Below are 56616 nucleotides of genomic sequence, written 5' to 3'. Positions count from 1 at the left end.
GCTGGAGATGCTCGCCGCCCGCCCCGGGATCGACACGCTGCTGATCCCGCTGTCCGGAGGCGGCCTTGCCGCCGGCATGGCGGTCGCGGCCAAGGCCATCAATCCCGACATCCGCCTCGTCGGCATCACCATGGACCGGGGCGCGGCCATGAAGGCCTCGATCGACGCGGGCCACCCCGTCGAGGTCGAGGAGGTCGCGAGCCTTGCCGACTCGCTCGGCGGCGGCATCGGGCTCAACAACCGCCTGAGCTTCCCGCTCTGCCGCGAGTTGCTGGACGAGATCGTGCTCGTCACCGAAGACGAGATCTACGGCGCCATGCAGGCGCTCTACTACGAGGACCGCATGGTCGCCGAGGGCGCCTGCGTCGTCGGTATCGCCGCGCTGCAGGCGGGCAAGGTCGAGCCCGGCCGCGTCATGGGCACGGTCATCACCGGGCGGAACGTCGACATGACCGAGTTTACCCGCGTCATCTCGGGACAGGATGTGTCCCTCGGGGATCTGACAGTAAAGGGCCGCGTTTATGAGCCGTGACATCCGTATCGTGACCGAGGCGCAGCTGCGCGAGGTCGTCTCGCTGGACCTCGAGACCGTGGACGTGATCGAGGCCGCCTTCCGCGCGCTGGCCGGTGGCGGCGTGGTCATGCCGCCGATCCTGTCGATGGCCATCGAGGAGGCGCACGGCGAGGTCGACGTCAAGACCGCCTACGTGCCGGGCTTCGACGGCTTCGCGATCAAGGTCTCGCCCGGCTTCTTCGACAACCCCAAGATCGGCCTGCCCAGCCTCAACGGGCTGATGATCCTGTTCTCCGCCACCACCGGGCTGGTCGAGACGGTCTTTCTCGACAACGGCTACCTCACCGACATCCGCACCGCCGCCGCCGGCGCCGTCGCGGCACGCCACCTCGCGCCCTCGGACGTGGCCGTTGCGGGCGTGATCGGCACCGGGCTGCAGGCGCGTCTGCAGATGCAGGCGGCGCATCTCGTGCGGCCCTTCGACCGCTGCCTCGTCTGGGGCCGCGACCCCGCGCGCGCGGCCTCCTGCGCGGCCGACATCGCCGCAGCCACCGGCGCGCAGGCCGAGGTCATGACCTGCCCCGCCTCGCTCTGCGAGCAGTCGCAGCTGGTGGTGACCACCACCCCTGCGACCGAGCCGATCCTGACCGCCGAGATGCTGCACGGCGGGCTGCACGTCACCGCCATGGGCTCGGACCAGGGCGGCAAGAACGAACTGGCACCCCAGGCGCTGGCCCGCGCCGATCTCTACGCCTGCGACCGCGTCAGCCAGTGCGAGACGCTGGGCGAGCTGCGCGCGGCCCGCGCCGCCGGCCTGATGCCGGACACCCCGCCCGAGCTGGGCGAGATCATCACCGGTATGGCGACCGGCCGGACCCACGACGCGCAGATCACGATCTGCGACCTGACCGGCACCGGCGTGCAGGACACCGCCATCGCCACCCATGTCGCCGCGCGCCTCGGCGGCGCCGGCACGGTGATCCCGGTCTGACATGATCCGCCTCGACGCCCGCGATCTCGAGATCCTGCGCGTGCTGGCGCGCGAGGGCCGCATCACCAAGGCCGCGCTGGCCGAGCGGATCAATCTCTCGCCCACCCCGGCCTGGGACCGGCTCAAGAAGCTGGAAAAGGCCGGCCTCATCTCCGGCTACCGGGCCGAGATCGACCTGCGCAAGCTGGGGCCGACGGTCACGGTCTTCGTCGCCGCCGAGTTGGCGGACCACACCTCGGCGACCTTCCGCACCTTCGAGGAGGGCCTTCAGCGCCATGACGAGGTGCTGGCCTGCTGGGCGCTCGGCGGCGGCTTCGACTACCTGCTGCAGATCGTGACGCGCGACATCGACAGCTACCAGCGACTGATCGACTCGATGCTCGACGCCCGCATCGGCATCGCGCGTTACCACACCTACATCGTCACCAAGCAGGTCAAGCGCGCGGGCACGCCCCCGCTGGAGCTGATCGCAGACCAGACGGACTGACAAAGCGCCCGTGGCCAGACCACCTGCGCGCCAATCGCAGTCCATTCGGTCTCTCTCTCTGCCGGCCTCCGCTATCATCGTGGCCAAAGGAGACCAATCATGCTGGACACCGCGATTTCCACCCGCACAGACATTTCCGACAAGCGCCTGCTGCGCAGCTTTTCCTACATCGGCGGCAAGTGGGTCGCCGGCGACGACAACGCGAGCCTGCCCGTGACCGACCCCGGCACCGGCGACCGCATCGGCGAGATCGCCTCGCTGAGCGCCGCGCAGTCGCGCGCCGCCGTCGACCATGCGCAGGCGGCCTTCGCAGACTGGGCCATGACCCTGCCGCAGGACCGCGCCGTGATCCTGCGCCGCTGGTTCGACCTCGTGATGGAAGCCAAGGAAGACCTCGCGCGCATCATGGTGCTGGAACAGGGCAAACCCCTGTCTGAGGCACGCGGCGAGATCGACTACGCCGCGAGCTTCATCGAATTCTACGCCGAGGAGACCAAGCGTCCCAACATCGAGGGCGTAACCTCGCACCTGCCCGACGCCGAGGTCGAGCTCTGGCTCGAACCCATGGGTGTGGCCGCGCTCATCACGCCGTGGAACTTCCCCTCGGCCATGCTGACCCGCAAGGCGGCCGCCGCCATCGCCGCGGGCTGCACCGTGGTCGCGCACCCCTCGGGCGAGACCCCCTATTCCGCCCTCGCCCTTGCCGAGCTGGCCGAGCGCGCGGGCCTGCCCGCCGGCGTCTTCAACGTGGTGACCGGCAAGGCCTCCACCATCGTCGAGCCCTGGACCGAGGACCACCGCGTGCGCGCGCTCTCCTTCACCGGTTCGACGGACATCGGCAAGCTGCTCTACCGCCAGTCGGCGCAGACCGTGAAACGGCTCGTGCTCGAGCTGGGCGGCCACGCGCCGGTCATCGTCTTCAAGGGCGCCGATCTCGACCAGGCGGTCGAGGAGACCATCAAGGCCAAGTTCGCCACCTCCGGGCAGGACTGCCTCGGCGCGAACCGCATCTACGTCGAGCGTCCGATCTACGACGAGTTCTGCCGCCGCTTCGTCGAGGCCACGAAGAAGCTGACCGTCGGCAAGGGGCTCGACGATCCCGACATCGGCCCGCTCATGAACGATAAGGCCATCGCCAAACAGCAGGAGCACGTGAAGGACGCGCTCGAGAAGGGCGCCACGCTGGCCTGCGGCGGCGAGGTGCTGCCGCAGGGGCCGCTCTTCTACGCGCCGACGGTGCTGACCGACGTGACCGACGAGGCGCTGATCATGCACGAAGAGACCTTCGGCCCCGTCGCGCCGATCACGCCCTTCGAGACCGAGGAAGAGGTCGTGCGCCGCGCCAACGACAGCGAATACGGGCTCGTGGCCTATGTCCATTCGCTGAATCCGCGCCGGATCTACCGGGTCAGCCGCGCGCTGCAATACGGCATGGTCGCGGTGAACCGCACCAAGGTCACCGGGGCGCCCATCCCCTTCGGCGGGGTCAAGCAGTCCGGCCTCGGCCGCGAAGGCGCCCGCCGCGGCATGGAGCAGTTCATGGAGATCAAGTACGTCTGCCGCGACTGGCGGTGACCGGCTCCCGGGCCGGGCGCCGCTCGAAAGCCCCGGCCCGGAATCGAGGCCGAAGGCCGCCGGGCCAGCGCCCGTCCGTCCACTCGGGCGGGCGCTTTTCGAGGCTGGGCCGGACGTCTCGATTGCAGGCATATGGCCGGGGGATAAAGTGCCAAGACCTCCACCGGCGCGAGCGCCCACCCGGCGGACCGGCGCTGGTCCTTACGATGCGCATTTTGTCCGCTCGCAACAATCCTCTGGGCAGCCCGCCATCCTCCGCTATCCTCTCGTGAAACCACCCGAGGGGAGCGAGACATGACCGAATTCCGAAAGATCCAGGCGCAGGGCGTGCATCACATCACGCTGACGGGCGCCGACCGTCAGACCTCGATCGATTTCTGGGAGGGCGTGCTGGGCATGCCCTTCATCTTCGACCAGCCGAACTTCGACGACCCGGACGAAGGCCATCTCTACTTCGATCCGGGCGACGGACGGCTCGTCACCATCTTCACCAACGAGAAGCGCAGCCCCGATCCCGCGCCCGCCTCGCAGGCCCCCGGAAACGTGCACCACATCGCCTTCAACGTGAGCCAGGCCAGCTTCTGGCAGGCCGCGAAACGGCTCGAGGCGCGGGGCATCTCGCATTCCGGGCCCAAGGATCGCGGCTTCATGGACTCGATCTACTTCCGCGACCCGCTGGGCCTGCTGATCGAGCTCGCCTCCTACCGCTTCGAACCACCCGAGGGCTGCCGCCACGCCGACGTGATGATCGAGGCGCACCGCATCCGCGTCGAACGCGGCGACCACCACATCGACCGCGAACATCTCGCCGATGCAATCGAGCTGCTGGTGGAACGTGGGCGGCAGTCGCTGTCTTCCGACAGGGGCGCCCGCAACCCCTACTGACCCTTAAGTTCAGCTTCAATCCTCGTTAAGTATTCGCGTTTGTGTCGCGGCGCGCCCTTGGCTACTCACCGCAGCCAGAGACGCGCCGGTGAGGAGAGAGGCCATGAACATCCAGAGCAAGACCAACGGCACCGTGGACATGCGCGACATGGCGCAGGCCATTCGCTTCCTTTCGATGGACGCCATCGTGCGCGCCCAGGACGGACACCCCGGCACGCCGCTCGGAGGCGCCGACATCGCCACCGCGCTCTTCACGCGGCACCTGAAGTTCGACGCCGCAGCGCCCGAGTGGCCCGACCGAGACCGCTTCGTGCACTCGGCCGGCCACGGCTCCATGCTGCTCTACTCGCTGCTGCACCTCTGCGGCTACGAGGAGATGGGCATCGACGAGATCCGCAACTTCCGCGTTCTCGGCTCCAACACCGCCGGCCACCCCGAATACCACCCCTCGGCCGGGATCGAGACCACCACCGGCCCGCTGGGCCAGGGCATCGCCAACGCCGTCGGCATGGCCGTGGCCGAGCGTATCCTGAACCACCGCTTTGGCGACGATATCGTCGACCACTACACCTATGCCTACACCGGTGACGGCTGCCTGATGGAGGGCATCGCCGCCGAGGTCATCGCCATCGCCGGGCACCTCAAGCTGGGCAAGCTCGTCTTCCTCTGGGACGACAACCGCATGACCGACGACGGACCCACCGACCAGGCGGTCTCCGAGGACCAGGTCGTGCGCTTCGAGAACAACGGCTGGCACGTGCAAAGCGTCGACGGCCACGACCCCGAGGCCGTCGCAGCGGCCATCGCCGCCGCCAAGCAGGACGACCGCCCCTCGATGATCGCCTGCCGCACCTTCATCGGCTACGGCGTCCCGCGCATCCAGAACGACCGCGCCGCCCACGGCGGCAAGATCACCACCGAGGACACCGATGCCGCGCGCGAGAACCTCGGCTGGACGCATGCGCCCTTCGAGCTGCCGGGCGATCTCGCGCAGGCCTGGCACAACGCCGGCGCACGCGGCGCATCCGAGCGCGAGGCCTGGCAGGCCCGCCTCGACGCCCTGCCCGCCGCCGACCGCGCCGAGTTCGACCGCCTGATGCGCGGCGAGCTGCCCGAGGGTTGGGAGCAGGTCATCCTCGACGCCAAGCGCCGCTACACCGAAAGCGACGAGGCCAAGCCGGGCATCCGCGCCTCGGGCGAGATGCTCTCGGCGCTGGCCGATGTCATCCCCGAGCTTATCTCGGGCGCGCCCGACCTCGAGGCCGCGACCCAGCACAAGCGCCAGATGCGCCCCTTCACCCGCGACGACCGCGGCGGCCGCTACATCCACTACGGCGTGCGCGAACACGCGATGGGCGCGATGATGAACGGCATGACCGTGCACGGCGGCATCCGCTCGGTGGGCACGACCTTCCTCGTCTTCTCCGACTACATGCGCCACACCCTGCGCGTCGCCGCGCTGATGCGCGTCCCCGGCGTGTTCGTCTTCAGCCATGACAGCATCGGCATCGGCAAGAACGGCCCGACACACCAGCCGGTGGAATACCTCGCCTCGCTGCGCGCGATCCCCAACATGTGGGTGCTGCGCCCGGCCGACGCCGTCGAGATGGCCGAGGCCTGGGATCTCGCGATGCGACGCTCCGACGGGCCGGTCTCGATCATCTGCTCGCGCCAGCCGCTGGATCCGGTCCGCCGGACGCAGGAGGACGAGAACCTCAGCGCGCGCGGCGGCTACGTGCTGGCCGAGGCGGAGGGCGGCGCGCGCCGCGCGACGCTGCTGGCCACCGGCTCCGAGGTTTCGGTGGCGCTCGCAGCCCGCGACCTGCTGCAGGCGCAGCGCGTGCCGACGGCCGTTGTCTCGATGCCCAGCTGGGAGCTGTTCGAAGCGCAGGACGCGGCCTACCGCCGCGAGGTGCTGGGAGACGGCACGGTCCGCGTGGGCGTCGAGGCCGCGGTCCGACTGGGCTGGGACCGCTACGTCGGAATGGAGGGCGGCTTCGTCGGCATGTCCGGCTTCGGCGCTTCGGGCGACGTGGCCGACCTCTACCGTCATTTCGGGATCACCGCCGAACGCGTCGCCGAGGAGGTCACCGCCCGACTCTGAGCGCCGTCCTCCGGATCTGTTAATCGGTTGGAAAGGCCCGTCTGTCACCTTCCCCCAGGGGTGGTTCAAGCAGGAGGGCGAGGCATGGGCACCGGACCAAGCGTCTGCCTGATCGTCGAGGATACCGAGACCGACCGCGCCATGATGCGCCGGATCTTCCTGCGCCAGTGGCCGAAGATTCCGCTGGTCTTCGCCACCACCCTCTCCGAGGCGCGCCGCGTCCTCGGCGAGGAGCGGGTGGCGATGATCTTTCTCGACAATGCCCTGCCCGACGGCCGCGGCGCGGATTTCGCCGCCGAACTCGCTGCGGCACCCGCCTATCGGCGCCTGCCGGTGGTGGTGGTCAGCGACTGGCCCTCGCCCTTCATGTACGCCAAGGCACGCGCCGCCAACGTGATCGAGATCTGGACCAAGAGTGACTTCACCCCGCCGTCGGTGCAGCGCGTGGTCAGGCAGCACGTCGGGATCGCCTGACTGGCGGCGCGCTCACCTTTCCAGGCAAGACGCGCGCGCTTTCGCAGGAAACGTACCCGGCATCGCGCTCCCGCCGCCGGCCTCGTTGGCGGCGGCCAGCCACGCAGTACAGACTGCGGCCACCCTGCTTTCGAAAGGCTCAACGTTTCGTTGCGAGTTCGCCAGGGCCTGTCGGTCGCAGGCTCCGCCGGCACACCGCCGAACGGTGGCCAAGACAGTCTGTTGGCCCACTGTCTTCTGAGAACAGTTCGCGCGCCCGTTGCCGCTGCTGGCACAACACGGGCGGTCGACCCCGAACGTTTCAGGCCGCGAGATAGTCCCCGCGCGCTCCGCGCAGCGGCCAGGTGAAGCTGAAAAGCGTACCGTTTCCCTGTCCGTCGGACTCGATGGTCACGCGACCGCCGGCCTTGACGATATGCTTTCGAGCTATGGCCAACCCCATGCCGCTGCCCTCGACCGCGTCGCGCGCCCGAAGCGTCTGGAACAGGCCGAAGATCCGCTCGTGGTATTGCGGCGCAATCCCCGGGCCGTCGTCGCGTACATCGACGCGCAGGACCGCGCCCTCATCGCGAATGCCGATCCTCACGCAACCGTCGGCACGATCATGATGCTTGATCGCGTTCGAAACGAAGTTGAGCAACACGATCTTGAGCGGCATTTCCGGCAGGTTCAGGTCGTCGAACCCCTCGCAAAAGCGCACCTCGAACGCGTCCGGCGGATCGAGCAGCGCGAGCAGCCCGGCGCGCATCTCGGCCCCCGAGACGAAGCGTGTACCGGACTCGCCGGTCTTTCGGCCGATCTGCGCATGCTCGAGAAGATCGTCGAGCAAGGCCTGCATCCGATCGGCACGGCTGCGCATGAGCGCCAGGGTCTCACGCGTCTCCTCGTCTAGCGAGCCCTCGAGGTCCTCCTCGATCCATGTGGCCGCGTTGCGTATCACCCGCAACGGCGCCTTGAGGTCGTGAGATGCGACATTGGCAAAGGCATCCAGCTCGGCATTCGATTGCTCGAGTGCAGCGATCAGGCAGTCGCGCTCCGCCTCCTGCGCGCTCCGCTCGGAAACGTCACGCAGTATGCAGGCCCAGATCCGGCCTTCTCCCTCTCCGAGCCTGCTCGCCGACACTTCCAGCGGCACGCGGCTGCCGTCAGCCCGCCGCGCCTCGGTCGCGATCAGGCCGCCCTCGTCCGGGCCGCCTTGCAGCTGCGCCAGCGTGGCCTCACCTTCGGGCAGGATCCGGGCCACCGCGCTGCCCAGAAGTTCCACGCGCGGGCGGTCGAGGATCTCGCACAGGGCGTCGTTGAGGTCGTCGATCCGTCCGGCGTCGTCGACGATCATGATCCCGTCGTGCACGCCATGAAGAATCGTTCGCGCCCGGCGTTCCAGGGCGTCGGAATTGGCCATGAGTTCCGCGAAGCTGCGCGCCACCTCGCCGATCTCGTCGCGGCGGGTGATCGGCAGGTCCGGGCGCGCCTTCGTCGCCCGCGCCCGCCTTATCTCGGCGTTCATCCGGAGAAGCGGCCGCAGGTGGACGATGGTCGCAAGTCGCGCCGCGACGACCGCGGCGAGCGTCACCACGAGCCCCGTCAGCGCAACGCCCCGTGACCCGAGCCGGGCGGCCTGCAGGAGCGCGGACCTCTCCGCCAGCAGCGCGACCTGCATCCGGCCCGTCCCGATCGCCGAGCGGGGCGCCGACATGGCGGCAACGGCGAAGGAGCCGACCGACCGCACATCCGCCGCGGGCGCCCCGGATCGCACGAGTTCTAGGACCTCCGGCGGAACCGGAGGCGGTTCGTCGAGGCGCAGTCGGCCCATTCCGGTCTCGGGATCGAACAGGTAGCTTCCCCCGGTCTCGTCCAGCAGCATCACGCCGTGCCGCGGGGTCGCGGCGCGAAAGGCCGCCGCGAGCATCGTTTCCGCGGGGACATTGATCACGATCATCCCCGGCTGTCGGCTGGCGCTGGAAGGAACGGGCATCACGAAGCGCAGCATCGCTGTCCTTGGTCGAGATATCTGCCCGTTCTCGCGGTTCCAGGTGAGCGGCGAAACATGGATATTACCCGGTTTCAGCAACCGTCCCGCAGCCACGTAGGGCTCGCCCCCCTTTGCCTGCAGCTGGTCGCGAGCAACGGTCACGACATCGCCGCCGCGCTTGTCGACGCGCACGATCTCGTGCCCCTCGGCGTCGGCGGCGATCAGCCTGATCTGTCGATAATGCAATCTCCGCGCATGGAACGCCGCGAACTCGTCTTCGGCCCGTGCGCGCAGGCGCATGCGCTCGACATCCTCGAAGGTCTCCACTGGAAGCGCCCCGCGGCGGACCAGCGCCTGCACCGCTGGCGAACGGACCAGTATCTGCAGGTCGGTCTCGGCCGTGCGAAGTTCGTAGACCAGACGCGAGGCAACGCGGCGCAACTCTTCGCGCATCTCGACCTCGTAGCGTGCCACCTCGATGCGCCGGGTGGTCGCATAGCTCATCGCGCAGACCACGAGCACCGCGAGCGCCACGATCGACACCGCCGCAAACGTCATGCGGTCCCGCAACGCCGTTGATCCTGCCGTCTCTCGCACTTTCACCTCGATCGCCCTCGTCCTGGCTGCAGGATGACAGGTCGATCTTGTCATTCCGTGAACGCTGTTCTGACAATTCGAGGCGTTTCACCAGACGAGGCCGCCGGCCGTTAAGCTCGCGTTTACAGCACGCGGACTACCCCGGAGCCAGGTGACCGTATCCCGGTTTCTGAGAGGAGAGCACAGCATGGCAACGCTCACGCAACAGGCCATCGCCGAACCGGACCTGCCCGATGTCCACCGGCTGGTCACGCTTGTTCTCGAGGACGACGAGATAGACCGCCGCCGGCTGGTGAAGCTCACCAGGCGGGCAGGTCTGGATGCAGAGTTCCACATGGCGCAGGACCTCGCGCAGCTTCAAAGGCAGCTGGACGCGCGACGCTTCGACCTGTTCTTCGTGGACTACCATCTCGGAATGGCAACCGGCCAGGAAGCGCTCGACCTCATCGAAACGCACGAAGAGCAGCGCGGAGCGGTCAGCATCATGGTAACGAGTGTCGACCGGCCCGAGGTGATCATCGAGGCGATGCGCACCGGCTGTTCCGACTACCTCATCAAGGAGGAGTTGAGCGCGGAAACCATCCGCAGGTCCGTGGTCGCCGCGCTGGAAAAGCTGATCCTCGCCTCGGCGCACGATACGGAACGTGCCCGCGACGCCGCGCTACGTCAGACGCTGCTGCGGTTCCGCGACAGCATGGAACCCGAATTGCGGCGCATCATGTCCGCCATGCTGCGACGTGTTCGCGAGATTGGGCGCCTTAGCGAAGGTGAGCGTGTCCAGATCCAGCGCCACGCGATGGAACAACTCTGCCTCGAGATGATCTCCCTCCTGGATCGCAGCGAAAACCTGATCGGGCCCGATCAGCGGTCGGGAAGGTTTCCGTCATGATCCCTCATGCGCCCTTCACCTGTCCGTTGCATTCGTTTTGTGCCGCCGAGGTGGACCGTCCGTTGCCGGCGATCCTTCTGGTCGAGGACGACGATGCCGACGCCAAGGCTCTGATCCGCGCCCTGAACAAGGCCAGGATCGCAAATCGCGTCCACCGGGCGGTCGACGGAGTCGAGGCACTTTCGCTTCTGCGCGAGCATTCCGCCTTGTCATCAACGACCTTCATCACACTGCTCGACGTGAATCTTCCCCGCATGAACGGGCACGAATTTCTCGCGGAGCTGCGCAGCGATCCCGTACTCAAGCGCGCGGTCGTCTTCGTGATGACCACCTCACAGGATCCGCTGGACATCGACGCCGCCTACGACCGTCAGGTGGCAGGCTACATCCCCAAGCAGGCGGTCGACCGCGAGTTCATGAGGCTGGTCTGCACGCTCGAGAATTACCTGCAGATCGTTGATCTGCCGCGGCTGACGGTGCAGGAGGGATCGTGAGATGACGTCACTGGACGTACTTGTCGTGGACGACGACGCAGGCGACCGGAAACTGGTGCGCAGGCTGCTCGGCACCGCCTTTCCAGGTGCAAATGTGCGCGAGGCGCGCAACGAGGCCGAAGCATTCTCTGGCGACACCAAAGAACCCGACGCTGCGCTCATCGACTACCGCCTGCCCGGCAGCAACGGATTCGAGCTTCTGTCCGAGCTGAAGCAGCGATGGCCCGGGACCAGTTGCATCATCCTGTCGGGGTCGGGCGACGAGGAGATTGCCAAGGAGGCAATCCGTCACGGGGCATCCGACTACATTCCGAAGCGGCTTCTGAACGAAGCAGCCCTGAAGCGCATGATCAATCACGCGCTGCAACTTGCGCGCATGAAGGAAAAGCTCGACGAACGCCGGCGCGAACTAGAGGTGTTTGCCGATGTTCTCGTGCATGATCTCAAGGCCCCGATCCGCGCGGTCTCTTTCCTGACCGAGGAACTCGAAGACGGGTTACGGGATGGTCAGCGAGACGATGCGCCCGAAACGCTTGCGCTTCTGAAACGCTCGGCGGACCAGATGCGGGCCCTGGTGGACAGCCTCGCATGTCACGTGCGCGCCGATCGCGACATCGAATTCGAAAGGGCCTCGCTGCGCGACATCCTCGACACCGCGCTTTGGGCACTGAACCGGCCCGTCACGGAGGCCGGCGCATGCATCGAAGCGGACGTCCAGGACTGCACCCTGCTGGTCTGCAAACCCCAGCTCGCACAACTGTTTCAGAACGTCATCGGGAACGCGATCAAGTACGCGGGGCCGCGCCGGCCCGTCATCGGCATCAGCACGCGTCGCGGTTCCAAGGGCGAGCTGCAGATCGAGATCTCCGACAATGGCGTCGGAATCGCCGAGGGCTACGTGGAACGCGTCTTCGAGACCTTCACGCGCGCGCCATCGGACGGCAGCGTCAAGGGCAGCGGGCTGGGGCTTGCCACCTGCCGCAAGATCGCGATGCGCCACGGTGGGCAAATCTGGTGTAAATCCGAGGTAGGCGCCGGCACCACGGTCATTCTTGAGCTGCCCGAGGCCACCGTCGTGACCCCGCCTCCCGTTCAAGACGCGGTCGATGCGCCGCCCGGCCGGCTGGAACCCTCGCGGCAGGGGGCGATCACGTGATGGGACAGGTAGGGGAATGTGCGATGAGCGATACGACACAGGAACTACGCATCCTGATCGTTGAGGACGATGTCGTCGACCGGCTGCAGGTGCAGCGCGCGATCGAGAAATCGGGGGTGCCCTGCGTTTTCGACGAGGCATTGAGCCTGTCGAAAGCACGCGAGAAACTGCTTCTGGAACGGTATGACGTCATCATCCTCGACAACCATCTGCCCGATGGCTTCGGAGCGAAGTTCGCCGCCGACATTCGCGGCACCGGCCTGGCCGGCGCCGCGCGCATCCTGATGCTGACCGGCGATCCGGAGATCGCGCGCGCCGCCGCCGGCGACTGCAGCCCGTGGCAGGATGTTCTCGACAAGGACGACTTCTCGTCCCGCCGGTTGCGCGCCATTCTGTTCGGCGAGCCCTGCGAGCCGGTGCACGTCGGCAGCGCCGAGGAGTTTGCGAGTCTCTTTCGCAGCTATGCGCGAGAGAACCTGCCGGGCGCGCTGGAAACCCTGGATACGATGAGTCGGGAAGTCTGGAGCCACATCGACGGCCGGACCAGCAAGCACGACCAAACCAGTGCAACGGCGGACCCTGAAAATCGCGCCGACCACGGGTCCCCTCCCTGAGCGGCCATGCGACGCGGTCCGGATGGGCCCCTTATGCGAGATACGCGGCAGGGCGCCGAAGCGTCTATGATCCCGCCCATCCTCAAATGACGGTATTGGTGTCGGCGCCCCTGCCGGACACGGTGAGCCCCAAAGACAGCACGCGCTTCTCGGCCTCGCACCAAGAGGCACCCGCGCGTTCCTCGCGCCACGACTGACGTGGCAATGGTGGTTCAATAATTGGCAGAACTCACTCCCATCGCCCCCGCCCGGCCTGCCGATTTCCTGACAGGCGCTGGCGCACGCGCCTCAACCGGCCCAGCGCGTGCCGCACGATCGGCAATGCGCCCTTCCTGACTTGGCGATCTGCACGCCGCAGGCCCCCGTCAGAACGGCAGCGGTGCGTTGTTCTTCACGTCCTTCAGCACGAAGAAGGTGCGGATCTGGCGCACGCCCGGCAGCGCGATCAGCATCTTGCCATGCAGCGCGTTGAAGTCGCCCATGTCGCGCACCCGGATCCGCAGGAGGTAGTCGAAGTCGCCCGCCACGAGCTGGCAGTCCAGCAGCTCCTTCATGCCCACCACCGCCGCCTCGAAGGCCGCGAAGCTTTCGGGCGTCGAGCGGTCCAGCACGACGCCCACCATGACCAGCGTGCCGAGGCCCACGGACTCGGGATTGACGCGGGCGTGCACGCCGGTGACATGGCCCTCATCGAACAGCCGCTGCGTGCGGCGGTGACAGGTCGCGGGGCTCACGTTCACCGCCTTGGCGACATCGGCGTTGCTCAGCCGCCCCTCGGCCTGAAGCCGGCGCAGGATGAGCCTGTCGATTCGGTCGATCTCTGGCATGGAAGGATCTTTCATAATTGGACCAGATACCGATTATCCACGATCACCAATCAGTCACAATGCGATCTCATGAGCAATCAGGACACCCAAGTACGAGAGCACCTTTCAAACGTCATGCGCTAGGCTTCCGGGGACACCCCAACAGGAGACCCCGCCCATGTCATTGCTCGCGCCCTTCGACCGCTACCCGCTGACCTTCGGCCCGACGCCCATCGAGCACCTGCCCCGCCTGACCGAGGCGCTCGGCGGCAAGGTCGAGATCTACGCCAAGCGCGAGGACTGCAACTCGGGACTCGCGATGGGCGGCAACAAGCTGCGCAAGCTGGAATACATCGTGCCCGACGCCATCGCCTCGGGCGCCGACACGCTGGTCTCGATCGGCGGCGTGCAGTCGAACCACACGCGCATGGTGGCCGCGACCGCCGCCAAGCTCGGCATGAAATGCGTGGTCATCCAGGAGAAATGGGTGCCGCACTACGACGCCGTCTACGACCGGGTCGGCAACATCATGATGACGCGGCTCATGGGCGCGGACTCGCGCCTCGTGGAGGACGGCTTCGACATCGGCATCCGGCAAAGCTGGCAGGATGCGATCAAGTCGGTCGAGGACGCGGGCGGCAAGCCCTACGCGATCCCGGCCGGCGCCTCGGTGCACAAGTACGGCGCGCTCGGCTACGTGGGCTTCGCCGAGGAGGTCGCGGAGCAGGAGAAGGAGCTGGGCTTCACCTTCGACTACATCGTCGTCTGCGTCGTGACCGGCTCGACGCAGGGCGGCATGATCGTTGGCTTCGCCGCGCAGGATCGCGCCGGCCGGGTGATCGGCATCGACGGCTCGGGCACGCCCGGGCAGACGCGCGAACAGGTGCGCTCCATCGTCGACAACACCGCCGAGCTGGTGAACCTCGGCCGCGCGGTGCGCGAGGACGAGATCCACATCAATCCCGACTACGCCTACCCCGCCTACGGCGTGCCCTCCGAGGAAACCAACGAGGCCATCCGCCTCGCCGCGCGGACCGAGGCGATGATGACCGACCCGGTCTACGAGGGCAAATCCATGCAGGGCATGATCGACCTCGCCAAGAAGGGCTTCTTCCCCGAGGGCTCGCGCGTGCTCTACGCCCACCTCGGCGGCGCGCCGGCGCTGAACGGCTACAGCTACTACTACAAGGACGGCTGAGCGCCTCCCGGACCGGCGCGCGGCGAGCGCCGCGGACCGGTCCGGCCACGCAGCCACGTTGACGCCCGTCAATAGGTCGCCCTCCCAACGGTGCTACCATGACCCGTCGATCCCGGACGCCCCCGCCACGCGACACGCGCGGCGCCGGGGGCGGTCCCGTGGATCGGCACGAAGGAATTGGACCGTCTTGTTTGGGAGGAGAGGACGATGACCAACTTCACGAAACTGATGGCGGCGGGCGCCGTCGCCTGCCTGCCGCTGGGAAGCCCGGCGCTGGCGGACGGCACCGTCGAGGTCCTGCACTGGTGGACCTCCGGCGGCGAGGCCAAGGCCCTGGGCGAGCTGAAGTCCGCCTTTGAGGCGCAGGACGGCACCTGGACCGACTCGCCCATCGCGGGCGGCGGCGGCGACGCCGCGATGACCGCGCTGCGCGCGCGCGTCGTGGCCGGCAACCCGCCCACCGCAGTGCAGCTCAAGGGCCCCGGCATCCAGGAATGGGCCGAACAGGGCGCGCTCAACGACGTGCAGCACGTCGCAACCGACGAGCACTGGGACGACGTCCTGCCGCCGGTGCTGGCCGAGATCATGAAATACGACGGCAAGTATGTCGCGGCGCCGGTGAACATCCACCGCGTCGACTGGATGTGGGGCAACCCAGACCTGCTGGAACAGGCCGGCGTGACCCAGATGCCGACCACCTGGGACGCGTTCAACGCCGCCGCCGACAAGCTCATGGCGGCCGGGATCACGCCGCTGGCCCACGGCGGCCAGCCCTGGCAGGACGCGACGCTCTTCGAGGACGTGGTGCTGGGCGTGGGCGGCGCGGACTTCTACCGCAGCGCGCTGGTGGATCTCGACGCCGCGGCGCTGCGCTCGGACACGATGGTCGCGTCCTTCGACCAGCTGCGCAAGCTGCGCGGCTACGTCGATCCCAACTTTTCGGGGCGTGACTGGAACCTCGCGACCGCGATGGTGATGCGCGGCGAGGCCGCCTTCCAGATCATGGGCGACTGGGCCAAGGGCGAGTTCCTCGCCGCCGGCAAGGTCCCGGGCGAAGACTTCACCTGCACGCCCACGCCGGGGAACGGCTTCGTGCTGAACGCCGACAGCTTCACCTTCTTCAAGGTCTCGGGCGAGCCGAACCTGCGCGGCCAGCAGGTGCTGGCGAGCCTCATCATGTCACCGGACTTCCAGAAGGCCTTCAACCTCGCCAAGGGCTCGATCCCCGCGCGCACGGACGTGCCGCTGGACGACTTCGACATCTGCGCCCAGCGCTCGCACGAGGACCTGCTGAAGGCCACCGAGAACGGCACGCTGGTGCCTTCGATGGCGCACGAGATGGCGGTGCCACGCTCGGTCCGGGGCGAGTTCCTCGACCTCGTGACCGAGTTCTTCAACAGCGACATGAGCTCGCAGGACGCCGTGAACCGCCTCGCCGACGCGGCGGCGCGGGCGATGTAGGACGGGCCGGCGCCGGGGCGCTCCCGTCCCGGCGCCGCCGACGACCATGCCAGTGTCTTCGTCTTCAGGTTTCCGGCCCGGCCAGTGGCTCGAACGGCGCATCCCGGTGCTCGTCGTCTCGCCGCTCTTCGCGCTGAGCCTCTTCTTCGTCTACGGCTTCATCCTGTGGACGGCCTACATCTCGTTCACCCGCTCGGGCGTCATGCCGGTCTACGACTTCGACGGGCTCGCGCAGTACGAACGGCTCTGGTCCACGCCGCGCTGGTACGTGGCGATCCGCAACCTCTTCGTCTTCTCGGGCCTCTTCATCGCGATCTCGATGGCCATCGGCATCCTGCTGGCGATCCTGCTCGACCAGCGCGTCCGCGGCGAGGGGCTGATCCGCACCATCTACCTCTATCCCATGGCGCTGAGCTTCATCGTCACCGGCACCGTCTGGAAGTGGATCCTGAACCCGGGGCTGGGCATCGAGCGGCTGATGCGCGAGGCGGGCTTCGAGAGCTTCCGCTTCGACTGGCTGATCGACGGCGACCGCGCGATCTATACGCTGGTGATCGCGGGCGTCTGGCAAAGCTCGGGCTACGCCATGGCGCTCTTCCTCGCGGGGCTGCGCTCGGTCGACGACGAGGTGCTCAAGGCCGCCGCCATCGACGGTGCGGGCCCCTGGCGCACCTACACCGGCATCGTGCTGCCGATCCTGAGGCCGGTCTTCCTGTCGACGGTCATCATCCTGGCCCACCTCGCGATCAAGAGCTTCGACCTCGTGGTGGCCCTCACCGGCGGCGGTCCGGGCTATGCCACCGACATGCCGGCGACCTTCATGTACGCCTTCGCCTTCCAGCGCTCGGAGCTGGGCGTCGCGGCGGCAAGCGCGACCATGATGCTCGCCACGATCGTCGCGATCATCGTGCCCTACCTCTACTCCGAACTCAGGCAGACCGGCCGATGAGGGCACGGCGCATATCCGGCATCGTCCGCCCCCGTGGCTGGACCACCACGGCGCTGCGCGGCCTGCTCTTCGCGGTGCTGGGCCTCTTCTGCCTCTACTACCTCGTGCCGCTCATCGTCATGGTTTCCACATCGCTCAAGTCGCTGGACGAGATCCGCGAGGGCACGCTCCTCAGCCTGCCGCAAAGCGTCACCGTCGACGCATGGGTCAAGGCCTGGGACGCGGCCTGCGTCGGCGTGCGCTGCGACGGGCTGAAACCCTTCATGTGGAACTCCATCGCCATGGCGGTGCCCGCGGTGCTGCTCTCGACCGCGCTCGGGGCCGTCAACGGCTACGCGCTCACCAAGTGGCGCTTTCCGGGGGCCGACTGGATCTTTGCCCTGATGCTCTTCGGCGCCTTCATCCCCTTCCAGGTGATCCTGCTGCCGATGGCGCGCACGCTGGGCCTGCTGGGCCTCGCGGGCACCGTGCCGGGGCTCATCCTCGTGCACACGGTGTACGGCCTTGCCTTCACCACGCTTTTCTTCCGCAACTTCTTCATCGGCGTCTCGGACGGCATCCTGCAGGCCGCGCGCATCGACGGCGCGGGCTTCTTCCGCATCTTCGCGGGCATCGTGCTGCCCATGTCCGTGCCCGCCATCGTGGTCACGGTGATCTGGCAGTTCACCCAGATCTGGAACGACTTCCTCTTCGGCGTGGCCTTCACCGTGGGCGACAGCAACCCCGTGACCGTGGCGCTGAACAACGTCGTCAACACCTCCACCGGGGTCAAGGAATACAACGTCGACATGGCCGCCGCGATCCTCGCGGGGCTGCCCACCATGCTCGTCTACGTCGTCGCGGGCGCCTGGTTCGTGCGCGGCCTCTCGGCCGGCGCAGTGAAAGGATAGCGCATGGCCTCGGGCATCACCCTCTCCGGCGTCTTCAAGCGCTTCGGCGCGACCGAGGTCATCAAGGGCATCGACCTTGCCATCGAGCCGGGCGAGTTCGTCGTCCTCGTCGGCCCCTCCGGCTGCGGCAAGTCCACGCTGCTGAACCTCGTCGCCGGGCTCGAGACGCTCACCTCGGGCGACATCCGCATCGGCGCGCAGGTGGTCAACGACGTGCCGCCGCGCGACCGCGACATCGCCATGGTCTTCCAGTCCTACGCGCTCTACCCGACCAAGTCGGTGCGCCAGAACATCACCTTCGGCATGCAGACGCGCCACGTCCCCCGCGACCGCCAGGAAGCCGCCCTCGACGAGTTCAGCCGCCTGCTGCAGATCGACGGCCTGCTCGACCGCAAGCCCGGGCAGCTCTCGGGCGGCCAGCGGCAGCGCGTCGCGATGGGCCGCGCGCTGGTGCGCCAGCCCGAGGTCTTCCTCTTCGACGAGCCGCTCTCGAACCTCGACGCCAAGCTGCGCATCGAGATGCGGACCGAGATCAAGAAGCTGCACCAGCGGCTGGGCAAGACCGTGGTCTACGTCACCCACGACCAGATCGAGGCGATGACGCTCGCGAGCCGCATCGCGGTGATGGACAACGGCCATATCCGCCAGTTCGCGCAGCCGCACGAGATCTACGAGGACCCCGTCGACCTCTTCGTCGCGGGGTTCATGGGCTCGCCGCCGATGAACATGCTGCCCGGCAAGCTGGCACGCGACGGCACCGCCCGCGCCGTGGCCGTCGAGGGCAACGGCGCCCCGCCGATCCTCTTTCCCCTGCCGGGCCGCCTCGCCGCGCGTCTGGATGAGCCCGACGGGCACGAGGTCGTCCTCGGCCTGCGACCCGAGGCGATCTTCGCCGCCGGAACCGAACTGCCCGGCCCCGACCGCTTCGTCTTCGAGCGGACCGTCGGCGTGGTCGAGCCCACCGGGCCCGACACCATGCTTGTCTTCGCCATCGGCCCGGTCGAGGCCATCGCCCGCGTGCGCCCCGGCGACGCGCCCGACCCGGGCACCGCCTTTTCCTTCGAGGTCGACATGACCAAGGCCAAGCTTTTCGACGCGGCGAGCGGCCTCGCGCTCGGCGCCAGAACCGGAGGACGCTGAGATGACCCGGGACACGATCCGCAAGTCCGAGGCCGACCGCCGCCGCGCCGTCCTGCCGGACCCCGCCGCAACGCGGCAGAGCTTCCGGTGGGAGGACGCAGGCGCGATGCTCGACGGCCTGCCCGGCGGCGGGCTCAACATCGCCTTCGAGGCCGTCGACCGCCACGTCGCGCATGGCGACGGCGAGCGTCTCGCGCTGCGCTGGCTCGGCAAGGACGGCAGCACGCGCGATCTCACCTACGCCGAGCTCATGCGCGAGACCGCCCGCTTCGCCAACGTGCTGCGCGCCCACGGGCTGCAGCCGGGTGACCGGCTGCTCTCGCTCATGGGCCGCGAGGTCGCGCTCTACGTCGCGGCCCTCGGGACGCTGAAGGCGGGGCTGGTCTTCTCGCCGCTCTTCTCGGCCTTCGGCCCCGAGCCGATCCGCACCCGCATGGAGATCGGCGAGGCCAACGCGATGGTCACCACCGAGAGCATCTACCGCCGCAAGATCGCCCCCTGGCGCCACGAGATCCCCTCGCTGCGCACAGTCTTCCTCGCCGACGCCACCGCCGCCCCCGAGGGCTGCGTGGCCCTCGGCCCCGCCATGGCCGACGCCGCGGACCGTTTCGAGGTCGCGCCCACGGCCCCCGACGACATGGCCCTGATCCATTTCACCTCCGGCACCACCGGCCGCCCCAAGGGCGCCGTTCACGTCCACGACGCCGTGCGCGCGCATGCCGCCACCGGACGCTTCGCGCTCAACCTGCGGCCGGGCGCGGTCTACTGGTGCACCGCCGACCCGGGCTGGGTGACCGGCACCTCCTACGGGATCATCTCGCCGCTGGTGAACGGCGCGACGATGCTGGTCGACGAAGCCGACTTCGACCTCGACCGCTGGTATGCGACCCTCGAACGCGAGCGCGTGCAGATCTGGTACACCGCGCCCACCGCGATCCGCATGATGATGCGCGCGGGCGTCGAGGCTGCGCAGCCCTATGATTTCTCGGCGCTCGAATTTCTCGCCAGCGTCGGCGAGCCGCTGAACCCGGAGGGCGTCGTCTGGGGGAGCGAGGTCTTCGGCCGCCCCTTCCACGACAACTGGTGGCAGACCGAAACGGGCGGCATCATGATCGCCAACATGGCCGCCGAGGACATCCGCCCCGGCTCCATGGGCCGCCCCCTTCCAGGCATCACCGCGGGGGTCGTCGACACCTCGGGCAAGACCCTGCGCGACTGCCCCCCGGGCGAGATCGGAGAGCTCGCCCTGCGCCCCGGCTGGCCCTCCATGATGCGCGCCTACCTCAACGAGCCCGCGCGCTACGCCAAGGCCTTCCGCGACGGCTGGTATCTCTCGGGCGACCTCGCGATGCGCGACGCCGAGGGCTGCTTCTGGTTCGTCGGCCGCGCCGACGACCTCATCAAGTCCTCCGGCCACCTCATCGGCCCCTTCGAGGTGGAAAGCGCCCTCATCGAACACCCGGCCGTGGCCGAGGCCGGCGTCATCGGCTTGCCCGACGAGACCGCCGGCGAGGTGGTCCGCGCCTACGTCTCACTCAACCCCGGCTACACGCCCTCCGAGGGTCTGGAACGCGAGATCCGCGGCCACGCCCGCAAGCGCCTCGGGGCCGCCGTGGCCCCGCGCGAGGTCATCTTCCGCAACACCCTGCCCAAGACCCGCTCGGGCAAGATCATGCGCCGCCTCCTGAAGGCGCGCGAGCTCGGCCTGCCCGAGGGGGACATTTCCACGCTGGAGACCGACGAGACATGAGCGCCGCCAAGATCCACCTCACCCGCGAGACCGTCCGCGCCCACCTCCACGCGATGATGCGCATCCGCATGTTCGAGGACCGCTGCGCCGAGCTCTACACGCAGGAAAAGATCCGCGGCTTCCTGCATCTCTACGACGGCGAGGAGGCCATCGCGGCGGGCATCATCCCGCAGCTCACCGCCACCGACCGCATCGTCGCCACCTACCGCGAGCACGGCCACGCGCTGGTGCGCGGCGTGCCCATGCGCAGCGTCATGGCCGAGATGTTCGGCAAGGCCACGGGCTGCTCCGGCGGGCGCGGCGGCTCGATGCATCTCTTCGACGCCGCGCGCAACGTCTATGGCGGCAATGCCATCGTCGGCGGCGGGCTTCCCCTCGCGGGCGGACTCGGCCTCGCCGACCGGGTGCAGGGCAGCGGCGCCGTCACCGCCTGCTTCTTCGGCGAGGGCGCCGTGGCCGAGGGCGAATTCCACGAGACAATGAACCTCGCCCAGCTCTGGCGCGTGCCGGTGCTCTTCGTCTGCGAGAACAACGGCTACGCCATGGGCACCGCGCTCACCCGTTCCGAGGCGCAGACCGACATCCACACCCGCGCCGCCGGCTACGGTATCCCGTCCGAGGTGGTCGACGGCATGGACGTCGTCGCGGTCGAGGCCGGCACCCGCCGGGCGCTCGCCGCGATCCGCGAGGACCCGCACCCCTATTTTCTTGAATGCCGCACCTACCGCTTCCGCGCGCATTCGATGTTCGACGCCCAGCTCTACCGCGACAAGGCCGAGGTCGAGGCCTGGCGTCAGAAAGGCCCGATCCTGCGCTTCCGCAACTGGGCACTCTCAGCGGGCCTCCTGCACGAGGCCGACATCGCCGCCATCGAGACCGAGATCGAGGCCGAGATCGCCGACGCCGTGGCCTTCGCCGAAAGCTCGGAGTGGGAGCCCGTCGCGGACCTGCTGCACCACGTCACCGCCGAGGCGCGTCCCGCCCCGCCGCCGCCCGCCGAGCCCACCGGGGCCACCGCCACCGCGAGGCCGTGAACCAGGCCCTGCGCGAGGCGCTGCAACGCGACGAGCGCATCTTCCTCATGGGCGAGGACGTGGGCGCCTACGGCGGCTGCTACGCCGTCTCCAAGGGCCTCATGGCCGAGTTCGGAGAGGACCGCATCCGTGACACGCCGCTCTCGGAGTCGGGCTTCACCGGCTTCGGCATCGGCGCGGCGGCGGGCGGGCTGCGCCCCATCGTCGAGCTGATGACCGTGAACTTCAGCCTGCTCGCGCTCGACCAGATCATGAACACCGCCGCCACCATCCGGCACATGTCCGGCGGCCAGTTCGGCGTGCCGCTGGTGATCCGCATGGCCACCGGCGCGGGCAAGCAGCTCGCCGCGCAGCATTCGCACTCGCTCGAGGGCTGGTATGCCCATATCCCCGGCCTGCGCATCCTCGCGCCCGCCACGCTCGAGGACGCGCGCGGCATGCTCTGGACCGCGCTGCAGGAGCCCGACCCGGTGCTGATCTTCGAGAACGTGATGCTCTACAACCGCTCGGGCCCGCTCGACACCGGCGCGGGCGCGGTGGACATCGACCGCGCCGCCATCCGCCGCCCGGGCCGCGACCTGACATTGCTCACCTACGGCGGCTCGCTCTTCAAGACGCTGGAGGCCGCCGAGGCGCTTTCGACCGAGGGCATCGAGGCAGAGGTCATCGACCTCCGCGTGCTCCGCCCGCTCGACGAGGCGACCATCATGGCCTCGGTCGGCCGCACCCGGCGCGCGGTGGTGGTCGACGAGGGCTGGCGCGCCGGATCGCTCTCCGCCGAGATCGCCGCCCGCATCGGCGAGCAGGTCTTCTGGCGCATGGACGCGCCGGTCGGCCGGGTCTGCACCGCCGAGGTGCCGATCCCCTACCCCAGGCACCTCGAGGACGCCGCGATCCCGCAGGTCCCGCGCATCCTCGAGGCGGCCCGCGCGACGCTGGGAAAGGGCTAGGTCATGTCGGTCTTCAGGATGCCATCGCTCGGGTCCGACATGGAGGACGGCACGCTCGTCGAGTGGCTGGTCCACCCCGGCGACCACGTCTCGCGCGGCGACGTCGTGGCGGTGATCGAAACGCAGAAGGGCGCGATCGAGATCGAGGTCTTCGAGGACGGCACCGTCGACCGCATCGAGGCCGCGCTCGGCCAGAAGCTTCCCGTCGGCGCCCCCCTCGCGGTGATCCGGGAGGACGGCGAACCGGCGGCGGATGAGCGCGGGCAAACCGCCGTGCCGCCGCCCGAGGCGGAAAGCCCGGCGCCCGCCCCGCCTCCGCCTGCGGACGAGACCCTTCCGACGCCTCCCGCACAGGAGTCGACCAAAGCGCGGCCCGCGCCGGACGTCATCCCCGCCTCACCCGCCGCCCGAGCCCGCGCCGCGGAACTCGGCATCGACCTGTCCGCCCTCACCGGCAGTGGCCCCGGGGGCGCGATCCTGCTCGCGGACGTGAGTGCCACGAGGCCCGAGTCCACGCCGCACCCCGCCGCCAAGCCCGGTCTCGACCTCGCGGCCATGCGCGAAGCCATCGCCGCCGCCATGTCCCGCTCGAAGCGCGAGATCCCGCACTACTACCTCGACCACGAGATCGACCTCGAGGCCGCGCAGGCCTGGCTGAGCGCCCACAACGCCAAGGCCCCGCCCGAGGGCCGGCTGCTCATGGCGGCCCTGATTGTCAAGGCCACCGCCCGCGCCGCCGCCGAGGCGCGCGACATGAACGGGCACTTCACCGACAGCAGCTTCGTGCCCTCGAAAACCGTGAATGCCGGCGTCGCCATCGCCCTGCGCGGCGGCGGCCTGATCGCGCCCGCGCTGATGGGCGCCGAGGCGCTCTGCCTGCCCGACCTCATGGCCGCGATGCGCGACCTCGTCGCCCGCGCGCGCGGCGGGCGCCTCAGGGGCGCCGAGATGACAGAGGGCACGATCACCGTCTCCAGCCTCGGAGAGGGCGGCGTCGACGGCCTGACCGGCGTGATCTACCCGCCGCAGGTCGCGCTCGTGGGCTTCGGCGCGCCGCGCCGCCTGCCCCGGATCATCGGCGGCGCCGTCTTGCCGCGCCTCTGCCTCAGAACGACCCTCGCCGCCGATCATCGCGTCAGCGACGGCCGCAGCGGCGCAACCTTCCTGTCCCGGATCGCCGGGCTACTGCAGACCCCGGAGGCCCTATGACCGAAGACGATATCCGCCGCACCTTTCTCGACCTCGTGACGCGCGTGGCGCCTGACCTCGCGACCGATGACATCGGCGGCGACGATCACCTGCAGGACGACCTGGAACTCGACTCCATGGACGTGCTGAACCTCGTCGCGGCCATCCACGAACGGCTGGGCGTCGACGTGCCCGAGGCCGACTACATGGAGATCGCGACCCCGAACAGGGCCGTGACCTACCTCTCGGGGCGGCTCGACTGACCGGCCGGCATCGCCTTACCGGAACATGCCGGTCTTCCGGAAAACCAGGAAGACCGCGCAGCCAAGGGCCACGAGCAGCACGCAGACCGCCACGAAGCCGCGCGGGTCCTGCGCCCCCGGAATGCCGCCCACGTTCATGCCCAGCAGGCCGGTGAGCAGGCTCAGCGGCAGGAAGATCGCGGCCACCACCGTCAGCAGCAGCATCCGCCGGTTCAGGCTTTCCGCCCGCTGGTCGATCAGTTGCTCGTGCACGATCTGCGCCCGGTCCCGGATCGCGTCCAGCTCCTCGCCCAGCCGCACGACGCGGTCCGCCGCCTCGCGCAGGTGCGCCCGGTCGCGCTCGCCCAGCCACGACAGCTCCTCCAGTTCCAGCGCGAGCAGGGCGTCCTTCTGCGGCACCAGGTAACGCCGCAGCAGGATCGCCACCCGGCGCGCCTGCGCCAGCTCCGCCCGGGGCGCGGCGTCCTCCTCGGCCAGCAGCGTCTCCTCGATGTCGTCGATCATGTCGGTCAGGTCCGTCACCTCCGGCTCCGCCCGGTCCGCCAGCCGCAACGCGAGGTTGGCCACGAACTCCCCCGGCGAGCGCGGCGCGTGCCCCCGGTCCATCGCCGCCAGCATGTCCTCGAGCGCACTCTGCGCCCGCACCGAGACGCCGACGATGCGCTGCGCCTCGACCCAGAGCCGGATCGAGATCATGTCGCCGGGCTCGGCCGCCGGATGCGGGTTGACGCCCCTCAGGTTGAGCAGCACCCCGTCGCCGTGAACGCTGCATCGCGGGCGCGTCTCCTCGGCCGTCAGCGCGCCGACGACGAACTCGTCCAGGCCGATCTCCGCGAGCCGCTCCGCCGCATCCGGGTGGTCCCGCATCAGGTGCAACCAGGCAAAGGCCTGCGAGCCGGGCGCGGCCCGGAACGCCGCGAAGCTCTCGGCGCCGACATCCCGCGCCCCGCCCGCGCCGTCGAAGACCTTGGTGATCGTGCCGGCCCGGGCGCGTCGCTCCGTGCCGCCGTGCTCCATGACCATCGTGCTTCCTCCGACAAGACGCTTGCGCCCGCCCCGTGGCAAGGCCCCCGCCACCGCGTCCCGCCGCGATGCGCGGGCCAGCCTAGCGCGCGCATCCTCCGGCGCAATGATCCGCGACAAGGCCGCGGCCGCGCGCCGCATGAGGCGGATGACGATCCACCGGCACCGCACACCGCCCTCTGGAAAAGCCTCCGGCTGCCCCCGCAGAAATACCCTGTTCCGGCGCGCCGCCCGACCCCGCAATTCCGAATGCTGCGCAATCGCTCTCATTGGCCCCATTTCGAGAAACGCAGAATCCGTCTTGACCGAAGTGCCGCATCGGGCGCTATGCTCGCCCCATATTTCGGAGCGAGACATATGCTGCGCATCCATTGTTTAATTCTGTTCTTCGCAATTATCCCGCAAACACTCCTTGCGGAGTGGCGGATCGGACCCGGTGCCGAAATTTACGACGGCACCGTCTCTGCCTTCGGCGTGACGGACCGCGGCTTCGGGGCTCTCGCCGTCATGTGCCGGGAGGGCAGCCCCCTGCTCTGGACACAGGGCTGGGCCCCTGCCAAGGCCGGGCCCGACCGGCAGGAATCCTTCGCGGTCATCGTCGACGGGAACAGGTTCACCGTCACCGGCCAGCACCTGCCCGAGGAAGGGCTCTGGACCGGGCCGCCGTCCGCAGCGCTGATCGCGGCGCTTCGCGGAGGCTCGCGCGCCACGGTCGCCGTGCCCGGCGAAGCGCAGGTCGGCGTGTCGCTGGGCGGCTCCTCGCGCGCGATCGGCCAGGTCCTGGACGGATGCGGAGGCGGAACGGCCGCTTCGGCGAACACCTCCGGCGCGGGCAAGGTCGTCCTCTTCGGGCAGTTGATCGCAACCCGTTGCGGCGGCGGTTTCTCGATCACCGAGGGCGCCGAAATGACGGGCCGGCTGGACGATGACGACCAGCCGGACTTCGTCCTCGACTGGGGCGGCGTGACCTGCGACGACCGGTCCAAAGGACGCGGCGCAGGCTTCTGCGGCGCCGCGCTCTGCACGATCGAGATCGCCTTCACCGAAACCCAGGGCCGTCAGCAGGTGCTCGGCGTCAGGCCGGAACTGGTGGACCGGGCCTTTGGCAGGAAAGCGCTGAAGACGACCACGCAGGGCGCCACCTGCGGCGGCCCGGCACAGGTCTGCGACGTCATCTGGATATGGAACGGAACGCGCCTGGAACCGGTCCGGTGAGGCATCTTTCCGCGATCGGTCTCGCGCTGCTGCCGGGCCTTGCCGCCGCGCAGGCCGAGTATGAACTCGGCATCTTCGCGGCGATGATCGAGGCGCCCGAGGGCACCCCGGCCGCCACGGCCACCGTCACCGGCGGCTCGGCCGGCAGCCTGACCTACCTGACCGCCGCCTCCGTGGCCGGCCTCGACGGGGCCTGTGTCCGCATCTGGGACCGGGGCGCCTGCCATCCGGTCACGGGCACCCGCCCCCTGCCCGGCTACGACACGCTCGTCCTGGTGGACGCCGGTGTCAGCTCGGAGGACATGATGGCCAAGGCAGGCAGCCTCCGCATGACGCGGATGCCGCTTGTCGGCCAATACGATCCGGCAAGCGGCGAGGGCCTGTCCTTCATGACCCAGAACGCCCTGGGCGGATGGGAGATGCCCATCGCCCCCGTCGCCCCCTCGGGTCAGAGCGCAGGGCTTCCGATCCTGCGCGATGCCGCCATCACATCGCTCAGCGCCGGGGCGCCGGTCGCTCATGCGGAGGACGGCCTTGTCGGGCTCCTCGCGCGCGCCGGCGATGGCGCCGGCGCGGTCCTTCCCGTGGCCGATGCGTTCCGGGCCGCCGTCGCGGCGGGGGTCCATATCGACGACGCCCTGATGCCCCGGGACACACAGGACGGCGGGCTCCCCCCTCGGGTCGCAAGCGAAATCGGCCGGATCTACTATTTCCACGATTACAGCGACCTCGGTTATTTCGGCGGGTTTTACGGGCCCAGCCAGGGGGCAGGTTTCGATCCGTCCTTCGTGACCACGGTGGATTTCTCCGTCTGGTCCGTCGCCCTGTCCGGAGCGGGCGGCACGAAGGTGGCCCAGGGCGACAAGACCGTGCCGCTGGTCGGCAATGGCATGGCGCTCGAGGCACCCTTCCGCGGCAACGCCGCCGATTACCTTGCCAGCTGCATTGTCCACACAACGCCGTCCTCCGAAGGCCGGCCCGTCTTTCTGATCCAATTCTGGCGCAGCGTCCCCGAACGCTACAATCCCAATGTCGGCAGCAAGTCCTACGACGAGGCCGCACCGGCCATGACCGGATGGGTCGAGGGGGACAACATCTGCAGCGATGCAATCGGCCAGATGGGGGCCGAGCGACTGGCGGCCCTGTCGAATTCCGGCACCGCGGCGGCACGGGCCGAGCCCGAGGAAGCCGCCAATCCATCCGAAGCGCCGCAGCATGCCTCGGTGCAAGGCGCATGGCGCCGTGTCGAAACCTGGCAGGCGACGGGCCTTGAAGCCCTGTTCCGTGACCTTCCGGAGGGGCGACTGCTCACGGTCGGCTGCACGGCGAGCGGAGAGTTCGCCATTGCCGTAACACCGGGCGACAAGGTCGAGAGCATCGCGGGGATCACGCCGCAGCGTGCAGAGGACTCGACACGGTTCATCCTGAAAGCGGCGGCCACCCCGGGCGCCACGACCGTGGTCATCGATGGCGAAGGGATCGACATCGACATCCCCGAAGACATCGGCCCCTGCGGGTGAGGATCATCGGTGGCCCCTTTTCACAGGGTCGCGGATGCGCTCTCGCGCGTTGCCTCGTAGGCAAGTCCCCTGGATGGATGCGCCACTTCGGCCCCGCCGGACGGCCGGAAGAACAGCAGTCGCAGGGCATTCATGGTGACGAGCACTGTGGCGCCGGTGTCGGCGAGGATCGCGATCCAGAGGCCGGTGATGCCCAGCACGGTGGTCACGAGGAAGACCGCCTTGAGCCCGAGCGCGATCGCGATGTTCTGGCGGATGTTCGCCATGGTGGCGCGGGCGAGGCGGACCTTGCCCGCCACATCGGTCACGCGGTTGCGCAGGATCGCCGCGTCGGCCGTCTCGAGCGCCACATCGGTGCCCGATCCCATGGCAACGCCGACATGCGCCGCGGCAAGTGCGGGCGCGTCGTTGATCCCGTCGCCGACCATCATCACGCGCGCATCCCCGGTCAGTTCCCGGATCGCCGTCACCTTGTCTTCCGGCATCAGCCCGGACCGGTGCTCGATCCCCAGCCCCTCGGCGATGGCCTGCGCCGTGCGCGGGTTGTCCCCGGTCAGCATGACCGACGAAATACCGAGGCCGCGCAGCTGCGCGAGGGCTTCTGCCGCGTCCCCGCGCGGCTCGTCCCGCAGCGCGATCAGGCCCTCGGCCACATCCTCTCGCAGCACGATCACCACGGTCTTGCCCTCGGCTTCCAGCGCCGACACGCGCCCCCTGAGATCGTCCGTCATCGCGCCATGCTCGTCTGCCAGCCGCGGCGAGCCCACGCAGACCGTCGCGCCGCCGATGGATGCCTCCGCGCCCCGTCCGGGCAGCGCGCGGCCGGCGACGGCATCCGCCGCCGACACGCGCCGCCGCTCCGCCTCGGCACAGATCGCCTGGCCGAGCGGATGGCTCGCACCGCTCTCGACCCCGGCGGCGAGCGCCATCAGGTCGTCTTCGCGTCCGCTCAGCGCCAGGACATCCGTCACCCGGGGCCTGCCCTGCGTCAGCGTCCCGGTCTTGTCGAAGGCGACATGCGTCGTCCGGGCCGCCGCCTCGACCACCGCGCCGCCCTTCATCAGAAGGCCGTTGCGCGCCCCGGTGGACAGCGCCGACGTGATCGAGGCCGGCACCGAGATCACCAGCGCGCAGGGGCAGCCGATCAGCAGGAGCGCCAGCGCGCGATAGACCCATTCGCCCCAGGCCAACCCGAAGGCCAGCGGCGGGACCACCGCCACCAGCAACGCGGCCCCCACCACGGCTGGCATGTAGACCCGGCTGAACCGGTCGATGAACCGCTCGGTCGGCGCCCGTGCGCTCTCGGCGTCTTCGACCAGTCGCACGATGCGGGCGATGGTGTTGTCCGCGGCCGCCTTCGCGACCCGCACGCGAAGCAGAGCCTCCACGTTGATCGAGCCTGCAAAGACCTCGGCTCCGGGCGCCTTGAGGCTCGGGACGCTCTCGCCGGTCACGGGGCTTTCGTCGACGCCGGAGGTGCCGTCGATCACTTCGCCGTCACAGGGCACGCGGTCGCCGGGGCGGACCTGCACCACCTGGCTCACCTGGAGCGTCTCGGCGGCAACCTCCCGCGTCCGGCCGCCCACCTCGAGCCGCGCCGTCTTGGGCACAAGCTGCGACAGCGCGCGGATGCTGTCGCGCGCCTTGCCCGCCGAGATGCCTTCCAGCAACTCGCCCACGGCGAAGAGGAAGACGACCAGCGCGGCCTCTTCCGGCTCGCCGATCACCAGCGCGCCACCGGCGGCAACCGTCATCAGCATCTCGATGGTGAAAGGCATCCGGGCGCGCGCCATGGCGAAGGCGCGCTGCGCGACGGGCACGAGGCCGATCAATGTGGCAAGGACGAAGGCCCAGTGCGCGATCTCGGCGGGAAACACGAGGCGCGACGCCCAGGCCGCCGCCAACAGCGCACCGGTGCCTAGCACCAGTCGGCCTTTGGAGGTCTGATACCAGGAAGGGGATGGCGCCTCTGCGTGCCGTGCCGTGCTTTCCTCTGCACGGCCTCCGATCTCCGACGTCTTCCCCGCCTCTGGAAACGCCCCGTCCGGCAGCACGAAGCCCCCCTTGGGTTTCTCCGGCTTCGCCCCCTTTGGCGCGATTCCGAAGCCGACCCCGCGCACGGCCTTCTCGACGCTCTCGGGCGAGGTCTGGCCTTCGTCCAGCGTCAGCCGCAGGCGCTCGGCCATCAGCGCGACATCGACGTCGGCGACTCCGGGCAGGCGCTCGACCGCGCCGCGCACTTTCGCGGTGCAGGATCCGCAATCCATTCCCGTCACACGCCACTCGCGCGGTGCTGCGCCACTGTCCGCCATGATGACTCTCCGTTGCGATTCCCGGTCGAGTCACGATATAGGATCTACAGCGACTGTAGGTTCAAGCCCTGCCGGAAGGATTGCCGCATCCCCGGGCGCGGCATGGTCACTGGCCTCGGCCACGCGCGCACGTCAACCGATCTGCTTGAGGAGACGGGACATGCTGTCCATCGGCACCCTCGCCAAACGGACGGGCACCAAGGTGCAGACGATCCGCTACTACGAACAGATCGGCCTGATGCCCGAACCCGGCCGCACGACTGGCGGCCAGCGACGCTACGGGACCGTCGAGCTGGATCGCCTTGCCTTCATCCGCCATTCCCGCGAACTCGGCTTTTCGCTCGAGGCCATTCGGGAACTTCTGGACCTCTCGGACAGCCCCGAACGATCCTGCGCGCAGGTCGATGCGGTGGCGCAGAAACAGCTCCACGAGGTCGAGGCCCGGATCGCCCGGCTCGAGACGCTCCGGGTCGAGCTGCAACGGATGATCAACGAGTGCAATGCCGACCGGGTGGCCGACTGCCGCATTCTCGAGGTGCTTCGCGATCACGAAGAGTGCCTCTCCGATCACATCCGGCCGGGCGGCTGATGCCGGTCGCGCTGGTCTATCCGCTCGCCGCGCTGGCCGAGACCACCGGGTGTTTCGCCATCTGGGCCTGGTGGCGTGGCGCTGAGTCATTCTTCGCAGCCGACTGGAGCGCCAGAGAAGATACCCTGTCGTGGCTCTCCTCTTTCCGGCACTCTTCCCTGTAGCGAGGTCTCCTGTCGCCCCAATACGTTTTGCCCGGGACTTCACTCGTCGAGAGCGGCCTTGCGGCGACGGTATTCCTCTTCGTCGATCTCGCCTTTCGCCAGACGCTGACGCAGGATTTCGAGCGCGTCCGAGGACTTGCCGCCGGTGCCGCTGTTGTCACGCAGCCAGTGAACAGCCAGCACGATCAGGGCGAGGATCACGCCCCAGAAGACCAGCATCATCAGGCCGCCGAAGACGCCATGGCCGCCGCCCCACATCATGTGCCCGTCCCATGAGCCGTCGGGATCGGCCAGGGCCGTCGAGGCGGCAAGGCTCGCAAGGGCGGTCATGCTCCAGCGCGGCCAGCATCCGCGTCCGGTCACCCACGAAGCGGGTCAGGCGGTCCTGCATGCGGTTGAAGGCTCCGGTCAGGTCGCGCACCTCGGTCGGTCCCGCCAAGGGAAGCTCGGCCACGTCCTCGCCGAGCGCCGTCAGCATGATGACCGGCTCCGCGCCCTCGGCCACAAGCCTCCGGCAGGCCGAGAGACCTTCCTCGCCGGGCATCATCACCTCCAGAACGACGAGATCGAAATGCCCGGTGCCGACACTGGCACGAACAGCAAGCATTCTCGCAATCACCGTGCTGACCGCCGGAGCAGCCCTGGCCGACATCGGTCACCACGATCGCGATGGCTCGGGACCTCGCATGGGCGCCTACGAGCCGCGCATGGGCCGACCTCATCTACCTGACCGGGGTGAACTTCACCACGCTGGGCTACACGCAGATCGAGCTCGCCGGTGACATCAGGATCGTGACCATGCTGCAATCCCTGGGCGGCTTCATGATCCTGACCTGGTCGGCCACCTACCTCTTCACCGTATGCCAGAGGAGCTGGCGACGCGCCGAGACCGAATGACAAAAGCCACGGGGAAGCGGACACTCAGGATCGTCGCGGCGGGCGCCGGGGTCCTGCTGCTGGCCGCGTTTGTCGTGGCCTGGCTGACCGGCTGGCCACCCGATGGCCTCGACCGTGAGACCGCCGCCCGCTGGGTCGCGGGCGCCGGGCCATGGGGGCCGCTTGCCGTGATCGGCCTGATGACGGCGGCCGTTGTGGCCAGCCCGCTGCCCAGTGCGCCGATCGCGCTCGCCGCCGGGGCGGCCTACGGACATTACGCGGGTGCGGCCTATGTCGCGCTCGGCTCCGAGCTCGGCGCGGTCTCGGCCTTTCTCATCGCGCGCGGGGCCGGCCGCGGCGCGGTCGAGCGCATGCTCGGGGACAAGCGCGACTACGGCCTGCTCGGCTCGCAGAACGCGCTGACGCTGACCGTCTTCGTCAGCCGCCTGCTGCCCTTCGTGTCCTTCGACGCGATGAGCTACGCCGCCGGGCTGAGCCGCCTGCACTTCTGGCGCTTCGCGCTGGCCACCCTGGCCGGGATCCTGCCGGCCAGCTTCGTGCTCGCGCACTTCGGCAGTGTTGCCATGGAGGGCGAATTCGGCACGGCAGAATGGATCGTCCTCGGCCTCGGGCTGCTGACCGCGGTGCCCCTCGTGCTGATGGCCCTGCGCGGCGACCGGAAGGCAAGGCAAGGACATGCCGAACGAACCCGAAACCAGGAGCACACCGGGTGAGCGCCGACTGTCCCGGTGTCAGGGTCGCCGACCTCGCGACCAGGACAGCGCTCTCCCGCCGTTCAAGGCCCGCTCCTGCACTCTCCCGGCGCGACGCGGTATCCGGCAAGCCGGGCTGATCACCGCGAGTCTCCGGCCGATTTCTTGATCCCGGCCCTTCAACGCCCGGTGCGCACACCCTGCGCGCTCGGCCCGCCTTTGATGCAGTCGCCCCGCCGTTGAACCGTGGCCCCGGACACCGCCGCTTTCGGCGCCGGGATCGGTCGCATGACAATGCCTGCAACCCTCCAGCGCGGGAGGGGCGTTGTGCCAGTGATCCGCAACGAAGGAGGCGCCGCAATGACCTATACCCGCTTCGCCCTGATGATCCTGACATCAACGATCGTCATGTTCGTCCTGATGTATCTCAACACCTACGCCTGGGAGCATCTCTTCTACAGCGAGACGCGTGCCTACATGGCCGTCCTGATGGGCGCCGTCATGGCCTTTGTCATGATGGGCTTCATGGCCGCGATGTATTCCAGCCGCGCCGTCAACATCGCCATCTTCGCGGGCAGCGTGATCGTCTTCGCCCTGTCGCTCTGGATGGTGCGCAGCCAGGCCACCGTGGGCGGCGCCAGCTACATGCGCGCGATGATCCCGCACCATTCCATCGCCGTGATGACCTCCGAACGCGCCGGGATCGAGGACGCCCGCGTGCGCAAGCTGGCCGACGGAATCATCGGCGCCCAGCAGAAGGAGATCGCCGAGATGCGCGCACTGATCGCCGATGTCTCTGAAGGGAACGTGGTGAGCGAGATATACGAGGACCCGGCGCCCAGGGTCGGCACGGTCGAGGACGCGCTGAACAACACGCTGCTCGCCGGGCTCGACCCCGCGCCCCTCACGGCCGATCAGGCCGGCGAGGCCCTGCCCGAGGGCGAGACCTGCGCCTTCCGCCGCACCGCGGCCGCCGATCCGATCCTCATCGCCGCCGCCGACGGCAGCGCCGCCGTGGCGAAGCTCAACGGCGTGATCGTTCCGCTCGACCCCGCCGAGGGCGAGACGTCCTTCGCCTCGGACGGGTTCGGCATGGCGGTGGCGCCGATCGAGGACGCCGACTGGCGCGCCGACAGCGAACTCACCTTCACGCTCGAACCCGGCCCGACCGCGTCCTATCGCGGCACCTGGTCCTGCGCCGGGTGATCCGCGCCGGTCAGGCGCGGACCCGCACCCAGGTCATCATGCCCGAGGCGGCATGGCCCAGCATGTGACAGTGCAGCAGCCAGTCGCCCGGGTTGTCCGCCACGAAGGCCAGCGTCACCGGCTCGCCCGGGACGCTGAGGACCGTGTCGCGCATCGGCCCCTGCGTGCCATCCGCGCCAACTGTCCGGAAGTGCATCCCGTGCAGGTGCATGGCATGCGGAAAGGCCGTGTCGTTGACGATCTTCAGCGTTACCATCTCGCCCCGGTCCAGCTCGGCCAGCGGCGCGTCGGTCATGCCGACGGTTCCGTTGAAGGACCAGAACAGGTTGCGCCGCGCGAGATCGCGGAAGCCGAGCCGCTCGCCCTCGTACACGGCCTGCTGCAAGCCGCCCATGGCCCCGCCCTCCATGTTGAGCGTGAGCCGGCGCGCGCCCTCCAAGTCGGGCTTCGCCTGCCGGGGGTTCGGCGGCAGCGCCCGCGGAGGCTCGCGGCGGGATGCCCCCGCCGCACCGCTCACGGAGAAGACGGCCTGCGGCCGGAACGTATCGTCGTCGTCCAACCGCAGCAGACCCGCCTGTGCGCCCGGCTCGGCCACCACGTCGACAAAGAGGTCGACGCGCTGCGCCGGGGCCAGAACGATCTCGCGCGGGAGCGGCTCCGGCGCTTCGAGCGGCATGCCGTCCTGCGCCATGACCCATCCCTCGAGCCCCTGCACAGACAGCACGAAGATCCGCGCGTTGGAGGCATTGATGAGCCGCAGGCGCAGCCGCTCGTGGCGCCGCACCTCGGCCTGCCAGGCGAAGGCGCCGTTCGTGGTGATGAGGTTGCCGCGCCGCCCGGCGTGGCTGCGGTCGTGCATCGACTCGAATTCGGGATCCAGCTGCGCGGTCTCGGGCGAGACCAGCCAGTCGTCCAGCACCAGCACCTCGTCGCGATCGACGTCCGGTGTCTCGGGCTCCTCGACGATCAGCGCGCCGTGCAGCCCGCGCGCCACCTGCTCGGTCGAGCGTTCATGCGCATGATACCAGTAGGTGCCCGCGTCCGGCAGGTCGAAGGCGTAGTCGAACTGCGCCCCCGGCGGCACCGCCTCCTGCGTGAGGCCCGGCACGCCGTCCATGGCGTTGTCGATGCGGATGCCGTGCCAGTGGATCGTGGTCGCCTGCGGCAGGCCGTTCACCAGCCGCCGCTCCAGCCGACCGCCCTGCGGAGCCCGAAGCACCGGCCCCGGCGCCGTGCCGCCATAGCCCCAGACCTCGGTCGCGTCATAGCCTTCGGGCGCAAGCTGCACCTTGCCGGGACGCGCCTCGAGCGGCGCCGGCGACGGGGCCGCGCGGGCCAGCAGCGGCGCCGCCGCGACCGAGGCCGCCCCCGCCAGCACGTCGCGCCGCGTCGGGCGGAACCGACCGCCCCCGTTGAATGTCCGGCTCATCTCAGTTGATCCCGTTCTCGCGCTGCAGTTCCCGCACGTAGGCGGTGATCGCGGTGACGTCGCCCCGCGTCAGCCCCTCCTGCGGAGGCATGTTGCCGAACCGCCAGTGGTGCGCCCGCACGCCATTGCTCACGGCCACCTGGAAGGCCATGTCGCCGTGGTGCGAGGGCTCGTAGATCTTGTGCACCAGCGGCGGCCCCATGCCCTGCCGCCCCACGGCGTTCTCGCCGTGGCAGGCGGCGCAGACGGCGTCGAAGGCCTGCTTGCCGACGCGCGCCTGCGACGACAGCTCGGCGGGCAGATCGACCTCGACGATGGGCGCGCCCTCGGCCGGGGCCGAGGCGGTCTCGGTCCGTGCCTCGGGCGCGGGTTCGGACGCGCTGCCGACATAGAAATAGGCGCCAGCGGCCGCGGCAAGGGCCACTGCTGCAAGGATGATCGGTGTCGTTTTCATTGTGTCATCTCGTACATTTCTTGTCTTTCGGACCGGCGGCTCAGCTGCCGTCGCCGGCCGCCTCGTCGTCGAGCAGGAAGCGGGCCATGGCCTCGCGGTCCTCGGGGCGCAGCCAGGCTGTGCCCTCCTGCACCACCTCGCCCATGCCGCCGCCGAAGGTGTCGCCGTCCGGCATGACCCCCGACTTGAGCGCGAAGCTCAGCGAGGAGACGGTCCAGCCGTCTTCCTTCAGCGCTTCCGGCGTGATCGGCGGCGCCTTTCCGCCCCCGGGCAGATCGTCGCTTCCGGCCAGCCGCCGCTCCGCGATCCGCCCGCCCAGCGCGTTCCGGTCGGTGTGGCAGGCGCCGCAATGGGCCAGCCCGTTGACCAGCCAGCGCCCCCGGTTCCAGGCCTCCGACCGCGTGGGGTCCTCCGCCACCGAAGGCGCATCGCCGAAGGCCGCGCGCCAGAGCTTCAGCCCGAAGCGCAGGTTGAACGGGAACGCGACCTCGTGCGGCGGAGCCGGCACGCCATGCGGCGGCACCGTCCGGAAGGCCGCCCAGAGGTCGGCGACGTCGCGGTCGGACAGCTTTGCGTAGAACGGATGGGGAAAGGCCGGGTAATAGGCCTCGCCCTCGGGCGAGATGCCCTGCCGCACCGCCCGGGCGAAATCCGAGACGTCCCAGCCGCCAAGACCCGCCGCCTCGTGGGTCGTCAGGTTGGGCGGCACGAAAGTGCCGAAGCCGGTGCGGATCGGCGCGCCCCCGGAGAGCGCGGGCTTGCCCGAACCGGGGTCCGAGTGGCAGGCGATGCACCCCCCGGCCCGCGCGAGGTAGGCCCCGCGCTCGGCATCGCCCTCGATCCCGGCAAGGTCGACCGGTTCACCGATCGGCCAGAACGCGAGCGCGGCGGTGCCCGCCACCGCCAGTCCGGCGGCGGCGAGCGTGACTGCATGCAGGCGGCTCACCTCAGTCTTCCTCGCGGAACCTGTCGTGGCAGGCCGAGCAGACTTGCGTCATCATGGTGAAGGCCCCGTCGGCGGGCATCTGGCCCAGCGCCTCGGCATCCATGGCATCGGCCATCGGCATATCCGCGGCCTGCGCGCCGCCCATCATGCCGCCCTGGTCGCCCATCATGCTCCCGGCACCATGCTGGCCGTTCTCCGAGGCAAGGCCCAGCCCCTCGGCGGCCGTCTTCAGCCGCGCGGCCAGCGTCCGGAAGCGCTCCGTGTCCTGCCAGATCGCCGGCAGCGCCTCGGAGGGCCCCTCGATCGAGCCCTCGGGGAACAGCTCGGTCAGCTCCTTACCGGCCCGCGCCTCGATCACGTCCGCCGCCTCGCGGACGGCGGCGGCATCGTAGTCCGCCTGCCCCGACATCATCGGCGTGATGGTCTTCACGGCGTCCTGCATGGCCTTCATGGCGTCCATGCGGTCCTTGACGACGCCCTCGGCGCCCGAATGGGCCCAGGCGCCCGCGACGGTTCCGGCGACGAGTGCGCCGCCCAGCATAACGCTGCGTATGGTCATGTCTTTCTCCTTGAATCCAGATCCTTTGGTCCGGCCCCTGAGGGCCCGGCGGATCAGGTTCGCGGAGGCGGAGGATCGGTCCGGAGATGCAGCGACCGATGAATCACCGGCTCGAGCGCCAGCCGGCCATCGCCCGGCGTGTCCGGCGCGGCGCCAATGTCGGGCGCGGCCATCACGAGTTTCCAGACGCAGGACAGGTCTTCGTGGCAGCACGGGTCGGCGCCCGCTCCGTCGCCGTGCACGGCCAGCTCGACCGAGGCCGCATCGGCCCGGGCGACATGCGCATCCGCCCGCTCCGCCGTCAGCCCGACGAGCACGACGAACGCGAACAGAAGGAGGACACCCTCCAGGGATGCTTTGAGCCACCTGTGCATGACGCCCATGTCGCGCCACCGGCACGCGGCTGTCAACTCACGTCCGCAACAATCCGCGTGCGTCGGCCCCTTGCCCCGCGAAGCCGGGCCACCACGTGCGGCCGCTCGCGACGACCGCCGAACGTCGTCGTCAACAAGCCCTTGACCCTCCAGTGACTGGAAGCCCTATGTGATGTCGTGTGAGAAGGAGACGGTCATGTCCGAACACGCGAAACACCACCACCATCACTCTCACCGCGACCACGACGCGCATATCTCCGAAGGCGCGCAGACCGCCACGGACCCGGTCTGCGGCATGACCGTCGAGGTGACCGGCGACACCCGGACGCAGGCGTTCGGCGGCGAGACCTTTCACTTCTGCTCCGAGGGCTGCGAGGAAAAGTTCAAGGCCGACCCGTGGTTCTACGCCTCGGGCAACGCCGACGAGGCCGGGCAGCAGGTCCAGCCGGGCACGCAGTGGACCTGCCCGATGCACCCCGAGATCGTGCGCGACGAGCCCGGCGCCTGTCCGATCTGCGGCATGGCGCTGGAGCCCATGGTGCCCACCGACGCGCCCTCCGAGGAGCTGACCGACTTCACCCGCCGCATGTGGATCAGCGCGGCGGCGGCCGTGCCGCTCATCATCCTGACCATGGGCGAGCTGGTGGGCCTGCCGGTGCGCGACTGGCTCGGCCACCGCATCGCCACCTACATCGAGTTCCTGCTGGCCACGCCCATCGTCCTCTGGGCGGCGCTGCCGTTCTTCAGGCGCGGTCTCGACTCGTTCCGCAACATGTCGCCGAACATGTGGACGCTGATCTCGCTCGGCGTCGGCGCGGCCTATGTCTACTCGCTCTTCGCCACCTTCCTGCCCGGCGTCTTCCCCGAGGATTACCGGATGGGCGAAGGCGTCGGCACCTATTTCGAGGCCTCCGTCGTGATCGTCGCGCTGATCCTCGTGGGCCAGGTGCTCGAGCTGCGCGCCCGCGAGCGCACCGGCGACGCGATCCGCGCGCTGCTGGACCTCGCCCCCAAGACCGCGCGGCGGATCCTGCCGGACGGGACCGAATACGATGCCCCGCTCGAGAACGTGGTCGCGGGCGACATGCTGCGCGTCCGCCCCGGCGACAGCATCCCCGTGGATGCCGAGGTGGCCGAGGGCCGCTCCTCGGTCGACGAAAGCATGATCACGGGCGAGCCGGTCCCGGTCGAGAAGACCGAGGGCGACCGCGTCACCGGCGGCACGATCAACAGGAACGGCACGCTGGCGATCCGCGCGACGCAGGTGGGCGCCGACACCGTGCTGTCCCAGATCGTCGACATGGTCGCGGGCGCCCGCCGGTCGCGCGCGCCGATCCAGGCCCTCGCCGACCGCGTGTCCGCGATCTTCGTGCCCACGGTGGTCGGCATCGCGGTGCTCGCCTTCTTCACCTGGCTGGCTTTCGGTCCGGAGCCGGCCCTCGCCTTCGCCATCGCCTCGGCGGTCTCGGTTCTCATCATCGCCTGTCCCTGCGCGCTCGGGCTCGCGACGCCGATCTCGATCACCACCGCCGCCGGGCGCGGCGCGCAGGCGGGCGTGCTCATCAAGGACGCCGAGGCGCTCGAGCGCATGGCGCGGGTCGACACCGTGATCGTCGACAAGACCGGCACGCTGACCATGGGCAAGCCCAGTCTGACCGACGTGGTCGCGCTCGGGCAGACCGACGAGGCCGAGGTGCTCGCCCTCGCCGCGGCCCTCGAGCGCGGCTCGGAACATCCCTTGGCCGAAGCGATCGTGCAGGGCGCACGGGAGCGCAACGCCGAACGGCGCGACGTCACCGACTTCGACGCGGTCACCGGCAAGGGCGTGACCGGCCGCGTGTCCGGCCGGGACGTGGCCCTCGGCAACCGCGCGCTCATGGAGGCGCTGAAGATCGACGCCGCCTCCGCCGAGGACAGCGCCGACGCCCTGCGCGCGGACGGCAAGACGGCGATGTATGTGGCGGTGGAGGGCACCCTCGTCGGCCTCGGTGGCCGTGGCCGACCCGATCAAGGAGACGACCGAAGGCGCCATCCGCGACCTGCACGCGCTCGGCCTGCGGGTCATCATGGCGACCGGCGACAACCAGCGCACCGCCGAGGCCGTCGCGCGCCATCTCGGCATCGACGATGTGCGCGCCGGCGTCCTGCCCCAGGACAAGAAGGCGTTGGTCGAGGAGCTGCGCGCGCAGGGCGCCTACATCGCCATGGCGGGCGACGGCGTGAACGACGCCCCTGCCCTCGCAGCGGCGGACGTCGGCATCGCCATGGGCACCGGCGCCGACGTGGCGGTCGAGAGCGCGGGGATCACGCTACTCGGCGGTGATCTCGTCGGCATCGTCCGCGCCCGCAAGCTGGCCACCGCGACGCTGCGCAACATCCAGGAGAATCTCTTCTTCGCCTTTGCCTACAACGCCGCCGGCGTGCCCGTCGCGGCGGGCATCCTCTACCCGTTCATCGGATTGCTCTTGTCGCCCATGATCGCGGCGGCGGCGATGAGCCTGTCCTCCGTCTCGGTCATCACCAACGCGCTGCGCCTGCGCCGGGTGAAGCTGTAGAAAAGGATCTCTCGAGAGACCGGCCGGTCAGTATCGCGCAAGAGGAGATTTCGAACGCAGGGTCATGGGGGCACCAGAATGCATCCGCAACGCCAAGGCGCGATATTTCCAGGACTTCGAGTCGCACCCTGAATTGACGGCGGCTCCCGGCAGAACGTCGAGCCACCGTCACCGGGATCGAGCACTCAGCCATGTCCTGAGCCCGGTTCGCGGATCACAGACCGCACAGCGTCACGACCACCCCGGTCACCGCCATCAACGCGAAGGACACACCTGCACGGCTGCCTTTCGCCTTTCAGCCCGGCACGCGCGCGCAGATCGCATAGCGATGCTCGGACCGTCGCAGCAGCGACTTGCGCCACCCCAGCTGCGTTGCCTGCGCGCGGTGGATGCCGCCGAGACGGGTGTCGACGCGGACATCCTCGAACCCGGCATCGACGAGCATCGCCGCCACCCGCTCGGCCCGTGCACCGCCCGAGAAGTAGACCTGCGAGAGGATCTCCTCGTGCCGCGACATGGCACCATGCGGCGCCGGGCGCCCCAGCCGCCCGAGGGCGCGCGCCAGCCAGCCCCTGGAGACGAAGTCGCCATCGACCAGCAGCAGCCTCCCACCGGGCGCGAGGATGCGCCGCCACTCCGCGAAGGCCGCCTCGGGGTCGACAAGCGTCCAGACGAGATGCCGCGTGACGATCACGTCCACGCTGTCCGGGCGCAGCATCGTGCGTTCGGCATCCGCCTGCAGGAAGGTGACCCCCGGCAGCTTCGCGCGCGCACGTTCGAGCATCGGTTCGGCCCAGTCGAGGCCCGTCACCGCGAAGCCCATGTCGCGGCACAGCCGGGCGATCTCCCCGGTCCCCGATGCAAGGTCGAGAAGCCGCCGGCCCTGCGCCCTCCCCAGGTGTCGCAGGAACAACGCCCGCCATGCCCGCATCTCGGCCCCCTCCCCGATCTTGTGGCCGGGGTCGTCGTCGAAGGTCGCGGCACGGTCGGACCAGTAGTCGCGGATCTCGTCGCGCAGGTCTCGGTTCGAGGGGAGAGTGGAGGTCATCAGGCATCCCGGGGCGTTGCGTGAGGCCATGTCACCCTCACGAGTGTTTTTGTCAACTTTGATTGTTGACTGAAATTGTCGGGCACCTTACGGCTACGGCATCTGACCATGACGAGGTTCCCCAAATGACCGTTCGTGCCCTGCTCGGCGCATCCGCGCTGAGCCTTCTCGCAGCCAGCCAAGTGCAAGCAGACCCGATCACCCTGACCGACATCGCCGGTCGCGAGGTCACTGTCGATGCACCGGTGGAGCGCGTGATCCTCGGCGAAGGACGGCAGGTCTTCTTCACCGCGGTCCTCGACGGCGACGACCCCTTCGGCCGCGTCGTCGGCTGGCGGGACGACTTCCGCCAGGCCTCGCCCGCAAGCTACGAGGCCTACGCCGGGAAGTTCCCGCAGCTGACCGAGATCCCGACCTTCGGGGGCTTCAAGGACGGCACCTTCGACATCGAGCAGGCGGTGTCGCTCGACCCCGACGTGCTGATCATGAACCTCGAGTCCAAGCAGGCCACCGAGGAAGCGGGCTACGAGGAAAAGCTGGCCAAGGTCGGCATCCCGATCGTCTACGTGGACTTCCGCGAGAAGCCCTTCGAGCACACCCCGAAATCCATGCAGATCATCGGCACGCTCTTCGGCGAAGAGGACCGCGCCGAGGCATTCAACGCCTTCTACGACGCGCAGATGGCGCGCGTGACCGAGGTCATCGAGGCGCAGGACGACCTCGACCGGCCGCTGACCTTCGTCGAGCGCGCCGCCGGATACTCCGAGGAATGCTGCATGTCCTTCGGCGAGGGCAACTTCGGCCGCTTCGTCGAACTGGCGGGCGGCCGGAACATGGCCTCCGAGTTCATCGCCGGCACCTTCGGCACCGTCAACGCCGAGCAGGTCATCGCCTCGGACCCCGAGCAGATCATCGCGACGGGCGGCAACTGGGAGGCCTACGTGCCCGGCGGCGACTGGGTCGGCGTGGGTCCCGGCGCCGACGAGGACGAGGCCCGCCGCAAGCTCGCCGCGCTCATGGATCGCCCGGCCTTCACCGGCGTCGAGGCGGTCGAACAGGGCCAGGTCCACGCGATCTGGCACCAGTTCTACAACAGCCCCTACAGCTTCGTCGCGGTCCAGCAGCTGGCAAGCTGGCTGCACCCCGACCTCTTCCCCGATCTCGACGCCGAGGCGACGCTGAAAGAGCTGCACAGCCGCTTCCTGCCGGTCGACTACCGCCCCGGCTACTGGGTGTCGCTCAAGGGCACCGAGACCAACTGAAACCCGCGGGCGGCCGTCCCCGGCCGCCCCTCGCACGGGGCACCGCATGTCGAGCATCTCGAGCGCAACCACGACCGCCTTCGCCGCCACCGACCACGCCGGCAGCTATCGCGGCCTCGTCGCAAGACGGCTGACGATCCTCGCGGGGCTGGCGGCCCTGCTGGTGCTCTCGGTCGCGGTCGATGTCTCGCTGGGCCCGGCCCGCTATGCCCTGCCCGACGTGCTGCGCACGATCTTCGCGCCGGGCGCGGCCGAGCTGCAGATGCGCGTCGTGGTCTGGGACATCCGGATGCCGATGGCCCTGCTCGCGGTCACCGTCGGCGCCAGCCTGTCGCTCGCCGGCGCACAGATGCAGACGATCCTCGCCAATCCGCTGGCCAGCCCCTTCACGCTCGGCCTTTCGGCGGCCGCCAGCTTCGGCGCGGCAATGGCAATGGTGCTGGGCGTCGCCGTCTTTCCCGCGGCGGTCGGGCTCATGGTGCCGATCAACGCCTTCGCCATGGCGATGGCCGCATCGCTGCTGATCTTCGGCCTCTCGACCCTGCGCGGCGTGACCGTCGAGACCATCGTGCTCCTGGGCATCGCCCTGGTCTTCAGCTTCAACGCGGCGCTCGCACTGCTGCAATACTTCGCCTCCGAGCAGGCGCTGTCGGCCGTGGTCTTCTGGACCATGGGCAGCCTCGCCAAGGCGACATGGGGCAAGGTCGCCATCACCGCCGCGATCCTCGTGGTCTGCACCCCGCTCTTCATGCGCAGGGCCTGGGCGCTGACGGCGATCCGCCTCGGGGAAACCCGGGCCGCCGCCATGGGGGTGCCGGTCAAGCGCCTGCGGCTCGAAGCGCTGCTGCTGGTGTCGCTGCTGGCAGCCGTCCCGGTGTCCTTCGTCGGCACCATCGGCTTCATCGGCATCGTCGGCCCCCACGTGGCGCGGCTGCTCCTCGGCGAGGACCAGCGGTTCTTCCTGCCCGGCGCGATGCTGTCCGGTGCCGTGATCCTCTCGGCGACCTCGGTGCTGTCCAAGGCGATCCTGCCCGGCGCCGTGCTGCCCATCGGCATCATCACCGCGCTGGTGGGCGTGCCCTTCTTCGCGGCGCTCATCCTGACGAAAGGACGCAAGGCATGGTAAGTCTCGCGCTGGATCAGGTCGGCGCGCGCTATGGCCGCCGCGAGATCCTCTCGAACTCCTCCACCCCGCCCATCGAGGGCGGCGCCCTGACTGCACTGGTCGGGGCCAACGCGGCGGGCAAGTCCACCCTCTTCCGGCGCATCGCGGGCCAGCTGCGCGGGGCGGGAACCGTGCACATCCGGGGCGCCGAGCAGGCCGATCTGCGCTACATGCCGCAGGATACCGCCATGAGCGCGGCCCTCACGGTCTACGAATCCATCATCCTCGCGCTGAAGCAAGGCGGCGGCGGCTGGCGGCTCTCGGCACGCGAACTCGCCGCCGTCGACGATGTCCTGGACCGCTTCGGCATCGCCCACCTCTCCGAGCGCCAGCTGCCCGAGCTTTCGGGCGGACAGCGACAGGCGGTTTCCATCGCGCAGACCCTCGTGACGCGTCCCAAGGTGGTCCTGATGGACGAGCCGACCTCGGCGCTCGACCTCTACCGGCAATACGAGATCCTCGAGGCGCTGCGGCGCTACGCGCGGGAGACCGGCGCCGTCATGATCCTCGCCCTGCACGACCTCAACCAGGTGATGCGGTCCTGCACGACGACCCTGGCCCTGGCCTGCGGACGCGTGGTCGTGACGGGCCCGACGCTCGAGGTGCTGACGCCGGCCATGATCCGGCAACTCTATGGCATCGACAGCCGCGTCGAGCGCTGCTCGCAAGGCTGCCCGATGATGATCGTCGACGGCCCGGCCGCAACCACTGTCGGCGCCTAGAGGGCCTTCGCTCCCTCGCGGAGCGCCAGTCATCCGATGTCACGATGGGTCCCTGTCCAGGCCGGCGGCCCCTGGGTTCAGAGTGAGTGACCGCGAAACCGCTGGCCTCCACGCCCCTGTAGCGGGCTCGGGACACAAGCGAGCCGCCCTCCCGGCCTTCTGCCCAGCCTGGGCTGTCTTGTGCCGAAGCCGAGCAACCGCACCGGGCAACAGCGTCAAGGCCTGTCGGCAGTCACCGCCCAGTCTTGCCCACGATCTTTCGCAGATCTTTCGGAACCACAAGCCGGGCATGAAACCGCCCGGATCTGTTGACCAGGTGACGAACCGCGCCGGCCATCGCTCCGCCGGTTGCAACCTTGAAACGGCCTGACACCCTGAAATCCAAGGGTTTTCTTTGCCTTCAAGGAGATGGAATGGTGGGTGATGAGAGACTCGAACCACTCCTTAATGAGAAAATCGCCATATTTTCATGACTTATACCTTGCTTGAGCGTTCATGAGAGGCGATTTTGCTATACAATTTTCCCTTGCCTGCTATACATTTCGTGTTTTTCGGCAGTGAGGACAGCGTGGGAAGAGTTGAGAAAGCACGGTATGTGACCCGCACCAAAGACGGTCTGTACAGGTACAATCGCAGGGTCCCAGACGACTGCCAAACAGCACTCCGAAAACGACTCTGGAACCTCTCGCTTGGCCGCGACTACGATCAAGCAGTGATGCGCGCTGCCGATCTTCGCAGAGAGCATGACGCCACCATTTCGCGCCTGCGCAATCCTGAAACATCGGAATGCGAGATCGTCAGCCAAGCCACTGGCCGCACCTCAGCCCGCATAGCGGAACTAGAGCATCACGGGGCGCCTGAGGCCATCGAAGGCGAAGAGGGTACGGTCGAAGATATCCTTGGCGCGATGTGGCAGCGCATCCCAACGGTCCTTCGTAGCGCCCGAGGTGAGCCCAAGGAGTATGCCCAGCTCTCGATCACTCAGGCGCTGGCTTTCGGGGACGACAGCCGCGCTGAGGGCGGAGCCGTCATGCGCCTTCCGCCACCGTCCGATCCAGTCGCGCGGATGCAGTACGATGCTTACAAGGCAATGCTCGCACAGCGACTGGAGGAACTGGCGCCGCTGCCCGACCAAGGCGCACCGGAAATGCGTGTCTCCGCGCTCATGGAGCGATACATCAAGGTTCAGGCTCTACGCCCGAACACCGCCCGCTCATATCGACAGATGGTCCGGCGCCTCATCGACAACTGCGGGGGCGACCACGCCCTGCCCCACTACGACAGAGACCGCCTCAGACTACATCGAGACAAGCTCGATGCGGACCCCGGCGTGAGCGTCCAAACCGTCGAAAAGCATTTCGCGCCGCTCAAGGCCCTCTGGCGGTGGGCAGCGGATGAGTATGACGAGTTGGCCGACCTTCAGTTTCCTCGGGTGCGCCTCTCCAAGCGCGTCACGACCGTCGAAGACTCGCGATGGCAGGCCTTCAATGACGTTGAAATGAAGTGCGTCTGGCAAGCGCTGTGCGAAGCATGGGGACCAAAGAGCACCAGTCGCATTAAACCCGAACGCCGCAGGGCGTTTCTGATGGCCGTGCGGGTCATGCTCTACACAGGCTTGCGCCCAGCCGAAGTGTTCCGCCTGACGGCGGCGGACGTCGAGAACGGAATCTTGACGATACTCAGGACAAAGACCACCGCGCGGAAGCTGCCGATTTCGACAAACATCTCAGACCTTCCCGAATTCCTCGCCAACGGCGGCTTTGAGCGTGACAGTCAGTCCAAAACCATCGCCGTAACCATGTCGGACAACTTCACGAAGGTGATCCGCCATGCTGGACTCACGAACGACAGACATGTGCTCTACAGCCTCAAGGACACACTAGTTGATCGGCTGCAGCGGCAAGACGGCATGACCGATGACGTGATCCGAGGCATCATTGGGCATGTAGTCGGCCAAGGTAAGCTGCGACACTACAAGACACCCTTTGGCGAGACGGCCCACGGGCGCGCAACGATGAAACAAGCCCTCGACGCAATCACCTACTGGTGACCCCCCTGCTCTCTTTGCCTCACGATGGCCCGCCCTCTTCGGCGGGCCTTCTTCTTGCACGCGCGCCCGCGGAAGCGGGTTGTTTACATGCTTACTCATTTATTGCTGCGAATCGACGGCGTGACCCGTTTTTCATATTTCTTGACTTGTCAAGTAAAATCGTTCATACACGACATATCAAGACGTCCAGCGGCGCGCGCCGCCTCAGGCCTCAAGCGAGACCAGACGTTTCTTCCCCACATTCATCCTGCTCAGACAGGAGGGAACAGCTATGAATCCCAACAGCGCAACTGTGCGCAGCTCCGATATTTGCGCTATTTTAAGCGTCTCCGACCAGTCCACCTTTAGGTGGCTATCCGACCCTTACCCTACCTTCGTTTGGTCCAGTTGTGACCCGCGCGGGCGTACCTATGCCCTCCCTGAGATCGTCGCGCGTCTGCGCGCACGTCGCGCCCGCGGGCTGCACTCCGATGACCTTTCTGCGCTGGTGGCTCATGACACTGAAGTCCGCACCCAGCACGGCGATGATGGCCTTTGGTTGGACGGCGACGCGGTGAACCGTAGCGAGGCCTTCTACGCGTCACTGAGGGGCGAAGAGATCGAGCGGGCGCGAGCCGTTACGAAGGCAATACGCGGTGCGGCAGTCGGAGCTGGCCTGAGTGGCATCAACCGGCTGGCACAGATCACCATTATCCACCCGGGATTCGTCCGTTTCATCCTGAGCGGCGAGACTGATGAATTGCCGGTCACCGATGCCGGTTGGCATTCCTTTGCCAAGCCCCTCTGGGCCGTGAACCCTTCCGAACAATACGAGGCAGCTTGACATGAGCACCATTGAGGAACTTCTCCCCCACCTCTCCGAAGACGACCGAGCCAATTTCACACGCGCCGTTGGGCAGATCGGCGCGGCATTCGCTGCGCGAACGACGATTGAGGTGGACCCCGCCATGATCGCAAATCTTCCGCAGGTCCGTGACCATGTCCTTTCCGGGGGCGATGTTGAGCTGGACCTGTCCGCCGCACTCGACGGGCTCAGGGAAGAGCCGTCGATTTCAAATCAGCTCATCGCGGCTGAGGTGAAGGAAGCAGAGGTGACGAAGATTCAAAGCGACACCGCGAACATGTCACGGGTGGAGAAGATGAACTACGCCCGCGAACGTGGCCTGACGAAGCCGCGCGAGGACGTCGCCAACACTATGACCATGAATGAACACGCCGCTGTTCTGGCCGGTCTCTCGCCCGTCCAACGTATGAACTACGCTCGCCGCCACGGTATTGTGTGAGGTGCTGTGATGACCATTGACCAGATTGAGTCCATCATCCGCCGCGACCATGGCGGCGCATGGTGGGCGCTGTTCCACCAGACCACCCACGGACACCGCTTCCTGCCGACCGGCGACGTACTGACGGCCCGCGCCTATGATGAAATCCGCCGCCGGTTCGGCGCGCAGATGGCAGAGACGGGCGCGGAAGAGCTGACGCCGGAGGATCGCAAGCGCAATCGGGTCAGGGCCAAGGCCCACGCGGCGGACGGTGGGCGCTATGGCCGATAACATTCTTGGCGCACCGGACCCCGGAATTACGTCGGAACCGAATTGGGGCAACGCGAACCATCACGCCGTTCCGCCCGCTGAGCGTCGAGCACGTGCCGAGCGGAAGAACGCGCGCGCGGCCCGTTGGGCGAAGGCGGAGGCTATCCGTGCGGAATGGTCAGAGGCCGATTTCGCCGCGGAAGCTGAGCGGATCGCAGCCCAGATCGCAGAATGGGAGCGGACCGGCGATGCCGCTTAACACCTTCGATCCCAGCGCGTTCAAGATCGCACAGGCACGCGCGCTCCGGCGGCGCCAGTTGTGGCACTCGGCCCGCATGGCGTGCCCCGACTATGTAAGCTTCCGCGCCAACCTGAGTGCAATCGAGCGCGCCGTTGCGTTGCTTCTCGCCGAAGAGTTCGGGGACCAGATCGCCGCCTAGGCGGGTCTTCCGGAAAGCATCACCGGCGGCTTCTGTGTCTCGCGCCGGACCAATCATCACTCCCAAACTGGAAAAGTACCATGATCGACCTCACTGCGCCGCAGCGCGCAAAGCTCTACCTCGCCATGCGCGACGCACTCGACGTGACCGACGAACCTCAGGACCGCCATGCAGCGCGGCGGCTGGCTCTGTGCGAGCTTGTCAGCAAGTTCACCGGCGATGACGGCGCTTTCGCCCTGCACGAAGCCTTCCGTCTTGCCGATGCGCTGGACCACCACCTGACCGAACACGCGAACGGGCCTGAATTCGGTTTCAGCGTCGCCAACGTGGCGCGGCTGGTGGGAGGTGATCGGGATACCGCGAAGGCCGCTCTGCGCCTCCTTGGTGCCTGCCCCACTTTCGACGCGGAAGGGCCGGACGATTGGGCCACCGCGCCGCGTGAGATGGTGGAATCGATCCGGTTCCCGCGCGACGCACTGGCAGCACAGGTACGGCTGGAACTGGAAGAAGCTGAAGCGTTCGCAGCCTGATTGTTACAAACTGTAACATTCCGTCATCTCAGAAGTTTAGCTTGAAGCAGAAAAGAGGTGCCATGACACCTCAAGCGCAATGGGCAAATTCAGCTTCAAGCTGAATTATATAGATGCATCAATCACTTATGGCGAACCGACGTTGCCGAAAACCGCCCCTCCGAGTAGTCTGCGCCCATCGAAAGTGACGAAGAAGGGAACGACCGAATGAGCAACGACCGCGACGCCGACCTGATTTTGGCGGCAAACACGATGAAGGAGGTAGCGGAACTGCCCGCCTCTGATTTGCGCGACAATGGACTGCGCGCGCTGTGCGGAGAAGTGCAGGAAATGTTGGGCGCGCCGGAACCGGCGGACTGACCAAATAGACGCCCGCCAAGGGCCTACCACGACTGGACGCAAAAGCGTCGCACAGGAGCATTGCCTGCCCCCTCACGGGGGCGGCGCCATAACCGGACTCGAAAGGAGGCCGTCAATGAAACGCTAAGGCTCAGAAGGAGAAGAGACCATGGTAACTAACCAAAAGGCAGAGGTATCAGTAGACGAAGATAACCCGTTTGCAGCGGCGGGCGAAAATATCGTCGATCTGGAAAACGGTCGCCCCAAAGATATCCCGGATGACCGTTTGCCGGTCGGAAGGCATTTTTTCAACCGACCGCACCGACAGAGTCCGTACCACACGGAACGGGCTGCACGCGCGCGCTCACGTGCAGCCGCCGTCCTGCCCCCCGAGCACATTGGCGCTGCGCAGGAAGCGCTAGGCAGTCTGATCGGTCGCAGCAACGAGAACTACGCCGACGCCACCGATCACAACATCATGTCGCTAGCCTACGCGTGTTGGTATGCGGAGATGGGCTGGGCCGTCGCCGACGCGTACAGCTTCTCCGATCAAGGCAATGCCTGCGGTAAGGGTAAGGACGGCAAGGTGCCGCTGGGGGCGCAGTGGCAGCTTCGCGCGACTTCGGATCACGCTGCAGTCATCGCGGCATGGTGTGGTGACGGGAAGTATCCGCCCATTGAGAGCGGCGGGGACAAGGGCAAGGAGCTACCCTACTACAAGCCGACCTACCCCAGAAACATCTCATTTGTGATCCCTAAGGGATATTGGGTGCTCGACGCAGACAGCAGGGAAGAACTGGCGCGGCTCGAAGCAGAGTTTGGACCATTGCCCGATACGGTTCGCTCCGCGAGCGGCTCTGGCAAGGGCGAGCACATTCTTTTCAGGACCGACCTCGACATTCGCAATACCGCCTCGATCGTCGCCAAAAAGATCGACGTGCGTGGGTTCGGCGGACAGATCATTGTTGAACCGTCTCTGCACAAGAGCGGCGGCTTCTATCGCTGGGCTGACGGTTGCGCGCCTTGGGAATGTGAGGTGGCTCGCGCCCCCGAGGCATGGGAGCAGGCAGCGTTCAACGCGACGAAGTCACGGACGGTCAGAAAGTCGCGCACCACGTCCGACAAGTCTAGTACGAAGACAGGCCGGCGCCCTGACGAAGCCAAGGCTCGCGTCAGCGATGCTCATGGCTTCGAAAATATTCTCGCGACCATCGGCGATCAGGAAGGTGGGGCTGGCTTCGACTCCCCAGTGTATCGCGCAGCTTGTTCGTGGTTCTCAGTGCACGGCCATGACGCTGAGGCGTCTGAGCTTCACAAGACCCTGCGGGATGCCATCCTTGCCGCCCAGTGCGATGATGACCGCGCGGAGACACGCTACGCTTCGGAAGACTACCTAGAGACCCGGATTGAACAGGCACGGGAGTACATCGCAGACGGGGAAGACAATCCTTTTGAACCTCTTCCCGGCGACCTTGGCGACGAAACCAAGACGCCGGAAGAGCGCGCCGAAGGGGTCACCACCGCCTCGAAGGCTGCCGACATTCGGAAGTTCTTCAAGGCGCTCTGGCGGGACGGTGTGGACGAAATGACCAAGGCCAATGTCACCGCCGTGATCGTTAAGAACACCAACCTCGACAAGCGCAGAGTCCAGGTTTTCTGGAAGGAGCTGGACGCGGCGAGCCGGAAGCCACAGGCAGGCGAGGTTCAGGAAGGTATGCTGACCACCGCGCCCGCCCCGGACCAGACCCAGTACGCGGCTGACGCCGTCCGTACCGCGAACGAAAAGACCCCATTCTTGTTCGAGTACATGGAAGAACCGACCATTGTCCGCCGGGGGCGCATCAAGTCGCTGGATCGCCCCGGTAAGCGCCACGCGTTGGGCAGGGTCACGGTGTTTCAGAAGCTGAAGGGCGAAGGTGAAATGCAGCATGTCTACCCACCCTATGACGTTGTAGACGACCTGTTTTCATCCGAACTGAGCGACTTCTGCCTGCCCCTTCGCGGGGCCGTGGACACGCCCTTTTTCGCAGCAGACGGGGCGCTGGTGACGACGAACGGGTATCATGCCGGATCGCAGATGTATCTGGACAATGACTTGGAGCTGGCGGGCGTGAGCCCGCATCCGACTGCCGAAGAGGTGCAGGACGCCAAGCGGCTCATCGTGGACAATGTGCTGGCAGACTTTCCCTTGGGCGGCCTGTCGCGGCAGGAAATCATGGCGGCGCTGGACGGCGAAACCGTTCCCGCCGTGACCCATGCCGTAGGCCTGACCCTCTTGCCCTTCATGCGTGAGATGATTGACGGGCCGACCCCGGGCTGGATTTTGTCCAAGCCCGCGCCGGGTACGGGGGCCTCGCTCTTGGTGAAGCTTTTGACCACCATCGGCAGCGGCGTCCCTGCGCCCGAGTCGACTCTGCCGTCGAACAAGGAAGAGGTTCCGAAGACACTTGCGGCTCTCTTGCAGAACGATCCGACTCACATCGTCTTCGACAACATCAACCATTCGGTGGATTCCGGCGATCTGGCATCGGCGCAGACTGCCCGGACGTATCAGGCCCGTGTGTTAGGGAAGACGCAGACCATTGAAGTGGACGTCCGGTCCATCTTCATGTTCACCGCCAACAACGTCACCCTGTCCAAGGAATTGCTCCGCCGTTCGATCTTCATTCCGCTGGACGCCAAGGTCGAAGCCCCTGAGAAGCGGACCGGGTTCCTTCATGAAGACGTGTCCAAGTGGGTGGATACGCACCGTGCCGAACTGGTGCACGCGTGCCTGACCCTGATTCAGAATTGGGTGGCGCAGGGGATGCAGCGCAGCTCGCACTCGCTGGCATCCTTCGAAGACTGGGCAAAGGTCACGGGCGGCGTTCTCGAAGCCGCCGGGTTCACCGGGTTCCTCGAAGGTCAGGAAGACGCCAAGGCTCTGGCGGCTGACGCCGCGCAGGAGAATACAAACCACCTCATGGACGTTCTGGCAGACTACCCGGACGGCACCCAGTTCCGCCCCGGCGGGACTGCAAAGTTCAATAGTGAAAAGACCGTGAACCTTGTGGACATTCTGAACGGCGAAGAGCGGGCGAAGATCGAACCGGGAGACGACAAGCCGGACCCGATCCAGATCAAGAGCTGGGGCTACAGCGACTATGACGGCTGCTACAAGACGGGCGCGCGCGTTCGCCCCGGTTTCGAGAAGCTGACACGCAAGCCGCATCGGGGGCGGTCTGGAGACGGGCGCGAATACGACCTGCACTTCGAAGCACTCCCGGACACGAAGAACAAGGGCGTGGTTTTCAGGATGCGCAAGGTTCCCGTTTCGGACGGGAAGTGACTTGATGAATTGGCAGGGTCGGCGTTAGCCGACCTTTGCTTTTGCGGTTCAGCCTTGAAAAGAAGGGGTTTGCGGGGGTCGCGGGGCTGCTTGCGGGGGGTATGCGGAGGTAGGCCCGTAGAATGTCCTATGTGATTTCAATGCCTTAAGTCGATCTTGCGGGGGTCGCGGGGGTATTTCCGCCCGCTCCGCCCCCAATGAGAAACATTTTTTGCGCCTGCCCTGCCTGCGCCCTGAATAATCATCTCTTACTATTTTTTAAGATACTACCCCCGCCACCCCCGCCACCCCCGCCAAACCATTTCAACTTGCTGATTTATAAGGGTACTTTCTGCGGGGGGGTGTGAAGCGGCATACCTCCGCAAAGCCCGCGTCCTGCCGCAGGCTGGTACGAAGGCCCTTGCGCGTTTAAGTTTTTTCCCCTCCAATGCGGGGCAGAATCTTAAACGAGGTAGGCATGGCAGCTTTCAACACCGCGATCACCGACAACCCCCAAAACGCCGAAGTGCGTCTCGCTGACTTCGGCTTGGCGCCGATGCAAATTCTTGCCATTCGTGACTCTGCCCGAGCAGCCGCAGATGATGCAAGCCCGCTCATGCCCCTGAACGCACCGGGCACGCTCGCCTACATCCGAGGCGTGGAGGCACTACGCGCTCAAGTACTGGACGGAGAATGGGTGATAGACCGTACCCTTGGGGTCGAAGCTGTGATTAATCGCGAACTCGGAATCCGGGTTGGGTACCAGAACGTCGACAGGGCCTGTGACCTTGTGTTCAAGCCGATGCCACGTTCGATGAAAGGTTCCGCCTCTGAACGGATGTGCAGCGCCCCATTGTTCGAATACTGCGGGATGGTCCTTGAAACCGACCATGACAGGGTGCCACGAGCTGACGTAAAAGACCCGCACGCCGATCAGGTTGCGACCTATTTCGTCATGGTAGGCGAAGACGGCAGCGTCGAGTTGTCCAGTCCGATCATCGAAAATCAGCGATATGGTGACTTCCGTGAGCGCATCTTCGTTGACCGTCCGGACGAAGACTGGGAAGACCGCATCGAACCCGAGGGCGAGCCTCTCGACGACTTCGACGTGCCAGTTAGCATCAAAGACAAACTGTGATGTTCAGCTCAGAAAGACTGAAGATGGCCCGCTTCAGGCGGAAGCTGTCAGGAAAGGGACTCGCAGAAGCTGCGGGCCTCACTCCCGTTACTGTGTCCAAGGCAGAGAACAGCCACCAGCCCGACGAATCCACGGTGCACAAACTTGCGAAAGCCTTGGACTACCCCGTCGAATTCTTTTTCATGGAAGCCCCGGAAACTCTCGAGACGAAGGCAGTCTCATTCCGGAGTCTCAAGAAGATGAGCGCTGCAGAACGCAACGCGTCCTTGGCGGCGGGGTCGATTGGGATCGCCTTCTATGACTGGATAGAACATCACTTCAACCTGCCTGCACCTGACCTGATTGATCTGAGCAAGGAGCGGGACCGCCCCGAGGTCGCCGCTCGCCTCTTGCGCCAGCATTGGGGCATTGGTGATCGCCCGATAGGGAGCCTTCTCAAGCTCTACGAATCGAAGGGGATCAGGGTGCTTTCCCTATCCGAGAACACTCCGAACGTTGACGCCTACTCGTTCTGGCACGCAGAACGACCCTACATGTTCCTGAACCAACGCAAGACCGCGGAACGGTCGAACTTCGACTCCGCACATGAACTGGCGCACCTTGTCCTTCACTTCCACGCGGCGCGGGAGTCGGCGCAGATTGAGGATGCCGAGAAGCAGGCGGACCAGTTCGCGTCTGCCTTCTTGATGCCTGAAGCCGACGTGAAGAGCCGTTTCGGGCATATCTACAGCGCCTCGCAGATCATCGAGACAAAACAGCGCTGGAAGGTCTCCGCAATGGCGTTGGCGACGCGACTGCACGGCCTTGGGATGTTGAGTGATTGGAATTATCGGTCGATCATCATCGACCTTGGGCAGCGAGGGTACAGGAAGGGGGAGCCAGTAGGCGTGGAGCGCGAGACGTCCACAGTGCTAGGAAAGGTCTTGGCGGCACTCTGGAAAAACGGAGTCACCCGGTCAGAGATCGCAAGGGACCTTAACCTCCCGTGGGAAGAAGTCGAAACACTGATTTTCGATCTGGCAGGACACATACCTGACCGCCCAGACGCCCCCTCACTGACTTTGGTCCAGTAGTCTCGAAACCTGACTGGCTGCCTGCCCCAACGTGTACCGCAGATGAAGTGTCCCCAGCGGCTTTGCTAAAGACGCCCTGCAACATAATGGACCGGTTGCATGCGATTAACCCGTATGAAACCGGTCCACATGCACCCAACGATGCTAACTTGAAATGACTCCTCCTCGTTTTTTCACTCGAATGACTCTTGCCCGATTTTGCTAGCGTAAAGGTGAGCACCGGAATCCGTGGCAGACCCTACAGTCTCGATGCGATGGTCTTCTCAACCTTGGACAGCCACTGTAAACACGAGCTGAATAGTAAGCGCTGTCCCGCGGTCACCTTCCGCGATGTTTCGGCGAATGCGAGAGCATCCTTATCGTGAGTTAGGGAGTGCGGTTCGCAATGTGCGCTACAAATGCGTTTCTCAGATCGCTCGGTGTGGAGATCTACGCGTCCGGACACCGGCGCTGGCCGGATGAGGCGAAGGCGCAGGCAGTCGCCGAGACGCTCCAGCCGGGAATGACGGTGAACGATGTTGCAACGCGGTTCGGTATCCAGCCGAACCAGCTGTCGGCGTGGCGGCGCATGGCGAAGGACGGCAAGCTTGTCCTGCCGGCCGATGAGGGCGCCGGAGATGAGGCGGTGTTCGCGCCTCTCGTGGTGTGTGACGCGGGGTCTCCTGCGCCAGAGGCGGAGAGCAGCGCCGTGGGGCGCGATATCCGGCTCGCTGTCTGCGAGGTGGTGATCCAACTCGACGCCGACACGCCCGCCGGGCGCATCGCCGAGATCGTCCGGGCGCTCGGGGCGCGCGCGTGATGCTGCCGGCGCACAAGGTTCGTATCCTGGTGGCGACGCAGCCGGTCGACTTCCGCAAGGGGCACGACGGACTCGCAGCGCTGGTGCAGTCGGTGCTGAAGGAGGACCCGTTCACGGGGACGGTGTTCGTGTTCCGCGCGAAGCGGGCCGACAGGCTGAAGATCCTCTTCTGGGATGGAACCGGTCTGGTAATGGCCTACAAGCGGCTTGAGGAGACGACCTTTACCTGGCCCGCCATCCGGGATGGCGTGATGACGCTGAACCGGGCGCAATTCGAGGCCTTGTTCGCCGGCTTGGACTGGCGCCGGGTAAAGGCGCTGGAAGCGCGCAGACCGGCTGCGTCGCCACCAGGATACGAACCTTGTGCGCCGGCAGCATCACGCGCGCGCCCCGAGCGCCCGGACGATCTCGGCGATGCGCCCGGCGGGCGTGTCGGCGTCGAGTTGGATCACCACCTCGCCCATGCCGCCGCCGGTCTGCGCGCTTCCAGCGCCTTTACCCGGCGCCAGTCCAAGCCGGCGAACAAGGCCTCGAATTGCGCCCGGTTCAGCGTCATCACGCCATCCCGGATGGCGGGCCAGGTAAAGGTCGTCTCCTCAAGCCGCTTGTAGGCCATTACCAGACCGGTTCCATCCCAGAAGAGGATCTTCAGCCTGTCGGCCCGCTTCGCGCGGAACACGAACACCGTCCCCGTGAACGGGTCCTCCTTCAGCACCGACTGCACCAGCGCTGCGAGTCCGTCGTGCCCCTTGCGGAAGTCGACCGGCTGCGGCAGAATGAATCGGCCGGCTGATTTGGCGCGCATTTCCAGTCGGTTCGGGATATGTTCGGGGTATGCCGGCCCTGCCTGATATCGATCTGTCAGCCATTCCCGAGGACCAGCGCGATGCGGTCG

Annotated in this window: 53 protein-coding genes and 4 pseudogenes (1 of these 57 cut by a window edge); 44 read left to right on the top strand and 13 right to left on the bottom strand. The window is 67.4% G+C overall.

Annotation, left to right across the window (positions count from 1 at the left end):
* The 7 genes from eutB to SALMUC_RS13140 form a co-directional block, all read left to right on the top strand.
* Positions 1-532 carry the 3' portion of a hydroxyectoine utilization dehydratase EutB gene (gene eutB, locus SALMUC_RS13170; RefSeq protein WP_020043450.1) on the top strand. The gene continues 467 nt to the left of window position 1, outside the view, so the window shows 532 of its 999 coding nt (coding positions 468-999); its start codon lies beyond the left edge, outside the window; its stop codon occupies positions 530-532.
* Positions 522-1505 carry a cyclodeaminase gene (locus SALMUC_RS13165; protein ID WP_020043451.1) on the top strand — a complete coding sequence of 328 codons (984 nt, stop codon included), beginning with the start codon at positions 522-524 and terminating at the stop codon, positions 1503-1505. The genes eutB and SALMUC_RS13165 overlap by 11 nt, the downstream gene beginning before the upstream one ends.
* A gap of 4 nt (positions 1506-1509) precedes the next feature.
* Positions 1510-1992: an Lrp/AsnC family transcriptional regulator gene (locus SALMUC_RS13160; RefSeq protein ID WP_037371957.1), complete on the top strand. Its 483-nt coding sequence runs from the start codon at positions 1510-1512 to the stop codon at positions 1990-1992.
* 99 nt (positions 1993-2091) lie between these two features.
* Positions 2092-3567: an NAD-dependent succinate-semialdehyde dehydrogenase gene (locus SALMUC_RS13155; protein ID WP_020043453.1), complete on the top strand. Its 1476-nt coding sequence runs from the start codon at positions 2092-2094 to the stop codon at positions 3565-3567.
* A 294-nt stretch (positions 3568-3861) separates the two neighbouring features.
* Positions 3862-4452, top strand: coding sequence for a VOC family protein (locus SALMUC_RS13150; RefSeq protein ID WP_020043454.1), 591 nt, complete (start codon positions 3862-3864; stop codon positions 4450-4452).
* Positions 4453-4555: 103 nt separating this feature from the next.
* On the top strand, positions 4556-6556 hold the full coding sequence (tkt, locus tag SALMUC_RS13145) for a transketolase (protein ID WP_021120360.1): 2001 nt from the start codon (positions 4556-4558) through the stop codon (positions 6554-6556).
* An 84-nt stretch (positions 6557-6640) separates the two neighbouring features.
* Entirely contained in the window at positions 6641-7030 is a 390-nt protein-coding gene (locus SALMUC_RS13140) for a response regulator (RefSeq protein WP_020042956.1), read from the top strand.
* A 301-nt stretch (positions 7031-7331) separates the two neighbouring features.
* Here SALMUC_RS13140 and SALMUC_RS28250 read toward each other — a convergent pair whose 3' ends face one another.
* Positions 7332-9560, bottom strand: a complete 2229-nt coding sequence (locus SALMUC_RS28250; RefSeq protein WP_020042957.1) for a sensor histidine kinase — start codon at positions 9558-9560, stop codon at positions 7332-7334.
* 226 nt (positions 9561-9786) lie between these two features.
* On the opposite strand from SALMUC_RS28250, the gene SALMUC_RS13130 reads away from it, so the two are divergent.
* From SALMUC_RS13130 to SALMUC_RS13115, 4 genes are read left to right on the top strand one after another with little or no spacing between them, the layout of a single operon-like run.
* Positions 9787-10488, top strand: coding sequence for a response regulator (locus tag SALMUC_RS13130; protein WP_020042958.1), 702 nt, complete (start codon positions 9787-9789; stop codon positions 10486-10488).
* Entirely contained in the window at positions 10485-10982 is a 498-nt protein-coding gene (locus SALMUC_RS13125) for a response regulator (protein WP_156883506.1), read from the top strand. Before SALMUC_RS13130 ends, SALMUC_RS13125 begins: the two co-directional genes overlap by 4 nt.
* Before the next feature lie 25 nt (positions 10983-11007).
* A complete protein-coding gene (locus SALMUC_RS13120) occupies positions 11008-12138 on the top strand; it encodes a sensor histidine kinase (protein WP_020042960.1) in 1131 nt (376 codons plus the stop codon).
* 23 nt (positions 12139-12161) lie between these two features.
* Positions 12162-12752, top strand: coding sequence for a response regulator (locus SALMUC_RS13115; RefSeq protein ID WP_020042961.1), 591 nt, complete (start codon positions 12162-12164; stop codon positions 12750-12752).
* Positions 12753-13117: 365 nt separating this feature from the next.
* On the opposite strand, the gene SALMUC_RS13110 is transcribed toward SALMUC_RS13115, so the two are convergent.
* Positions 13118-13579 carry an Lrp/AsnC family transcriptional regulator gene (locus SALMUC_RS13110; protein WP_020042962.1) on the bottom strand — a complete coding sequence of 154 codons (462 nt, stop codon included), beginning with the start codon at positions 13577-13579 and terminating at the stop codon, positions 13118-13120.
* A gap of 157 nt (positions 13580-13736) precedes the next feature.
* Here SALMUC_RS13110 and SALMUC_RS13105 point away from each other — a divergent pair, with 157 nt between their 5' ends.
* The 10 genes from SALMUC_RS13105 (at position 13737) to SALMUC_RS13060 (ending at position 24381) form a co-directional block, all read left to right on the top strand.
* Positions 13737-14756, top strand: coding sequence for a 1-aminocyclopropane-1-carboxylate deaminase (locus SALMUC_RS13105; protein ID WP_020042963.1), 1020 nt, complete (start codon positions 13737-13739; stop codon positions 14754-14756).
* Positions 14757-14963: 207 nt separating this feature from the next.
* Entirely contained in the window at positions 14964-16217 is a 1254-nt protein-coding gene (locus tag SALMUC_RS13100) for an ABC transporter substrate-binding protein (protein WP_020042964.1), read from the top strand.
* Positions 16218-16269: 52 nt separating this feature from the next.
* Positions 16270-17166, top strand: coding sequence for a carbohydrate ABC transporter permease (locus SALMUC_RS13095; protein WP_021120357.1), 897 nt, complete (start codon positions 16270-16272; stop codon positions 17164-17166).
* Positions 17163-18056 carry a carbohydrate ABC transporter permease gene (locus SALMUC_RS13090; protein ID WP_020042966.1) on the top strand — a complete coding sequence of 298 codons (894 nt, stop codon included), beginning with the start codon at positions 17163-17165 and terminating at the stop codon, positions 18054-18056. The genes SALMUC_RS13095 and SALMUC_RS13090 overlap by 4 nt, the downstream gene beginning before the upstream one ends.
* 3 nt (positions 18057-18059) lie before the next feature.
* Positions 18060-19196, top strand: a complete 1137-nt coding sequence (locus SALMUC_RS13085; RefSeq protein WP_020042967.1) for an ABC transporter ATP-binding protein — start codon at positions 18060-18062, stop codon at positions 19194-19196.
* A gap of 1 nt (position 19197) precedes the next feature.
* Complete coding sequence (gene acsA / locus SALMUC_RS13080; RefSeq protein ID WP_020042968.1) at positions 19198-20946, top strand: acetate--CoA ligase; 1749 nt, start codon at positions 19198-19200, stop codon at positions 20944-20946.
* A complete protein-coding gene (pdhA, locus tag SALMUC_RS31130; RefSeq protein ID WP_021120356.1) occupies positions 20943-21980 on the top strand; it encodes a pyruvate dehydrogenase (acetyl-transferring) E1 component subunit alpha in 1038 nt (345 codons plus the stop codon). The genes acsA and pdhA overlap by 4 nt, the downstream gene beginning before the upstream one ends.
* The gene (locus SALMUC_RS31125) at positions 21977-22930 is read left to right on the top strand and encodes an alpha-ketoacid dehydrogenase subunit beta (protein WP_021120355.1); all 954 of its coding nucleotides are present in this window, start codon (positions 21977-21979) and stop codon (positions 22928-22930) included. Before pdhA ends, SALMUC_RS31125 begins: the two co-directional genes overlap by 4 nt.
* 3 nt (positions 22931-22933) lie before the next feature.
* Positions 22934-24139 carry a dihydrolipoamide acetyltransferase family protein gene (locus SALMUC_RS13065; protein WP_021120354.1) on the top strand — a complete coding sequence of 402 codons (1206 nt, stop codon included), beginning with the start codon at positions 22934-22936 and terminating at the stop codon, positions 24137-24139.
* Entirely contained in the window at positions 24136-24381 is a 246-nt protein-coding gene (locus tag SALMUC_RS13060) for an acyl carrier protein (protein WP_020042971.1), read from the top strand. Before SALMUC_RS13065 ends, SALMUC_RS13060 begins: the two co-directional genes overlap by 4 nt.
* 15 nt (positions 24382-24396) lie before the next feature.
* On the opposite strand, the gene SALMUC_RS13055 is transcribed toward SALMUC_RS13060, so the two are convergent.
* The gene (locus SALMUC_RS13055) at positions 24397-25404 is read right to left on the bottom strand and encodes a zinc transporter ZntB (protein ID WP_020042972.1); all 1008 of its coding nucleotides are present in this window, start codon (positions 25402-25404) and stop codon (positions 24397-24399) included.
* 249 nt (positions 25405-25653) lie between these two features.
* Here SALMUC_RS13055 and SALMUC_RS13050 point away from each other — a divergent pair, with 249 nt between their 5' ends.
* Both SALMUC_RS13050 and SALMUC_RS13045 read left to right on the top strand, forming a co-directional pair.
* A complete protein-coding gene (locus SALMUC_RS13050) occupies positions 25654-26619 on the top strand; it encodes a hypothetical protein (RefSeq protein WP_156883504.1) in 966 nt (321 codons plus the stop codon).
* Positions 26616-28139: a hypothetical protein gene (locus tag SALMUC_RS13045; protein WP_020042974.1), complete on the top strand. Its 1524-nt coding sequence runs from the start codon at positions 26616-26618 to the stop codon at positions 28137-28139. Before SALMUC_RS13050 ends, SALMUC_RS13045 begins: the two co-directional genes overlap by 4 nt.
* Before the next feature lie 20 nt (positions 28140-28159).
* On the opposite strand, the gene SALMUC_RS13040 is transcribed toward SALMUC_RS13045, so the two are convergent.
* Positions 28160-30451, bottom strand: a complete 2292-nt coding sequence (locus tag SALMUC_RS13040; RefSeq protein ID WP_021120352.1) for a heavy metal translocating P-type ATPase — start codon at positions 30449-30451, stop codon at positions 28160-28162.
* Between the two features lie 160 nt (positions 30452-30611).
* On the opposite strand from SALMUC_RS13040, the gene SALMUC_RS13035 reads away from it, so the two are divergent.
* Both SALMUC_RS13035 and SALMUC_RS31830 read left to right on the top strand, forming a co-directional pair.
* Positions 30612-31040, top strand: coding sequence for a MerR family transcriptional regulator (locus SALMUC_RS13035; protein WP_020042976.1), 429 nt, complete (start codon positions 30612-30614; stop codon positions 31038-31040).
* A pseudogene (locus tag SALMUC_RS31830) lies at positions 31040-31123 on the top strand (YnfA family protein); the annotation flags it as partial. The gene SALMUC_RS13035 and the pseudogene SALMUC_RS31830, both read left to right, overlap by 1 nt.
* Positions 31124-31243: 120 nt before the next feature.
* Here the strand turns inward: SALMUC_RS31830 and SALMUC_RS13025 are convergent.
* Positions 31244-31534: an SHOCT domain-containing protein gene (locus SALMUC_RS13025; protein ID WP_020042978.1), complete on the bottom strand. Its 291-nt coding sequence runs from the start codon at positions 31532-31534 to the stop codon at positions 31244-31246.
* Positions 31530-31667: pseudogene (locus tag SALMUC_RS31675) on the bottom strand (HAMP domain-containing protein); the annotation flags it as partial. The gene SALMUC_RS13025 and the pseudogene SALMUC_RS31675, both read right to left, overlap by 5 nt.
* 206 nt (positions 31668-31873) lie before the next feature.
* On the opposite strand from SALMUC_RS31675, the gene SALMUC_RS13020 reads away from it, so the two are divergent.
* From SALMUC_RS13020 to SALMUC_RS13010, 3 genes are all read left to right on the top strand, one after another.
* Positions 31874-32101, top strand: a complete 228-nt coding sequence (locus tag SALMUC_RS13020; RefSeq protein ID WP_020042979.1) for an ion channel — start codon at positions 31874-31876, stop codon at positions 32099-32101.
* Positions 32098-32814: a TVP38/TMEM64 family protein gene (locus tag SALMUC_RS13015; protein ID WP_020042980.1), complete on the top strand. Its 717-nt coding sequence runs from the start codon at positions 32098-32100 to the stop codon at positions 32812-32814. Before SALMUC_RS13020 ends, SALMUC_RS13015 begins: the two co-directional genes overlap by 4 nt.
* A gap of 339 nt (positions 32815-33153) precedes the next feature.
* On the top strand, positions 33154-33999 hold the full coding sequence (locus SALMUC_RS13010) for a DUF305 domain-containing protein (RefSeq protein WP_020042981.1): 846 nt from the start codon (positions 33154-33156) through the stop codon (positions 33997-33999).
* A gap of 10 nt (positions 34000-34009) precedes the next feature.
* Here SALMUC_RS13010 and SALMUC_RS13005 read toward each other — a convergent pair whose 3' ends face one another.
* Genes SALMUC_RS13005 through SALMUC_RS12985 form a run of 5 tightly spaced genes read right to left on the bottom strand, consistent with a single transcriptional unit; the run spans position 34010 to position 37770 of the window.
* A complete protein-coding gene (locus tag SALMUC_RS13005; RefSeq protein WP_021120350.1) occupies positions 34010-35428 on the bottom strand; it encodes a multicopper oxidase family protein in 1419 nt (472 codons plus the stop codon).
* Position 35429: 1 nt separating this feature from the next.
* On the bottom strand, positions 35430-35882 hold the full coding sequence (locus tag SALMUC_RS13000) for a c-type cytochrome (RefSeq protein ID WP_020043248.1): 453 nt from the start codon (positions 35880-35882) through the stop codon (positions 35430-35432).
* Positions 35883-35922: 40 nt separating this feature from the next.
* Entirely contained in the window at positions 35923-36828 is a 906-nt protein-coding gene (locus tag SALMUC_RS12995; RefSeq protein WP_020043249.1) for a c-type cytochrome, read from the bottom strand.
* 1 nt (position 36829) lies between these two features.
* Positions 36830-37387: a c-type cytochrome gene (locus SALMUC_RS12990; protein ID WP_021120349.1), complete on the bottom strand. Its 558-nt coding sequence runs from the start codon at positions 37385-37387 to the stop codon at positions 36830-36832.
* A 53-nt stretch (positions 37388-37440) separates the two neighbouring features.
* Positions 37441-37770, bottom strand: a complete 330-nt coding sequence (locus SALMUC_RS12985; protein WP_020043251.1) for a hypothetical protein — start codon at positions 37768-37770, stop codon at positions 37441-37443.
* A gap of 187 nt (positions 37771-37957) precedes the next feature.
* On the opposite strand from SALMUC_RS12985, the pseudogene SALMUC_RS12980 reads away from it, so the two are divergent.
* A pseudogene (locus SALMUC_RS12980) lies at positions 37958-40316 on the top strand (heavy metal translocating P-type ATPase).
* Between the two features lie 295 nt (positions 40317-40611).
* Here SALMUC_RS12980 and SALMUC_RS12975 read toward each other — a convergent pair.
* Positions 40612-41364: a class I SAM-dependent methyltransferase gene (locus SALMUC_RS12975; protein ID WP_020043253.1), complete on the bottom strand. Its 753-nt coding sequence runs from the start codon at positions 41362-41364 to the stop codon at positions 40612-40614.
* A 125-nt stretch (positions 41365-41489) separates the two neighbouring features.
* Here SALMUC_RS12975 and SALMUC_RS12970 point away from each other — a divergent pair, with 125 nt between their 5' ends.
* The 15 genes and pseudogenes from SALMUC_RS12970 to tnpB (SALMUC_RS31825) all read left to right on the top strand — a co-directional run.
* Positions 41490-42626 carry an ABC transporter substrate-binding protein gene (locus SALMUC_RS12970; RefSeq protein WP_020043254.1) on the top strand — a complete coding sequence of 379 codons (1137 nt, stop codon included), beginning with the start codon at positions 41490-41492 and terminating at the stop codon, positions 42624-42626.
* A gap of 46 nt (positions 42627-42672) precedes the next feature.
* Entirely contained in the window at positions 42673-43752 is a 1080-nt protein-coding gene (locus SALMUC_RS12965; RefSeq protein WP_020043255.1) for a FecCD family ABC transporter permease, read from the top strand.
* Positions 43746-44513, top strand: coding sequence for an ABC transporter ATP-binding protein (locus SALMUC_RS12960; protein ID WP_020043256.1), 768 nt, complete (start codon positions 43746-43748; stop codon positions 44511-44513). The genes SALMUC_RS12965 and SALMUC_RS12960 overlap by 7 nt, the downstream gene beginning before the upstream one ends.
* Before the next feature lie 544 nt (positions 44514-45057).
* Positions 45058-46563: a DUF6538 domain-containing protein gene (locus SALMUC_RS12955; RefSeq protein ID WP_342663037.1), complete on the top strand. Its 1506-nt coding sequence runs from the start codon at positions 45058-45060 to the stop codon at positions 46561-46563.
* Between the two features lie 271 nt (positions 46564-46834).
* A complete protein-coding gene (locus tag SALMUC_RS12950) occupies positions 46835-47386 on the top strand; it encodes a hypothetical protein (RefSeq protein ID WP_020043258.1) in 552 nt (183 codons plus the stop codon).
* Position 47387: 1 nt separating this feature from the next.
* Positions 47388-47846, top strand: a complete 459-nt coding sequence (locus SALMUC_RS12945) for a hypothetical protein (protein ID WP_020043259.1) — start codon at positions 47388-47390, stop codon at positions 47844-47846.
* 9 nt (positions 47847-47855) lie between these two features.
* The gene (locus SALMUC_RS12940) at positions 47856-48116 is read left to right on the top strand and encodes a hypothetical protein (protein WP_020043260.1); all 261 of its coding nucleotides are present in this window, start codon (positions 47856-47858) and stop codon (positions 48114-48116) included.
* 227 nt (positions 48117-48343) lie between these two features.
* On the top strand, positions 48344-48535 hold the full coding sequence (locus SALMUC_RS12935) for a hypothetical protein (protein ID WP_020043261.1): 192 nt from the start codon (positions 48344-48346) through the stop codon (positions 48533-48535).
* 80 nt (positions 48536-48615) lie between these two features.
* Positions 48616-49065 carry a hypothetical protein gene (locus SALMUC_RS12930; RefSeq protein WP_020043262.1) on the top strand — a complete coding sequence of 150 codons (450 nt, stop codon included), beginning with the start codon at positions 48616-48618 and terminating at the stop codon, positions 49063-49065.
* A 207-nt stretch (positions 49066-49272) separates the two neighbouring features.
* Positions 49273-49425 (top strand): hypothetical protein, encoded by a 153-nt coding sequence (locus SALMUC_RS29830; protein WP_020043263.1) that lies wholly within the window; start codon positions 49273-49275, stop codon positions 49423-49425.
* A 148-nt stretch (positions 49426-49573) separates the two neighbouring features.
* A complete protein-coding gene (locus SALMUC_RS12925; RefSeq protein ID WP_021120340.1) occupies positions 49574-52732 on the top strand; it encodes a bifunctional DNA primase/polymerase in 3159 nt (1052 codons plus the stop codon).
* A 457-nt stretch (positions 52733-53189) separates the two neighbouring features.
* On the top strand, positions 53190-53849 hold the full coding sequence (locus SALMUC_RS12920) for a hypothetical protein (protein WP_020043265.1): 660 nt from the start codon (positions 53190-53192) through the stop codon (positions 53847-53849).
* Complete coding sequence (locus SALMUC_RS12915; protein WP_020043266.1) at positions 53849-54922, top strand: helix-turn-helix domain-containing protein; 1074 nt, start codon at positions 53849-53851, stop codon at positions 54920-54922. The genes SALMUC_RS12920 and SALMUC_RS12915 overlap by 1 nt, the downstream gene beginning before the upstream one ends.
* 421 nt (positions 54923-55343) lie before the next feature.
* A complete protein-coding gene (tnpA, locus tag SALMUC_RS12910; RefSeq protein WP_021120338.1) occupies positions 55344-55721 on the top strand; it encodes an IS66-like element accessory protein TnpA in 378 nt (125 codons plus the stop codon).
* Positions 55721-56023, top strand: a pseudogene (gene tnpB, locus SALMUC_RS31825) (IS66 family insertion sequence element accessory protein TnpB); the annotation flags it as partial. The gene tnpA and the pseudogene tnpB (SALMUC_RS31825), both read left to right, overlap by 1 nt.
* 146 nt (positions 56024-56169) lie before the next feature.
* On the opposite strand, the gene tnpB (SALMUC_RS31820) reads toward tnpB (SALMUC_RS31825), so the two are convergent.
* On the bottom strand, positions 56170-56526 hold the full coding sequence (tnpB, locus tag SALMUC_RS31820) for an IS66 family insertion sequence element accessory protein TnpB (RefSeq protein ID WP_051155908.1): 357 nt from the start codon (positions 56524-56526) through the stop codon (positions 56170-56172).
* Positions 56527-56616 lie beyond the last annotated feature (90 nt).

The sequence above is a fragment of the Salipiger mucosus DSM 16094 genome (assembly GCF_000442255.1).
Lineage (GTDB): Bacteria > Pseudomonadota > Alphaproteobacteria > Rhodobacterales > Rhodobacteraceae > Salipiger > Salipiger mucosus.
Note: the sequence above shows the minus strand (reverse complement) of the source record. Positions and strands in the feature narration are given on the sequence as shown.

Coding starts and splice junctions, on each gene's coding strand:
- SALMUC_RS13165 (WP_020043451.1), top strand. CDS start 522: ATGAGCCGTGACATCCGTATCGTGACCGAGGCGCAGCTGCGCGAGGTC.
- SALMUC_RS13155 (WP_020043453.1), top strand. CDS start 2,092: ATGCTGGACACCGCGATTTCCACCCGCACAGACATTTCCGACAAGCGC.
- SALMUC_RS13150 (WP_020043454.1), top strand. CDS start 3,862: ATGACCGAATTCCGAAAGATCCAGGCGCAGGGCGTGCATCACATCACG.
- tkt (WP_021120360.1), top strand. CDS start 4,556: ATGAACATCCAGAGCAAGACCAACGGCACCGTGGACATGCGCGACATG.
- SALMUC_RS13140 (WP_020042956.1), top strand. CDS start 6,641: ATGGGCACCGGACCAAGCGTCTGCCTGATCGTCGAGGATACCGAGACC.
- SALMUC_RS28250 (WP_020042957.1), bottom strand. CDS start 9,560: ATGACGTTTGCGGCGGTGTCGATCGTGGCGCTCGCGGTGCTCGTGGTC.
- SALMUC_RS13130 (WP_020042958.1), top strand. CDS start 9,787: ATGGCAACGCTCACGCAACAGGCCATCGCCGAACCGGACCTGCCCGAT.
- SALMUC_RS13125 (WP_156883506.1), top strand. CDS start 10,485: ATGATCCCTCATGCGCCCTTCACCTGTCCGTTGCATTCGTTTTGTGCC.
- SALMUC_RS13115 (WP_020042961.1), top strand. CDS start 12,162: ATGAGCGATACGACACAGGAACTACGCATCCTGATCGTTGAGGACGAT.
- SALMUC_RS13110 (WP_020042962.1), bottom strand. CDS start 13,579: ATGCCAGAGATCGACCGAATCGACAGGCTCATCCTGCGCCGGCTTCAG.
- SALMUC_RS13105 (WP_020042963.1), top strand. CDS start 13,737: ATGTCATTGCTCGCGCCCTTCGACCGCTACCCGCTGACCTTCGGCCCG.
- SALMUC_RS13100 (WP_020042964.1), top strand. CDS start 14,964: ATGACCAACTTCACGAAACTGATGGCGGCGGGCGCCGTCGCCTGCCTG.
- SALMUC_RS13090 (WP_020042966.1), top strand. CDS start 17,163: ATGAGGGCACGGCGCATATCCGGCATCGTCCGCCCCCGTGGCTGGACC.
- SALMUC_RS13085 (WP_020042967.1), top strand. CDS start 18,060: ATGGCCTCGGGCATCACCCTCTCCGGCGTCTTCAAGCGCTTCGGCGCG.
- acsA (WP_020042968.1), top strand. CDS start 19,198: ATGACCCGGGACACGATCCGCAAGTCCGAGGCCGACCGCCGCCGCGCC.
- pdhA (WP_021120356.1), top strand. CDS start 20,943: ATGAGCGCCGCCAAGATCCACCTCACCCGCGAGACCGTCCGCGCCCAC.
- SALMUC_RS13065 (WP_021120354.1), top strand. CDS start 22,934: ATGTCGGTCTTCAGGATGCCATCGCTCGGGTCCGACATGGAGGACGGC.
- SALMUC_RS13060 (WP_020042971.1), top strand. CDS start 24,136: ATGACCGAAGACGATATCCGCCGCACCTTTCTCGACCTCGTGACGCGC.
- SALMUC_RS13055 (WP_020042972.1), bottom strand. CDS start 25,404: ATGGTCATGGAGCACGGCGGCACGGAGCGACGCGCCCGGGCCGGCACG.
- SALMUC_RS13050 (WP_156883504.1), top strand. CDS start 25,654: ATGCTGCGCAATCGCTCTCATTGGCCCCATTTCGAGAAACGCAGAATC.
- SALMUC_RS13040 (WP_021120352.1), bottom strand. CDS start 30,451: ATGGCGGACAGTGGCGCAGCACCGCGCGAGTGGCGTGTGACGGGAATG.
- SALMUC_RS13035 (WP_020042976.1), top strand. CDS start 30,612: ATGCTGTCCATCGGCACCCTCGCCAAACGGACGGGCACCAAGGTGCAG.
- SALMUC_RS13025 (WP_020042978.1), bottom strand. CDS start 31,534: ATGACCGCCCTTGCGAGCCTTGCCGCCTCGACGGCCCTGGCCGATCCC.
- SALMUC_RS13020 (WP_020042979.1), top strand. CDS start 31,874: ATGGCTCGGGACCTCGCATGGGCGCCTACGAGCCGCGCATGGGCCGAC.
- SALMUC_RS13015 (WP_020042980.1), top strand. CDS start 32,098: ATGACAAAAGCCACGGGGAAGCGGACACTCAGGATCGTCGCGGCGGGC.
- SALMUC_RS13010 (WP_020042981.1), top strand. CDS start 33,154: ATGACCTATACCCGCTTCGCCCTGATGATCCTGACATCAACGATCGTC.
- SALMUC_RS13005 (WP_021120350.1), bottom strand. CDS start 35,428: ATGAGCCGGACATTCAACGGGGGCGGTCGGTTCCGCCCGACGCGGCGC.
- SALMUC_RS13000 (WP_020043248.1), bottom strand. CDS start 35,882: ATGAAAACGACACCGATCATCCTTGCAGCAGTGGCCCTTGCCGCGGCC.
- SALMUC_RS12990 (WP_021120349.1), bottom strand. CDS start 37,387: ATGACCATACGCAGCGTTATGCTGGGCGGCGCACTCGTCGCCGGAACC.
- SALMUC_RS12985 (WP_020043251.1), bottom strand. CDS start 37,770: ATGGGCGTCATGCACAGGTGGCTCAAAGCATCCCTGGAGGGTGTCCTC.
- SALMUC_RS12975 (WP_020043253.1), bottom strand. CDS start 41,364: ATGACCTCCACTCTCCCCTCGAACCGAGACCTGCGCGACGAGATCCGC.
- SALMUC_RS12970 (WP_020043254.1), top strand. CDS start 41,490: ATGACCGTTCGTGCCCTGCTCGGCGCATCCGCGCTGAGCCTTCTCGCA.
- SALMUC_RS12965 (WP_020043255.1), top strand. CDS start 42,673: ATGTCGAGCATCTCGAGCGCAACCACGACCGCCTTCGCCGCCACCGAC.
- SALMUC_RS12960 (WP_020043256.1), top strand. CDS start 43,746: ATGGTAAGTCTCGCGCTGGATCAGGTCGGCGCGCGCTATGGCCGCCGC.
- SALMUC_RS12950 (WP_020043258.1), top strand. CDS start 46,835: ATGAATCCCAACAGCGCAACTGTGCGCAGCTCCGATATTTGCGCTATT.
- SALMUC_RS12945 (WP_020043259.1), top strand. CDS start 47,388: ATGAGCACCATTGAGGAACTTCTCCCCCACCTCTCCGAAGACGACCGA.
- SALMUC_RS12940 (WP_020043260.1), top strand. CDS start 47,856: ATGACCATTGACCAGATTGAGTCCATCATCCGCCGCGACCATGGCGGC.
- SALMUC_RS12935 (WP_020043261.1), top strand. CDS start 48,344: ATGCCGCTTAACACCTTCGATCCCAGCGCGTTCAAGATCGCACAGGCA.
- SALMUC_RS12930 (WP_020043262.1), top strand. CDS start 48,616: ATGATCGACCTCACTGCGCCGCAGCGCGCAAAGCTCTACCTCGCCATG.
- SALMUC_RS29830 (WP_020043263.1), top strand. CDS start 49,273: ATGAGCAACGACCGCGACGCCGACCTGATTTTGGCGGCAAACACGATG.
- SALMUC_RS12925 (WP_021120340.1), top strand. CDS start 49,574: ATGGTAACTAACCAAAAGGCAGAGGTATCAGTAGACGAAGATAACCCG.
- SALMUC_RS12920 (WP_020043265.1), top strand. CDS start 53,190: ATGGCAGCTTTCAACACCGCGATCACCGACAACCCCCAAAACGCCGAA.
- SALMUC_RS12915 (WP_020043266.1), top strand. CDS start 53,849: ATGTTCAGCTCAGAAAGACTGAAGATGGCCCGCTTCAGGCGGAAGCTG.
- tnpB (WP_051155908.1), bottom strand. CDS start 56,526: ATGCGCGCCAAATCAGCCGGCCGATTCATTCTGCCGCAGCCGGTCGAC.